51 protein-coding genes, 1 other RNA gene and 1 pseudogene (2 of these 53 cut by a window edge) are annotated in these 56640 nt (G+C 63.2%); 35 read left to right on the top strand and 18 right to left on the bottom strand.

All coding sequences use genetic code 11. From position 1 onward, the window contains the following. A protein-coding gene (locus PP4_RS26680; protein ID WP_016502181.1) for a YaiI/YqxD family protein crosses the window boundary here: on the top strand, positions 1-137 show its 3' portion. The gene continues 316 nt to the left of window position 1, outside the view; only the last 137 of its 453 coding nucleotides appear in the window; its start codon lies off the left edge, out of view; the stop codon is at positions 135-137. 92 nt (positions 138-229) lie between these two features. Here PP4_RS26680 and elbB read toward each other — a convergent pair whose 3' ends face one another. Beyond that, positions 230-889: an isoprenoid biosynthesis glyoxalase ElbB gene (gene elbB, locus PP4_RS26675; protein ID WP_016502180.1), complete on the bottom strand. Its 660-nt coding sequence runs from the start codon at positions 887-889 to the stop codon at positions 230-232. Positions 890-1001: 112 nt separating this feature from the next. Between elbB and PP4_RS29640 the strand changes: the two are divergent. Next, positions 1002-1628 (top strand): annotated as a pseudogene (locus PP4_RS29640) (sterol desaturase family protein); the annotation flags it as partial. Positions 1629-2129: 501 nt separating this feature from the next. On the opposite strand, the gene PP4_RS28390 reads toward PP4_RS29640, so the two are convergent. Beyond that, positions 2130-2774: a DedA family protein gene (locus PP4_RS28390; protein WP_080642828.1), complete on the bottom strand. Its 645-nt coding sequence runs from the start codon at positions 2772-2774 to the stop codon at positions 2130-2132. 213 nt (positions 2775-2987) lie between these two features. Here PP4_RS28390 and ppk1 point away from each other — a divergent pair, with 213 nt between their 5' ends. Next, positions 2988-5243 (top strand): polyphosphate kinase 1, encoded by a 2256-nt coding sequence (ppk1, locus tag PP4_RS26660; protein WP_016502177.1) that lies wholly within the window; start codon positions 2988-2990, stop codon positions 5241-5243. Here ppk1 and ppx read toward each other — a convergent pair. After that, positions 5230-6732 carry an exopolyphosphatase gene (gene ppx, locus PP4_RS26655; RefSeq protein WP_016502176.1) on the bottom strand — a complete coding sequence of 501 codons (1503 nt, stop codon included), beginning with the start codon at positions 6730-6732 and terminating at the stop codon, positions 5230-5232. The genes ppk1 and ppx overlap by 14 nt on opposite strands. Before the next feature lie 256 nt (positions 6733-6988). On the opposite strand from ppx, the gene trxA reads away from it, so the two are divergent. The 7 genes from trxA (at position 6989) to PP4_RS26620 (ending at position 13102) form a co-directional block, all read left to right on the top strand. Continuing rightward, positions 6989-7315, top strand: coding sequence for a thioredoxin TrxA (gene trxA, locus PP4_RS26650; RefSeq protein ID WP_012274768.1), 327 nt, complete (start codon positions 6989-6991; stop codon positions 7313-7315). A gap of 228 nt (positions 7316-7543) precedes the next feature. Then, complete coding sequence (gene rho, locus PP4_RS26645) at positions 7544-8803, top strand: transcription termination factor Rho (protein ID WP_003253661.1); 1260 nt, start codon at positions 7544-7546, stop codon at positions 8801-8803. A gap of 213 nt (positions 8804-9016) precedes the next feature. Further along, positions 9017-9337 carry a type II toxin-antitoxin system RelE/ParE family toxin gene (locus PP4_RS26640; RefSeq protein ID WP_016502175.1) on the top strand — a complete coding sequence of 107 codons (321 nt, stop codon included), beginning with the start codon at positions 9017-9019 and terminating at the stop codon, positions 9335-9337. Next, positions 9334-9648 carry an addiction module antidote protein gene (locus PP4_RS26635; RefSeq protein ID WP_016489756.1) on the top strand — a complete coding sequence of 105 codons (315 nt, stop codon included), beginning with the start codon at positions 9334-9336 and terminating at the stop codon, positions 9646-9648. The genes PP4_RS26640 and PP4_RS26635 overlap by 4 nt, the downstream gene beginning before the upstream one ends. Before the next feature lie 123 nt (positions 9649-9771). Further along, the gene (gene ubiD, locus PP4_RS26630) at positions 9772-11238 is read left to right on the top strand and encodes a 4-hydroxy-3-polyprenylbenzoate decarboxylase (RefSeq protein ID WP_016502174.1); all 1467 of its coding nucleotides are present in this window, start codon (positions 9772-9774) and stop codon (positions 11236-11238) included. Further along, positions 11238-12206, top strand: coding sequence for a CDP-6-deoxy-delta-3,4-glucoseen reductase (locus tag PP4_RS26625; protein WP_016502173.1), 969 nt, complete (start codon positions 11238-11240; stop codon positions 12204-12206). Before ubiD ends, PP4_RS26625 begins: the two co-directional genes overlap by 1 nt. Before the next feature lie 245 nt (positions 12207-12451). After that, positions 12452-13102: a gamma-glutamylcyclotransferase gene (locus PP4_RS26620; RefSeq protein ID WP_041167937.1), complete on the top strand. Its 651-nt coding sequence runs from the start codon at positions 12452-12454 to the stop codon at positions 13100-13102. 32 nt (positions 13103-13134) lie between these two features. Here PP4_RS26620 and PP4_RS26615 read toward each other — a convergent pair whose 3' ends face one another. Continuing rightward, on the bottom strand, positions 13135-14112 hold the full coding sequence (locus PP4_RS26615; protein WP_016502171.1) for an NADPH:quinone oxidoreductase family protein: 978 nt from the start codon (positions 14110-14112) through the stop codon (positions 13135-13137). Between the two features lie 157 nt (positions 14113-14269). On the opposite strand from PP4_RS26615, the gene PP4_RS26610 reads away from it, so the two are divergent. Further along, on the top strand, positions 14270-14674 hold the full coding sequence (locus PP4_RS26610) for a flagellar basal body-associated protein FliL (protein WP_016489751.1): 405 nt from the start codon (positions 14270-14272) through the stop codon (positions 14672-14674). 57 nt (positions 14675-14731) lie between these two features. On the opposite strand, the gene PP4_RS26605 is transcribed toward PP4_RS26610, so the two are convergent. The 4 genes from PP4_RS26605 to PP4_RS26590 all read right to left on the bottom strand — a co-directional run bounded on the left by PP4_RS26605 (position 14732) and on the right by PP4_RS26590 (position 20067). Further along, the gene (locus PP4_RS26605; RefSeq protein WP_016502169.1) at positions 14732-15844 is read right to left on the bottom strand and encodes an ABC transporter permease; all 1113 of its coding nucleotides are present in this window, start codon (positions 15842-15844) and stop codon (positions 14732-14734) included. A 1-nt stretch (position 15845) separates the two neighbouring features. Further along, positions 15846-18566 (bottom strand): ribosome-associated ATPase/putative transporter RbbA, encoded by a 2721-nt coding sequence (gene rbbA, locus PP4_RS26600; protein WP_016502168.1) that lies wholly within the window; start codon positions 18564-18566, stop codon positions 15846-15848. Beyond that, positions 18563-19522 carry an HlyD family secretion protein gene (locus PP4_RS26595; protein WP_016502167.1) on the bottom strand — a complete coding sequence of 320 codons (960 nt, stop codon included), beginning with the start codon at positions 19520-19522 and terminating at the stop codon, positions 18563-18565. Before PP4_RS26595 ends, rbbA begins: the two co-directional genes overlap by 4 nt. 95 nt (positions 19523-19617) lie before the next feature. After that, the gene (locus PP4_RS26590) at positions 19618-20067 is read right to left on the bottom strand and encodes an EVE domain-containing protein (RefSeq protein ID WP_016502166.1); all 450 of its coding nucleotides are present in this window, start codon (positions 20065-20067) and stop codon (positions 19618-19620) included. A 179-nt stretch (positions 20068-20246) separates the two neighbouring features. Here PP4_RS26590 and PP4_RS29415 point away from each other — a divergent pair, with 179 nt between their 5' ends. After that, positions 20247-20399 (top strand): hypothetical protein, encoded by a 153-nt coding sequence (locus tag PP4_RS29415; RefSeq protein WP_016489747.1) that lies wholly within the window; start codon positions 20247-20249, stop codon positions 20397-20399. An 18-nt stretch (positions 20400-20417) separates the two neighbouring features. Here PP4_RS29415 and PP4_RS26585 read toward each other — a convergent pair whose 3' ends face one another. From PP4_RS26585 to PP4_RS26575, 4 genes are all read right to left on the bottom strand, one after another. Next, a complete protein-coding gene (locus tag PP4_RS26585; protein WP_016502165.1) occupies positions 20418-21026 on the bottom strand; it encodes a 5-formyltetrahydrofolate cyclo-ligase in 609 nt (202 codons plus the stop codon). Between the two features lie 86 nt (positions 21027-21112). Then, positions 21113-21292: non-coding RNA, 6S RNA (ssrS, locus tag PP4_RS27620), on the bottom strand. A 17-nt stretch (positions 21293-21309) separates the two neighbouring features. Next, the gene (locus PP4_RS26580; RefSeq protein WP_016502164.1) at positions 21310-21630 is read right to left on the bottom strand and encodes a cell division protein ZapA; all 321 of its coding nucleotides are present in this window, start codon (positions 21628-21630) and stop codon (positions 21310-21312) included. Beyond that, positions 21627-21809 carry a TIGR02449 family protein gene (locus tag PP4_RS26575; RefSeq protein ID WP_029886233.1) on the bottom strand — a complete coding sequence of 61 codons (183 nt, stop codon included), beginning with the start codon at positions 21807-21809 and terminating at the stop codon, positions 21627-21629. Before PP4_RS26575 ends, PP4_RS26580 begins: the two co-directional genes overlap by 4 nt. A gap of 181 nt (positions 21810-21990) precedes the next feature. Between PP4_RS26575 and PP4_RS26570 the strand changes: the two genes are divergently transcribed. The 10 genes from PP4_RS26570 (at position 21991) to gcvP (ending at position 34421) form a co-directional block, all read left to right on the top strand. After that, complete coding sequence (locus tag PP4_RS26570) at positions 21991-22545, top strand: YecA/YgfB family protein (RefSeq protein WP_016502163.1); 555 nt, start codon at positions 21991-21993, stop codon at positions 22543-22545. 21 nt (positions 22546-22566) lie between these two features. Beyond that, a complete protein-coding gene (gene pepP / locus PP4_RS26565) occupies positions 22567-23901 on the top strand; it encodes a Xaa-Pro aminopeptidase (RefSeq protein WP_016502162.1) in 1335 nt (444 codons plus the stop codon). Continuing rightward, positions 23898-25097 carry a 2-octaprenyl-6-methoxyphenyl hydroxylase gene (gene ubiH / locus PP4_RS26560; RefSeq protein ID WP_016502161.1) on the top strand — a complete coding sequence of 400 codons (1200 nt, stop codon included), beginning with the start codon at positions 23898-23900 and terminating at the stop codon, positions 25095-25097. Before pepP ends, ubiH begins: the two co-directional genes overlap by 4 nt. Beyond that, on the top strand, positions 25094-25576 hold the full coding sequence (locus tag PP4_RS26555) for a DUF4442 domain-containing protein (RefSeq protein WP_016502160.1): 483 nt from the start codon (positions 25094-25096) through the stop codon (positions 25574-25576). The genes ubiH and PP4_RS26555 overlap by 4 nt, the downstream gene beginning before the upstream one ends. A gap of 9 nt (positions 25577-25585) precedes the next feature. Then, positions 25586-26803 (top strand): 2-octaprenyl-3-methyl-6-methoxy-1,4-benzoquinol hydroxylase, encoded by a 1218-nt coding sequence (locus PP4_RS26550; protein ID WP_162838454.1) that lies wholly within the window; start codon positions 25586-25588, stop codon positions 26801-26803. A gap of 120 nt (positions 26804-26923) precedes the next feature. Further along, positions 26924-27925, top strand: coding sequence for an extracellular solute-binding protein (locus tag PP4_RS26545; protein WP_016502158.1), 1002 nt, complete (start codon positions 26924-26926; stop codon positions 27923-27925). 163 nt (positions 27926-28088) lie between these two features. Next, positions 28089-29711 carry an ABC transporter permease gene (locus PP4_RS26540; RefSeq protein ID WP_016502157.1) on the top strand — a complete coding sequence of 541 codons (1623 nt, stop codon included), beginning with the start codon at positions 28089-28091 and terminating at the stop codon, positions 29709-29711. A 123-nt stretch (positions 29712-29834) separates the two neighbouring features. After that, positions 29835-30917, top strand: coding sequence for a glycine cleavage system aminomethyltransferase GcvT (gene gcvT / locus PP4_RS26535; protein ID WP_016502156.1), 1083 nt, complete (start codon positions 29835-29837; stop codon positions 30915-30917). Between the two features lie 51 nt (positions 30918-30968). Next, on the top strand, positions 30969-31352 hold the full coding sequence (gcvH, locus tag PP4_RS26530; protein ID WP_016502155.1) for a glycine cleavage system protein GcvH: 384 nt from the start codon (positions 30969-30971) through the stop codon (positions 31350-31352). A gap of 195 nt (positions 31353-31547) precedes the next feature. Then, positions 31548-34421, top strand: coding sequence for an aminomethyl-transferring glycine dehydrogenase (gene gcvP, locus PP4_RS26525; RefSeq protein ID WP_016502154.1), 2874 nt, complete (start codon positions 31548-31550; stop codon positions 34419-34421). A gap of 109 nt (positions 34422-34530) precedes the next feature. Here gcvP and PP4_RS26520 read toward each other — a convergent pair whose 3' ends face one another. The 3 genes from PP4_RS26520 to PP4_RS26510 all read right to left on the bottom strand — a co-directional run bounded on the left by PP4_RS26520 (position 34531) and on the right by PP4_RS26510 (position 37126). Continuing rightward, positions 34531-34845, bottom strand: coding sequence for a DUF2388 domain-containing protein (locus tag PP4_RS26520; RefSeq protein ID WP_016502153.1), 315 nt, complete (start codon positions 34843-34845; stop codon positions 34531-34533). Between the two features lie 88 nt (positions 34846-34933). Beyond that, positions 34934-36607, bottom strand: coding sequence for a GspE/PulE family protein (locus PP4_RS26515; protein ID WP_016502152.1), 1674 nt, complete (start codon positions 36605-36607; stop codon positions 34934-34936). 213 nt (positions 36608-36820) lie between these two features. After that, entirely contained in the window at positions 36821-37126 is a 306-nt protein-coding gene (locus PP4_RS26510; RefSeq protein WP_016502151.1) for a hypothetical protein, read from the bottom strand. Between the two features lie 126 nt (positions 37127-37252). On the opposite strand from PP4_RS26510, the gene PP4_RS26505 reads away from it, so the two are divergent. After that, on the top strand, positions 37253-37723 hold the full coding sequence (locus PP4_RS26505; RefSeq protein ID WP_016502150.1) for an Lrp/AsnC family transcriptional regulator: 471 nt from the start codon (positions 37253-37255) through the stop codon (positions 37721-37723). Positions 37724-37766: 43 nt separating this feature from the next. On the opposite strand, the gene PP4_RS26500 is transcribed toward PP4_RS26505, so the two are convergent. Then, positions 37767-39134 carry a CYTH domain-containing protein gene (locus tag PP4_RS26500; protein WP_016502149.1) on the bottom strand — a complete coding sequence of 456 codons (1368 nt, stop codon included), beginning with the start codon at positions 39132-39134 and terminating at the stop codon, positions 37767-37769. 115 nt (positions 39135-39249) lie between these two features. Here PP4_RS26500 and argE point away from each other — a divergent pair, with 115 nt between their 5' ends. Together argE and argA are read left to right on the top strand one after the other, a co-directional pair. Further along, positions 39250-40392, top strand: coding sequence for an acetylornithine deacetylase (gene argE, locus PP4_RS26495; protein ID WP_016502148.1), 1143 nt, complete (start codon positions 39250-39252; stop codon positions 40390-40392). Positions 40393-40516: 124 nt separating this feature from the next. After that, complete coding sequence (argA, locus tag PP4_RS26490; RefSeq protein ID WP_016502147.1) at positions 40517-41815, top strand: amino-acid N-acetyltransferase; 1299 nt, start codon at positions 40517-40519, stop codon at positions 41813-41815. Positions 41816-41964: 149 nt separating this feature from the next. On the opposite strand, the gene PP4_RS26485 is transcribed toward argA, so the two are convergent. After that, complete coding sequence (locus PP4_RS26485) at positions 41965-43341, bottom strand: glutamine synthetase family protein (protein ID WP_016502146.1); 1377 nt, start codon at positions 43339-43341, stop codon at positions 41965-41967. A 574-nt stretch (positions 43342-43915) separates the two neighbouring features. Here PP4_RS26485 and PP4_RS26480 point away from each other — a divergent pair. From PP4_RS26480 to PP4_RS26450, 7 genes are all read left to right on the top strand, one after another. Beyond that, positions 43916-45274, top strand: a complete 1359-nt coding sequence (locus tag PP4_RS26480) for a glutamine synthetase family protein (protein WP_016502145.1) — start codon at positions 43916-43918, stop codon at positions 45272-45274. A 48-nt stretch (positions 45275-45322) separates the two neighbouring features. Further along, positions 45323-46684 (top strand): aspartate aminotransferase family protein, encoded by a 1362-nt coding sequence (locus PP4_RS26475; protein WP_016502144.1) that lies wholly within the window; start codon positions 45323-45325, stop codon positions 46682-46684. Between the two features lie 169 nt (positions 46685-46853). Next, entirely contained in the window at positions 46854-47951 is a 1098-nt protein-coding gene (locus PP4_RS26470) for a polyamine ABC transporter substrate-binding protein (RefSeq protein WP_016502143.1), read from the top strand. Between the two features lie 158 nt (positions 47952-48109). Next, on the top strand, positions 48110-49204 hold the full coding sequence (locus tag PP4_RS26465) for a polyamine ABC transporter substrate-binding protein (RefSeq protein ID WP_041167936.1): 1095 nt from the start codon (positions 48110-48112) through the stop codon (positions 49202-49204). A gap of 60 nt (positions 49205-49264) precedes the next feature. Then, on the top strand, positions 49265-50407 hold the full coding sequence (potA, locus tag PP4_RS26460) for a polyamine ABC transporter ATP-binding protein (RefSeq protein ID WP_016502141.1): 1143 nt from the start codon (positions 49265-49267) through the stop codon (positions 50405-50407). Next, complete coding sequence (locus tag PP4_RS26455) at positions 50404-51324, top strand: ABC transporter permease subunit (protein WP_016489722.1); 921 nt, start codon at positions 50404-50406, stop codon at positions 51322-51324. Before potA ends, PP4_RS26455 begins: the two co-directional genes overlap by 4 nt. Continuing rightward, positions 51321-52214, top strand: coding sequence for an ABC transporter permease subunit (locus PP4_RS26450; protein WP_016489721.1), 894 nt, complete (start codon positions 51321-51323; stop codon positions 52212-52214). Before PP4_RS26455 ends, PP4_RS26450 begins: the two co-directional genes overlap by 4 nt. Before the next feature lie 64 nt (positions 52215-52278). Here PP4_RS26450 and PP4_RS26445 read toward each other — a convergent pair whose 3' ends face one another. Continuing rightward, complete coding sequence (locus PP4_RS26445; RefSeq protein ID WP_016502140.1) at positions 52279-52734, bottom strand: REP-associated tyrosine transposase; 456 nt, start codon at positions 52732-52734, stop codon at positions 52279-52281. A 297-nt stretch (positions 52735-53031) separates the two neighbouring features. Here PP4_RS26445 and PP4_RS26435 point away from each other — a divergent pair, with 297 nt between their 5' ends. The 3 genes in view from PP4_RS26435 to PP4_RS26425 are tightly spaced (each overlapping or abutting the next) and all read left to right on the top strand, a layout consistent with a single transcriptional unit that may run on beyond the window. After that, positions 53032-54120, top strand: coding sequence for an efflux RND transporter periplasmic adaptor subunit (locus PP4_RS26435; RefSeq protein ID WP_016502139.1), 1089 nt, complete (start codon positions 53032-53034; stop codon positions 54118-54120). Further along, positions 54117-55184 carry an efflux RND transporter periplasmic adaptor subunit gene (locus tag PP4_RS26430; protein ID WP_016502138.1) on the top strand — a complete coding sequence of 356 codons (1068 nt, stop codon included), beginning with the start codon at positions 54117-54119 and terminating at the stop codon, positions 55182-55184. Before PP4_RS26435 ends, PP4_RS26430 begins: the two co-directional genes overlap by 4 nt. After that, positions 55181-56640, top strand: partial view of an efflux RND transporter permease subunit gene (locus PP4_RS26425; RefSeq protein WP_016502137.1) — the beginning only. The gene runs 1606 nt beyond the window's last position; only the first 1460 of its 3066 coding nucleotides appear in the window; it begins with the start codon at positions 55181-55183; the stop codon falls past the right edge of the window. The genes PP4_RS26430 and PP4_RS26425 overlap by 4 nt, the downstream gene beginning before the upstream one ends.

Genomic DNA, 56640 nt, shown 5'->3' with positions numbered 1-56640 from the left:
TGGCGGCGCGCAACCTGTTCACCGAGCTGCGTGAGCAGGGCCAGGTGGGGGGAGGGCAGGCGGCTTATGGTGAACGTGAAAAGCAGGCGTTCGCCAATGCGCTGGACCGGATCATTGCCCGGCTTTCCAAAGCCTGAATACAGTTCGGGGCGTCGGCTCTTTCGCTGACCTGTGGGAGCGGGTTTACCCGCGAAGCAGGCAGCCCCGCAGGGCCGCGCATGCCTGGGGCTTACTCGTGTGTGAGTTCCAGCACCCGGTCCACCAGCTTGTAGATCCCGCCCGCCGCTTCGCTGATCGACTTGGCTTCCATGTAAGCCGGGGTAGTTACCAGCTTGCGCTGGGTGTCTTCGACAATGTCCTGTACATCGCACTCCTCATGGGTGCCGCCCATCTTCTCGACAGCCGCCGCAGTACCGGCGTCGCTACCGATGGTGCAGACCACGCCCGGCCCGTAGATCTTTGCGGCCAGTGCCGGCGAGATGCAGATCAGGCCAACCGGCTTGCAGGCGTCGGCAAAGGCTTCGGCCAGCTCCAGCACGTCCGGGTTGACGCTGCAGTTGGCGCCTTCCACGGCGAAGTTGGACAGGTTTTTCGCCGCCCCGAACCCCCCCGGCACGATCAGCGCATCGAATTCCTCGGCCTTGGCTTCGCGGATGTCCTTGACCTCGCCACGGGCAATGCGCGCCGACTCCACCAGCACATTGCGCGACTCGGGCATTTCCTCGCCGGTCAGATGGTTGATGACATGCATCTGCGCAATGTTCGGCGCGAAGCACTGCACCTGCGCACCGCGCTGGTCGAGGCGCAGCAGGGTGATCACGCTTTCGTGGATTTCGGCGCCGTCATACACGCCACAGCCGGAAAGAATCACCGCTACTTTTTTTGTCATGCTCATTACTCCAGTGTCGAGGCGCTAAATGTCCTCTAGTTTGGCAGATGTCGCCATAGGGGTTGCCGCAGGCGCGGCCTAATCTTGATGGATACCGCCTGAGGCCGTACCCATGGACCTGATATTGCTGGCCGTGCCGTTCTTCTTCGTGCTCATCGCCGTGGAGCTGGTGGCCGACCGTGTGCGTGGCCAGCGCAACTTTACCTTGGCCGATTCGATCAACAGCCTGAGTACCGGCGTGCTGTCGACCAGCACCGGGTTGCTGACCAAAGGCGCGGGGCTGGTGACCTATGCCCTGGCGTTCGAGCACCTGGCACTTTTGCGCCTGCCGCCCGAAGCCTGGTGGGTATGGCTGCTGGCCTTTGTCCTGTACGACTTCTGCTACTACTGGCTGCACCGACTGGGCCATGAACGCAACGTGCTGTGGGCCGCGCATTCGGTGCATCACCAGAGCGAGGAATACAACCTCACCACCGCGTTGCGCCAGACCAGTAGCGGGTTCATCTTCTCGTGGATCTTCTACCTGCCGCTGGCACTGCTGGGCGTGCCGCCACTGGTGTTCATCACCGTGGCATCGCTCAACCTGCTGTACCAGTTCTGGGTGCATACCCGGCACATTCCCAAGCTTGGCTGGCTTGAGTGGGTGTTGATTACGCCATCCAACCATCGCGTCCACCATGCGCAAAACCCTGTTTACTTGGATCGCAACTACGGCGGTGTGTTCATTCTCTGGGACCGTCTGTTCGGCACCTTCAAAGAGGAGGACCCGGCCGAGCCTGTGGTGTTCGGGGTAACCACGCCGCTGGCCAGCTGGAACCCGCTGTGGGCCAACCTGCAGTTCTATGCCCAGCTCTGGCATGACGCCCGGCACACTGCCAGCCTGCGGGACAAGTTGCGCATCTGGTTCATGCCCACCGGTTGGCGCCCGGCCGATGTGGCCGCACGTTACCCACAGGCCAAGCAGGACCTGGCGCAGTTTCGCAAGTTCGAGGTTGCCCTGGGCCGCCCGCAGCAAGCTTACGTGGCGGCGCAGTTCGTGGTGTATGTGGCCTTGGGCAGCTACCTGATGGACGTAGCCGAACGCGTGCCGGCCGCCGCGCTGGTGCTCGGCTGGTCGCTGATGGCGTTTGGTCTGTTCGTGCTGGGCGGGTTGCTGGAGAACCGGCCCTGGGCTGCGCGCCTGGAACTGGCGCGGCTTGTGGTGAATGCGCCGGCGCTGTACCTGGCCGGCGCAATGGGCCTAGCGGTGGTCGCGCCGCTGGCCTGGTTCCTGCTCGTGGTCTATAGCCTTCTCAGCCTGTGGGGCCTGGGCCTGGTCCGCCGCCTTGCGCTCCGCGCGCAAGGCGCGGAAACGCCGGCGCAGCCACAACAAAACGCCCAGCCCCACCAGGCCACCAAGTACCCATAGCTCGTAACGCTTCACGTTGCCCAGCAGGCCTTCGAGGATGGCGCCAAAGTGGTACGCAGCCGCGCCCAGGGCTATTGCCCAGATGGCCGCGCCAAGGCCATTGAGCAGCAGGTAGCGGCGCGGCGGGTAGCCCGACAGGCCAATGGCCACCGGCATGACCGTACGCAGGCCATAGACGAAGCGGAAGCTCAGCACCCAGATGTCGGGGTGGCGGCGGATGTGGTCCAGCGCCCGGTCACCCATTGCTTGCCAGCGTGGTTTGCGCGCCAGGATCCTGCGCCCGTGGCGGCGGCCCATGAAGTACCACAGCTGGTCGCCGGCATAGCTGCCGAGGAACGCCACCAGGCACACCAGCTTGATGTCCATGTACCCACGGAATGCAAGGAAACCCGCAAGCACCAGGATGGTCTCGCCTTCGAAGAAGGTGCCTAGAAAAAGGGCAAAGTAGCCGAAATCCTGCAGGAATTGTTGAAGCATTTTCTGAGGTGCTGGCGAAATGAACGCGCAGCCTACCCCTTCGCGCGCATTCGTGAAAGTGTCCAAATGTGTCTCGACGTGAACAATTCCTACACAGACAATGCCAGAGGCCACGCGCCATGGCTTGCCCTGGTGTGTAACACAGGCGTCATAATGGGCGCTTATCTTGCCGCTCAATTGATGATAGGGCGTTAACGTCCTCAGGAACGCCAGATGAATAATGAAGTGCTCACCCCTGTCGCGATCAAGGAAGCCCAGGAGCTCCCGGAAGAGTTGGTGCAGACCCCGCCAGACCTGCCGCCGGCGCCCGAGCCGGAGCCTGTAGAGGAGCAGGTCGCCGAGCCTGTGGCCGCGGCGCCCGCGCCCGCGCCGGCCCCGGCAATAACCGTCCCCGGCCTGGACGACAGCAGCCTGTACATTCATCGCGAACTCTCGCAGCTGCAGTTCAACATCCGCGTCCTGGAACAGGCCCTGGACGAGAACTACCCACTGCTCGAACGCCTCAAGTTCCTGTTGATCTTCTCCAGCAACCTCGACGAGTTCTTCGAGATCCGCGTCGCCGGCCTGAAGAAGCAGATCAACTTCGCCCGTGAACAGGCCGGTGCCGACGGCCTGCAGCCGCACCAGGCGCTGGCGCGTATCAGCGAGCTGGTGCATATCGAGGTAGAGCGCCAGTACGCGATCCTCAACGACGTGCTGCTGCCGGAGCTGGAAAAGCACCAGATCCGCTTCATTCGCCGCCGTTACTGGACGCCCAAGCTCAAGACCTGGGTGCGCCGCTATTTCCGCGACGAAATTGCCCCGATCATCACCCCGATCGGCCTCGATCCGACCCACCCGTTCCCGCTGCTGGTGAACAAGAGCCTCAACTTCATCGTCGAGCTGGAGGGGGTCGATGCCTTCGGTCGCGACTCGGGCCTGGCGATCATCCCGGCCCCGCGCCTGCTGCCCCGGGTTATCCGCGTGCCTGAAGAGGTGGGCGGCCCGGGTGCCAACTACGTGTTCCTGTCGTCGATGATCCACGCGCACGCCGACGACCTGTTCCAGGGCATGAAGGTGAAGGGCTGCTACCAGTTCCGCCTGACCCGTAACGCCGACCTGGCGCTGGACTCCGAAGAAGTCGACGACCTGGCCCGCGCCCTGCGCGGCGAGCTGTTCTCGCGCCGTTACGGCGACGCCGTGCGCCTGGAGGTGGCCGACACCTGCCCGAAACACCTGTCGGACTACCTGCTCAAGCAGTTCAGCCTCAGCGAAAGCGAGCTGTACCAGGTCAATGGCCCGGTCAACCTCACCCGCCTGTTCAGCATTACCGGCCTGGACAGCCACCCTGAGCTTCAGTACACGCCGTTCACCCCGGCGATCCCCAAGCTGCTGGTGAACGCCGACAACATTTTCAGCGTGATCAGCAAGCAGGACATACTGCTGATGCACCCCTTCGAGTCCTTTACCCCGGTGGTCGACCTGCTGCGCCAGGCCGCCAAGGACCCGCACGTGCTCGCCGTGCGCCAGACCCTGTACCGGTCCGGGGCCAACTCGGAAATTGTCGATGCCCTGGTGGACGCTGCGCGTAACGGCAAGGAGGTCACCGCGGTGATCGAACTGCGCGCGCGCTTCGACGAAGAGTCCAACCTGCAGATGGCCAGCCGCCTGCAAGCGGCCGGTGCGGTGGTGATCTACGGCGTGGTCGGTTTCAAGACCCACGCCAAGATGATGTTGATCCTGCGTCGCGAGCAGGGCGAGATCGTGCGTTATGCGCACCTGGGCACCGGCAACTACCACGCCGGCAATGCCCGCCTGTACACCGACTACAGCTTGCTGACCTCAGACGACGCCCTCACCGAGGACGTCGGCAAGCTGTTCAGCCAGCTCATCGGCATGGGCAAGACGCTGCGCATGAAAAAGCTGCTGCACGCGCCGTTCACCCTGAAGAAGGGCATGCTCGACATGATTGCGCGCGAAACCCAGTTTGCCCTCGAAGGCAAGCCCGCGCACATCATTGCCAAGTTCAACTCGCTGACCGACGCCAAGGTCATCAAGGCACTGTACAAGGCCAGCCAGTCGGGTGTGAAGATCGACCTGGTGGTGCGTGGCATGTGCTGCCTGCGCCCAGGCATTCCGGGGGTTTCACACAATATCCAGGTGCGCTCGATCATCGGCCGCTTCCTTGAGCACACGCGGGTGTTCTACTTCCTCAATGGCGGCGAAGAGCAGATCTACCTGTCCAGTGCCGACTGGATGGAGCGCAACCTCGACAAGCGCGTCGAGACCTGCTTCCCGGTGGAAGGCAAGAAGCTGTTGCTGCGGGTGAAGAAGGAGCTGGAAGGCTACCTGACCGACAACACCCACGCCTGGACCTTGCAGCCAGACGGGCGCTACGTGCGCATCACCCCGACCGGCAACCAGAACCCGCGCAGTGCCCAGGCGACCCTGCTGGAGCGCCTGAGCAACCCGGTCCTCAACGTACGCTGAGAACGAAGCCGACCCGGGCCAGCCACTCCGCCTCGTTGGCGAAGTCGGCCTGGGTCAGCTGGTTCTGTTCCAGCCAGCCTTCAGGGAAGGCCACATCCAGGCTTGCATCGCCAGCCTTGAGCACCACCTTCGGCATCTGCTGGTTGCCACGGATGTGGTGAAACAGAATGGCGAAACGCAGCAGCACGCACAGGCGCAGCAGCTTGATGCCTTCGTCACCCAGCTCGGCGAACTTGTCCTTGGGGATGTTGCGGCGGTGGCCGCGTACCAGCAAGGCCATCATCTGCTGGTCCTCGCGGGAGAAGCCCGAAAGGTCGGAGTGCTCGATCAGGTAGGCGCCGTGCTTGTGGTAGTGATAGTGGGCGATATCGAGGCCTACTTCGTGCACTTTCGCGGCCCAGCCCAGCAGATCGCGCCAATTTCCGTCTTTCAGCCCCCAGGCATCGGCCACTTGGTCGAAAGCATGCAGCGCCTTGCGTTCCACGCGCGCAGCCTGGCCCTGGTCCACGTGGTAACGCTCCATCAACGAGTTGAGGGTGCGTTCGCGCACGTCTTCATGGTGGTGGCGGCCGAGCAGGTCGAACAGCACACCTTCGCGCAGGGCGCCGTCACAGTGGTCCATGCGCTGCAGTTCCAGCGCGTCGAAAATCGCTTCGAGAATAGCCATACCCGCCGGGAAGATCGTGCGGCGGTCCGGCTTGATGCCGTCGAAGTCGATCTTGTCGACTTCCCCCAGCTTGAACAGCTTGCGCTTGACCCAGGCCAGGCCCTCGGCGTTGACCTCACCATTGCCCAGGCCACCGGCCTTGATGGCGGCCCCGATGGCGCGGATGGTGCCGGACGAGCCGATGGCCTCGTCCCAGGTCAGGCGATGCAGGGCATGCTCGATGCTCATCAGCTCCAGGCGCGCGGCCGTGTAGGCCTGGGCGTAGCGGGCCGGGGTGATCTTGCCGTCGCGGAAGTAGCGCTGGGTGAAGCTGACGCAGCCCATCTGCAGGCTTTCGCGCAGCAGCGGCTCGAAGCGCTGGCCGATGATGAATTCGGTACTGCCGCCGCCGATGTCCGCCACCAGGCGCTTGCCGGGGGTGTCGGCCAGGGTGTGCGACACACCCAGGTAGATCAGGCGCGCCTCTTCACGGCCGGAGATGACCTCCACCGGGTGGCCGAGGATGGCTTCGGCGCGCTGGATGAATTCGTTACGGTTGCGCGCTTCGCGCAAGGCGTTGGTACCGACGATACGCACGGAGCCTGCGGGCATGCCGTTGATCAGCTGCGAAAAGCGCTTGAGGCAATCCAGGCCTCGTTCCATTGCCTCTTCACTGAGTTTGCGTTCTTCGTCGATGCCGGCGGCAAGCTGAACCTTCTCGCCGAGCCGCTCGAGAATGCGGATTTCGGTATGGTGGGCCTTGGCCACGACCATGTGAAAACTGTTGGAGCCAAGGTCGATGGCGGCGATCAGGGACAGGTTCTTCGCGATGGTATGCGGCATGATCTGGTTGTTCTCGGTCGTTAACCCGGCAATCGTGCCACGATAGCAGGCTGACGCCAACGCGTGACACGCAGCCGATGTGCTCGCCTTGATGCAAGGCAATGTGCCATTCGATTCTATGACGGCTGTATGACAGTTTCGATTCGCGGCGTCTTGCACAACTATAGTTACAGTCAATCGTCCGTGGCTTCCTGTCGGCGGCGGGGGCGGCTATGATGGGCAACGTTTTTTATTGCTTACGACCTTGGAGATTTCCATGAGCGACAAAATCAAACACGTCACCGACGCCAGCTTCGAAGCCGACGTACTGCAGGCTCAAGGCCCGGTGCTGGTCGACTACTGGGCTGAATGGTGCGGCCCATGCAAGATGATCGCTCCGGTTCTGGACGATATCGCTGCTACCTACGAGGGCAAGCTGACCGTCGCCAAGCTGAATATCGACGAGAACCAGGAAACCCCGGCCAAGCACGGCGTGCGTGGTATCCCGACGCTGATGCTGTTCAAGAACGGTAACGTCGAAGCCACCAAGGTTGGCGCGCTTTCCAAGTCGCAGCTGGCCGCGTTCCTCGACGCCCACCTGTGATGTGAAAAAAGCCCCGCAAATGCGGGGTTTTTCTTTTCCAGAGCACTAGACGCAGAAAAAAGCAAGTGTTACATTCGGCCTCGCACTGCTTTTCCAGTGCCCTCTACACGCCGTCGCCGAAGCATCCCTAATTCGAATCAGTACGCGATCCTGTCGCCATCTAGCGGCGCGGCCTCATTAAGCCAGAAGCTTAATTCTCCCTTCTTACATGATTACGTCACTCCCCTTATGAACCTGACTGAACTCAAGCAAAAGCCGATTACCGATCTTTTGGAAATGGCCGAACAGATGGGCATCGAGAACATGGCCCGTTCGCGCAAACAGGACGTGATCTTCGCCCTGCTGAAGAAGCACGCGAAGAGCGGCGAAGAGATTTCGGGTGACGGCGTGCTGGAGATTCTCCAGGATGGTTTCGGTTTCCTGCGCTCGGCTGATGCGTCCTACCTGGCCGGCCCGGACGATATCTACGTCTCGCCCAGCCAGATCCGCCGTTTCAACCTGCGTACCGGCGACACCATCGTCGGCAAGATCCGCCCGCCGAAGGAAGGGGAGCGTTACTTCGCCCTGCTGAAGGTTGATACCATCAACTTCGACCGTCCGGAAAACGCGAAGAACAAGATCCTGTTCGAAAACCTGACGCCGCTGTTCCCGAACAAGCGCCTGAAGATGGAAGCCGGTAACGGCTCCACCGAAGACCTGACCGGTCGCGTCATCGACCTGTGCGCCCCGATCGGCAAAGGCCAGCGTGGCCTGATCGTCGCCCCGCCAAAAGCAGGCAAGACCATCATGCTTCAGAACATCGCGGCCAACATCACCCGTAACAATCCCGAGTGCCACTTGATCGTGCTGCTGATCGACGAGCGCCCGGAAGAAGTGACCGAAATGCAGCGCACCGTGCGCGGCGAAGTGGTTGCTTCCACCTTCGACGAGCCGCCAACCCGCCACGTGCAGGTTGCCGAAATGGTGATCGAGAAGGCCAAGCGCCTGGTCGAGCACAAGAAGGACGTGGTCATCCTGCTGGACTCCATCACCCGTCTGGCGCGTGCCTACAACACCGTGATCCCGAGCTCCGGCAAGGTGCTGACCGGTGGTGTCGACGCCCACGCCCTGGAGAAGCCGAAGCGCTTCTTCGGCGCCGCGCGTAACATCGAGGAAGGCGGTTCGCTGACCATCATCGCCACCGCGCTGGTCGAAACCGGCTCGAAGATGGACGAAGTGATCTACGAAGAGTTCAAGGGCACCGGCAACATGGAGCTGCCGCTGGACCGCCGCATCGCCGAGAAGCGCGTGTTCCCGGCCATCAACATCAACCGTTCCGGTACCCGCCGCGAAGAGCTGCTGACTGCCGACGACGAACTGCAGCGCATGTGGATTTTGCGCAAGCTGCTGCACCCGATGGACGAAATCGCTGCCATCGAGTTCCTGGTCGACAAGCTCAAGCAGACCAAGACCAACGACGAGTTCTTCCTGTCGATGAAGCGCAAGTAAGCTTCGCAGGCATCACGCAAAAGCCGGGGAAACCCGGCTTTTTGCTGTTTGTCACAAAAGACCGTTCGCCAGCACGTCGAACGAAGGCCAACATGCTGCTTGTGGCGTGGGGGCCTGCCTGATCCAGGCATTTGCCTCCTGCCTCCCGAAGACCAGCGAAGCCGGGCTGGTTGATGAATCGTCACACGGATGTCTCTTATAAGGTACACTTGGATGTACGCAGTTCATCACGTTCTATCCGCTAATGATGTGGATGCTTACCAGGCATGGCTGAACACCATTCGTGACACAAGGGTGAAGGCGCGAATCACTACAAGGGTCGACCGGGCGGCGCAGGGCTATTTTGGCGTGACCCAACCAGTGGGTGATGGCGTGTTCGAGATGAAACTGGACTTCGGGCCAGGCTATCGCGTCTATTACGCCATCTCCGGGCGGAAGATCATTTTCCTGCTCGGAGGTGGCACGAAAGACCGGCAGCAGGCCGATATTGATCAAGCCAGATCTCTGTGGCAGAGGCATAAGGTAGCGCTATGACCGGCACACGCTCGCATGAAGAAAGTGTTCTCGAAATGCTCCGCAAGGATGAGTCTTTCGCCATCGATTATCTTGCGGTTGCGCTTGAAGAAATCGATGAGCCTGGTGGCGCCGCAGGTTTTCTGACGGCGGTTCGGCGCGTAGCGGAAGCGCGTGGTGGGATGGGTAATCTGTCCCAGGCCACGGGGCTTGCGCGTCCAAACCTCTATCGAGCCTTGGCTGCTGATGGGGACCCGAGATTGTCGACTGTGTTGAAGGTGCTGCAGGCCCTTGGAATCGGGTTGTCAAAGGTTGTATCGCATAATCGGTGAGGCGCAAGGTAAGCGTCCCGACCAAGGCGTGAAGCGGTCACCAATGCATTTTTGCCCCCAAACCATGCCCGAACGGCGCTACACTCTGCACCCCGACCGATACGGCCAACACGAGGCTTTTGCATGCAGTATCGCGACTTGCGCGACTTCATCCGTGGCCTGGAACAGCGCGGCGAGCTCAAGCGCATCCAGGTTCCGATCTCCCCAGTCCTGGAAATGACCGAGGTCTGCGACCGCACCCTGCGTGCGAAGGGCCCGGCATTGCTGTTCGAAAAGCCCACCGGCTTCGACATTCCGGTGCTGGGCAACCTGTTCGGCACCCCCGAACGCGTGGCGATGGGCATGGGCGCCGAGTCGGTCGAAGAACTGCGAGAAATCGGCAAGCTGCTGGCCTTCCTCAAGGAGCCCGAGCCACCCAAGGGCCTGAAGGACGCCTGGTCCAAGCTGCCGATCTTCAAGAAGGTCGTGTCGATGGCGCCGAAGGTCGTCAAGGACGCGGTATGCCAGGAAGTGGTGGTCGAGGGTGATGATGTCGACCTCGGCGCACTGCCGATCCAGCACTGCTGGCCAGGCGACGTGGCGCCGCTGATCACCTGGGGCCTTACCGTCACCCGCGGCCCGAACAAGGACCGCCAGAACCTGGGCATCTACCGCCAGCAGGTCATTGGCCGCAACAAGGTCATCATGCGCTGGCTGAGCCACCGTGGGGGCGCCCTCGACTATCGTGAGTGGTGCGAGAAAAACCCCGGCCAGCCGTTCCCGGTTGCCGTGGCCCTGGGTGCTGACCCGGCGACCATCCTCGGTGCCGTGACCCCGGTGCCGGACACCCTCTCCGAATATGCCTTCGCCGGCCTGCTGCGCGGCAATCGCACCGAGCTGGTCAAGTGCCGTGGCAGCAACCTGCAGGTACCGGCCACCGCCGAAATCATCCTGGAAGGCGTGATCCACCCGGGCGAAATGGCCCCGGAAGGCCCGTATGGCGACCATACCGGCTACTACAACGAAGTGGACAGCTTCCCGGTGTTCACCGTCGAGCGCATTACCCACCGGCAGAAGCCGATCTACCACAGCACCTACACGGGCCGGCCGCCAGATGAGCCGGCGATTCTCGGCGTGGCATTGAACGAAGTGTTCGTGCCGATCCTGCAGAAGCAGTTCCCGGAAATCACCGACTTCTACCTGCCGCCGGAAGGCTGCTCGTACCGCATGGCGGTGGTCACCATGAAAAAGCAGTACCCGGGCCACGCCAAGCGCGTGATGCTGGGTGTGTGGTCGTTTCTGCGACAGTTCATGTACACCAAGTTCGTTATTGTCACCGATGACGATATCAACGCCCGTGACTGGAACGATGTGATCTGGGCCATCACCACGCGCATGGACCCCAAGCGTGATACGGTGATGATCGACAACACGCCGATCGACTACCTGGACTTCGCGTCGCCGGTATCGGGGCTGGGGTCGAAGATGGGCCTGGACGCCACGCACAAGTGGCCGGGCGAGACTACACGCGAATGGGGGCGGGTCATCGTCAAGGACGAAGCCGTCACCCGCCGTATCGATGAGCTGTGGGATCAGTTGGGAATAGATTGATGCAGGTAACGTTGCAGCCGTCCGGGGCGGTGCTGGCGCTCGAACCCGGGGAACGGATCCTGGATGGAGCGCGGCGGTTGGGCTATGACTGCCCGAATAGCTGCCGCAATGGCAATTGCCATGTCTGCGCCGCGTTGTTGGTCGAAGGGCGGGTACGCCAGGACGGCGAAGTCCGTGACCATGGCGAGCTGTTTACCTGCATTGCCGAACCGCTGGAGGACTGTGTTTTGCTCTGGGATGGTGTGCTCGCCCTGGGCGAGCTGCCGGTACGCAAGCTGGCGTGCAGCGTCAGTGAATGCGTCGACGTTGGTGGCGACGTCTGGCGGGTGCGCCTGCGTGCGCCAGCCGGCAAGCCACTGCGATACCACGCCGGGCAGTACCTGATGATCGAGCGCGAGGGCGGCAAGCCTGCCGCGTTTTCGCTGGCCTCCGCACCCCACGCAGGGCGAGAGCTGGAGCTGCACGTGCTGGCGCGTGAGCCAAGTGCATTGCAACTGATCGAGCAGCTCAAGCGTGATGGCTTGGCACGCATCGAAATGCCGTTTGGCGACACCCACCTGGCCGAGCTGCCCGACGGGCCACTGGTGCTGATTGCCGCCGGCACCGGCATGGGCCAGATGCACAGCCTGCTCGAGCATTGCCGCGCCAACGGCTTCAAACACCCGGTACACCTGTACTGGGGCGTGCGTCGGCCCGAAGACTTCTACCAGATCGAGCACTGGGACGAATGGCAGCGCCTGCCCAACCTGTTTCTGCACCAGGTCGTCAGCGACCTGTGCGGCTGGGAAGGCCGCTGCGGCATGCTGCATGAGGCGGTCTGCGAGGACATCGCCGACCTCAATACCGTGCATGTATATGCCAGCGGTTCACCGAACATGATCTATGCCACCCTCGACGCCTTGGTCGAAGCCGGCATGGATGCACACCGCATGCGTGCGGATGTGTTTGCCTACGCGCCACGCGGTTAATAACCGAAGTTTGAAAGAGTGGGTATAAGGCGGTAATTGTTACCGCCTTGGCTAATAACTTTCACAGTTGCCGAAACAGTAATTCCCAGTCGTCGGAACCGCGCATGAAACTCTGCCGCGAGGGCTTGAGTATTCCTGCAATTCTGGCCTATGGTTACTGCAAGCGCCCTTGCTACAGAGGCTTGGGGCGTATCTCAATCGAATCTCGCTACATCCGTAGTTCATAGGGATAATGGCGGCAGCTTATGTCGGCACTTGAAAGTATGTCTTGGGAAGTATCATACCCTCCGGCACTCGACTTCGGTCAGCAACATACTCACGACCAGTTGTTCAACTCCATGAAGACGACCATGTCTCGGCATCAGGGCGGGCCCGTGTGGCTGTTCGCTTATGGTTCATTGATCTGGCGCCCGGAGTGCAGTTCGGTGGAACGCCAGCGGGCGCGGGTGCATGGTTATCACCGGGGCTTGTACCTGTGGTCGCACGAGCACCGTGGCACCCCGGAAACCCCAGGGCTGGTGTTCGGCCTGGACCGTGGTGGCTCCTGCAGCGGCTTTGCCTATCGGCTGGATGAAAGCAGCCTGGATGACTCGTTGATGGCCCTGTGGCAACGGGAGATGCCGTACCCGGCCTACCGGCCGCACTGGCTTAGCTGCCGGCTGGGCGATGGCAGCAAAGTGCAGGCCTTGGGCTTTGTGCTGGAGCGGCATTTGCCGTGCTATGCGGGCAACCTGCCGGATACCTTGCTCAGTCAGATCCTGGCCAGTGCCAAGGGGCGTTATGGCACTACGCGCGACTATGTCGAGCAGACCTTGAATGCCTTGCGCAGCCACCAGATGCCAGATCGCAACCTGGAGGCGCGGTTCAGGCGTTGCCATAACCTGCGTGAAGTTTGAGGTTTTGGGGCCGCTGTGCGGCCCCAGAATAATCAATGCATCAACACCACCAACTTACCCACAGCCTGCCGCTGCCCCAGTTTCTCGATGGCAGCCCCGGCCTCGGCCAGTGGATAAGTCTGCGACACCAGCGGCTTCAACTTGCCTTCGGCATGCCAGGCAAACAGCTGCTTGAAGTTGGCCGCGTTATCCTCGGGCTGGCGCTGTGCAAACGCCCCCCAGAACACCCCCAGCACCGCCGCGCCCTTGAGCAGCACCAGGTTGGCCGCCAGCTGTGGAATGCTGCCGCTGGCAAACCCCACTACCAGCAGTCGGCCATTCCAGGCCAGCCCGCGCACTGCCTGCTCGAACAGCTCGCCCCCCACGGGGTCGTAAATGACGTCCACGCCCTGGCCACCGGTCAGCCGCTTGATTTCTTCGCGCAGGCTGGCCTGGGTGTAGTCGATCAGCTCATCTGCCCCGGCCGCCTTGGCCACGGCCAGTTTCTCGGCACTGCTGGCTGCCGCGATCACCCGCGCGCCCATGGCCTTGCCGATTTCCACCGCCGCCAGACCGACCCCACCGGATGCGCCCAGTACCAGCAGCGTCTCGCCTGCTTGCAGTTGGCCGCGCTGGCGCAGGGCGTGCATCGAGGTGCCATAGGTCATGCCGAAGGCGGCAGCGGTGGTGAAGTCCATGCTGGCCGGGATCGGCAGTACGTTGTAGAAAGGCACCGCCACCTGCTCGGCGAAAGCACCCCAGCCGGTGAGCGCCATGACCCGCTCGCCGACCTTCAGCGCGCCGGCTTTTTCCCCGACCGCGGCCACCACGCCTGCGGCTTCGCCGCCGGGTGAGAACGGCAGCGGTGGCTGGAACTGGTATTTGCCTTCGATGATCAGGGTGTCGGGGAAATTGACACCGGCGGCCCGCACATCCAGCAGGATCTCGTTTTTCCTGGGCTGCGGGCTGGCCACGTCTTCCAGTACCAGATCGCGCGCCGGACCCAGGGTTTTGCACAACACAGCTTTCATCGGGGCTATTCCTTTGCGGGTAGTGGCCGATAAGTGTAGGAGGGCCGCTTGCCGGGTCAACGAGCATGGTCCGCCCTGATGGGCCGGCATAAGCCCGGGCTTGGGTTTGAGCGGCGTGCTGGGTAAGCTGGCGCCAACTGTATTGAGGAGCGAATTCGTGAAAGCGTGGATCTTGATGGTACTGGCGCTGCTGCTGCCGGCTGCGGCCATGGCCGAGGAAGCCAAGGAAGGGGCGCCCAAGGTCGCCTACATCAGCCTGAGCCCGCCCTTTGTCGGCAACTATGCCCTCGACGGCGGCCCGCGGCTGCGCGTGTACAAGGCCGACGTGGCCCTGCGCGTGACCGGTGACGAAGCGGCCAAGGCGGTAAAGCATCACGAACCTCTGATCCGCAACCAGCTGGTAGCACTGTTCACCCAGCAGACCGTGGACAACATGAGCAACGTCGAGGCCAAGGAACACCTTCGCCAGGAGGCGTTGAAGCAGGTGCAGCAGGTGCTGGAAGCGGAAGAAGGCAAGCCGATCGTCGAAGACCTGCTGTTCAACAACCTGATCGTGCAGTGATCAATGTGGGAGCGGGCTTGCCCGCTCCCACAGTTGCCGACCATAGATCCTGAGGTGTCATGAGGCCAGGCTGCGGCGAAACCGCGCCAGGGCGACGCTGAAAAACACCAGGCCGATCAGCGCCAGCGCCAGGATATCCGGCCAAACCACCGCCCAGCCGGCATCCCGGAACAGGATCGCAGTGCCCAGGCTGACAAAGTGCGTCGACGGTGACCCCTGCATCACCCATTGCAGCCATTGGGGCATGCTGTCCAGGGGTGTGCTGCCGCCAGACAGCAACAGCATCGGGATGATCACCGGGATTGCCAGCAGGCCGAACTGCGGCGTCGAGCGTGCCAGGGTGGCGAGGAAGATGCCCAGCGCGGTACTGGCGAACAGGTACAGCGCGGTCACGGCCAGAAACAGCCCCATCGAGCCGGACAGCGGCACACCCAGCGCGCCTTTCACGACCACCACCAGCGAAACCCACGTGCAGATCACCACCACCAGCGCGTTGCTGCCGATTTTCGCCAGCATGATTTCCAGTGCGGTGAGCGGCAGCACCAGCAGGTGGTCGAGGGTGCCATGCTCACGCTCGCGCAGCAGCGCGGTGCCGGTGAGGATGATCGCCAGGATGGTGATGTTGTTGACGATCTGGATCACCGCCAGGAACCAGCCCCCCTCAAGGTTGGGGTTGAACAGCGCCTTGGGGTTGATCAGCACCGGGCTTTGCACGTTGCCGCGCTGGCTGTAGTCGAGCAGCTCGCGCTCGAAGATGCGGCCGATGTAGCCGGCGCCCATGAACGCCTGGCTCATGGCCGTGGCGTCGACGTTGACCTGCAGCTCCGGCGAGCGCCCGGCCAGCAGGTCGCTCTGGAAGTTCACCGGTACGTTGATCACGAAGGTGTACTCGCCGCTGTCCATGGCCTGGTCCAGGCGTTCTGCGGGCAGCGACACGGCGGGCTGGAACTCGGGCGGTTGCAGGGCCTGGGTCAATTTGCGCGACAGCAGGCTGTGGTCTTCGTCCACTACCGCGACGCTGGCGTTGTGTACGCCGATCACCGAGCCGGCGGCCGGCATGTAGATCGCCACGCTGAAGGCATACAGCAGGAACAGCAGCAGCACGCTGTCATGGCGCAGGCTGGTCAGTTCTTTCAGGCCCAGGCGCAGGGTGTGGTTCAGGCGCGACATGTCAGGCCTCCTGCTTCTTCAACATGGCCAGGCTCAGGCCCGTGAAGGCCGCGAAGAAGCCCAGCAGGATCAGGCACTGCGGCCACAGCTCACGCAGCCCCAGCGCCTTGGTGAAGGTGCCGACCGCGATATCGAGAAAGTAGCCCGCCGGGAACAGCTGGCCCATCACCGCCGCTGCGCCGTCCAGCGACGAGCGTGGCACGATCAGCCCGGAAAACTGGATGGTTGGCAGGCTGGTGATGATCATGGTGCCCAGGATGGCCGCGATCTGGGTGCGGGTGAAGGCCGAGATCAACAGCCCCAGGCTGGTGGTGGCCAGCAGGTAGGCCACGCCACCACAGGCCAGGGCCAGCACGCTGCCCTTGAGCGGCACGGCGAACAGCCAGCGGTTCATGGCCACCAGCAGCGCCAGGTTGATCAGGCTCACGGCCAGGTAAGGCATCTGCTTGCCAAGCAGGAACTCCAGGCGGGTGAGGGGGGTGGCGTAGAAGTTGGTGATGGAGCCGAGCTCTTTCTCGCGGACAATGCCCAGCGCGGTGAGCATGGCCGGGATGAAGGCCAGGATCAGCGCCATCACGCCGGGGCCGATGGCATTCACGCTGACCACGTCCTGGTTGTAACGAAAACGTGTTTCCAGGCGCACCAGCTCCTGACGCGGCTGCGGCTCTGGGCTGGCCTTTGCCAGTTGCTCAAGGTTGGCCTGATGCACGGCTTCCACGTAGTTGCGGCTGGTTTCTGCGCGGAACGGCATGCCGCCGTCGAGCCAGGCCGCCACCACCGGTTGGCGCCCGGCGTACAGGTCGCGGCCAAAGCCGGGCGGAATCTCCAGCGCCAGTTTGATTTCCGAGCGTTGCAAACGCTGGTGCATCTCGCGGTTGTCACGAATCGGCGCCTGTTCGGCAAAATAGCGTGAGCCACGGAAGGCCTCAAGGTAGGCCCGGCTTTGCGGGCTCTGGTCCTGGTCGTGCACGGCGAAGGCAAGGTTTTCTACGTCCAGCGAAATGCCGTAGCCGAAGATCACCATCATGAACAGCGCGCCTGCCAGGGCGAAGGCCAGGCGTACCTTGTCGCGCAGCAGTTCCTTACCCTCACGGCTGGCCACCGCCAGCAGGCGGCGCAGGCTGAAGCCCTGGCGCAGCGGCGGAGCGGGCGTAGCTGCCTGCTCCAGCACGGCGTTGTCCGCGGCTGGCGGCGCGAGCTCCTGGGCCTGCTCCAGGCAACGCACGAACGCGTCCTCCAAAGTGTCCCCGTGGTACTGGCGCTGGAGGGCATCGGGGGTGTCGCAGGCCAGTACCCGCCCGGCATGCATCAACGAGATGCGGTCGCAGCGCTGGGCTTCGTTCATGAAGTGGGTGGAGAGGAAAATGGTCACGCCCTGTTCGCGTGACAATTCCACCAGCAGGCGCCAGAAGTCGTCGCGAGCGGCTGGATCGACGCCGGAGGTCGGTTCATCGAGAATCAACACTTCCGGGCGATGCAGCACCGCCACCGCCAATGACAGGCGCTGGCGCAGGCCAAGGGGCAGGGCGCCGGACGGTTGGTCGGCAATAGCGGCGAGGTCGAAGCGCTCGATCAGCTCATCGATGCGTTGGGCGCTCTCGGCTTTGGGCAGGTCGAACAGGCGGGCATGCAAGGCCAGGTTCTGCCGGGTGCTGAGCTCGCCATACAGCGAGAAACTCTGCGACATGAACCCGACCCGCTTGCGCGTGCCCAGGTCACTGGCGTCCACCGGGCGGCCGAGCAGGCTGGCGCTGCCCTCGCTGGCCGGCATCAGCCCGGTGAGCACTTTCATGGTGGTGGTCTTGCCGCAGCCGTTGGAGCCGAGGAAGCCGAAGATCTCGCCACGGCCAATGGCGAAACTGACCTTGTTCACCGCCGTGAAGTCGCCAAAGCGCAGTGTCAGGTCGTGGGCCTCGATGGCGACCGGGCTGTCGGTGGCCGGGCGCGGCGGGATGCGCAAGGGTTGCTGCTGCGCCTTGCCCTCGCCCTGGTAGTGGGTGAAGGCGTCGTCCAGCTTACCGCTGGGGGTGACCGCAGCCAAGTCGTGGCTGGGGCCGGCGGCCAGCAGGCGGCCGCCATCGAGCATCAGGCAATGCTCGAATTGTTCGGCCTCTTCCATGTAGGCGGTCGCCACCAGCAGGGTCAGCTGCGGGCGCTGTGCGCGAACCTGTTCGACCAGCTCCCAGAAGCGCCGCCGCGACAGCGGGTCGACGCCGGTCGTGGGTTCGTCGAGGATCAGCAGGTCCGGCTCGTGGATCAGCGCGCAGCACAGCCCCAGCTTCTGCTTCATTCCACCCGACAGCTTGCCGGCCGGGCGCTCGGCAAAGCGTTGCAGGTCGGTGGCCTGCAGCAGATTGGCCATGCGCTGTTCGCACTCGCGGCGGCCCAGGCCGAACAGGGTGGCGAAAAAGCGGATGTTCTCGCTGATCGACAGCTCCGGGTACAGGTTATTGCCCAGCCCCTGCGGCATGAACGCCACTTTTGGGTACAGCGCCGCGCGATGACGGCGCTGGCGGATCGAGCCACCCAGCACCTGCAGCTCGCCCTGTTGCAGCCGTTTAACGCCGGCGATCAACCCCAGCAAGGTCGATTTGCCGGCGCCGTCAGGGCCGATCAGCGCGCAGCGGGTGCCCGCAGGCAGGCTGAAGCCGAGGGTGTGCAAGGCCACCAGGTCGCCGTAGCGGTGGCCGATGCCCTCGGCCAGCAGTGCCGGGGCGTTCATTGCAGGTTGGCCGGCCAGTCCACCTCAGCCGTGCGCACATACCCGGCGCCTGGCATACCCGGTTTGGCCTGCGGCACTGCGCCGGGGTCGGTCAGGCGAAGCTTGACGCGGAACACCAGCTTTTGCCGCTCGTCGCGGGTTTCGACCTGCTTGGGGGTGAACTGGGCCTTGGCTGCGACAAAGGCCACCTTGGCCGGCAAGGCGCGCTCGGGCTGGGCGTCGAGCACAATGCGCGCCTGGTCGCCTACGGTCAGCCTGCCGCTGGTGGAAGCCGGCAGGTACAGGTTCATGTACTGGTCGCTGGGGTCGATCAGCATCAGCACGCGGCCGCCGGCACCCAGTACTTCACCGGGCTCGGCCAGGCGCAGCTGGATAATGCCGTTGATGGGCGCACGCAGGCTGCTGTCGTCGATTTCGCTGGTGAGCTGGGCCACCTGGGCTTCGGCTGCGCCGATGGCGGCTTTGATCGCTGCCAGCTGGGCGCGGGCGGCGACCACGGCGGCGTTGGCGGTGTCAAAGCGTGCCTGTTGCTGGTCGAGCAGTTGCTGGCTGGCGTATTTGCGCTGGAAGATTTCGCGCACGCGCTTGAGGTCCTGGCTGGCCAGCAACAGTTCGCTCTGGCGCAGCTGTACGCTGGCCTGGGCCGCGGCGTAGTTTTCCCGCGCGCGCAGCACTTCGGCTTCGGCCTGGGTGCGCTGGGCTTCCATGGTGCGGGTGTCAATGCGCGCCAGTAGCTGGCCGCGGGTGACCTTGTCGCCTTCGTCGACCAGCACTTCGGCCAAGCGGCCGGGGATCTTGCTGGCGATCTGCACTTCGGTGGCTTCGAGGCGGCCGTTGCCCATGCTCAGGCCTTCGGGCAGCTGGTCGTGGAGCGACTTCCAGTACCCCAGCCCTGCGGCTGCAGCGAGCAGGGCGATCAGCGCGGTGGCGAAGATTCTGGGGGCGTATCGGTTCATCGATCTGCATCCTTGCGGTTTTGCACACCACATCATGGCGCGGGGCCATTCGTGGCGTGTTGATATCGGTCAAACCCTTGACCTTAGCCACTGTTTCAACACAACGCGACAATCACCGCCCATTGTTCGGGTGTCACCGGCATCACCGACAGGCGGCTGCCTTTCTGCACCAGCGGCAGCTCGGCCAGGCCGGACTGCTGTTTCAGCCTGCCCAGTTCCAGCACCCGTGGCAGAGTTTGCACATGGGCCACATCCACCGCACTCCACGGGTTCTTGTCGGCCGTGGCCTTGGCATCGTAGTAGTGGCTTTGTGGGTCCAGCGCGGTGGGGTCGGGGTACGCCGCGCGTGTGATTCTGGCAATACCGGCGATGCCCGGTTGCGGGCAGCTGGAGTGATAGAAGAAAAATTCGTCACCCACATTCATGGCCCGCAGGAAATTACGCGCCTGATAGTTGCGCACGCCGTCCCAGCGCGCTTCGCCAAGGCGGCCGAGGCCTTCGATGGAGAGTTCGTCGGGCTCGGATTTCATCAGCCAATAGGCCATGGATGCTGCTCCTGAAAAGGTTTGAAATAACCTGTTGCACGAAACCGACAGCCGGTTGGCGTCAAGGTTTGCGTGCGGACGCAGGTTGTCGGAAAATGCGCCCCGTTTAAAGCGCGATGCGCTGGCGATACCCAGAAAATCGCCAAGCACTGAACAGTTTGCCTGGGGGGCAATCTTCAATGAATCAACGCAAAAAGCCGGATCTGCTGTGGATCCTGGTGTTCATTTTTGGCCTGGGTGTGGTCACTACCGGTTATGCGCAGGGTTTGTGGGAGCGCAAGCTGGACAGCGCCTACCAGATGCCGGTCGACGCCAGCCAGCCACAACGTTGATGCCCCCGCTGGCGCCGCTCAACGCGGTGCCAGGTACCAGCCACGGTCCGAGACCGTCCCCTGCAGTGGTACATCCCAGCTGGCCTGCGCCAGCCGCTCGACCTTCTGGCATTCGTGCGCCAGCCCCAGCAGCAATGGTTTTTTCCAGGTTTGCCGACGCGCCTGGTAGGCCAGGCTGCGATCATAAAAGCCGCCGCCCATTCCCAGACGCCCGCCCACTTCGTCAAAACCGACCAGCGGTAGCAGGATCAGGTCCAGCGCCCAGACCGGTCGCTGCCGCTTGCGGTCGGTCACCGGCTCTGGAATACGGAAGCGGTTGGGCTTGAGCTTTTCGCCCTGCTCGAACCGCTGGAATACCATGCGCGTGCGCGGCCAGGCGTGCAGCACCGGCAGGTAGGTACGCTTGCCGCGACGCTGGGCTTCGCGCAGCAGCAGGCAAGGGTCGATTTCGCCGTCGTTGGGCAGGTACAAGGCAATGTGGCGGGCGCGGCGGAACAATGGGTGTTGCGCCAGCTGGCGGTACAGGCCGAGGGTGGCCTTGCGTTGCTGGGCAGGGGTAAGGGCGCGGCGGGCATTGCGAAGCAGGCGACGGAGCTGGGGGCGGGTGAGCGGCGCGGTGTCGGTCATGGCACGGGCGATCCCAGATGTACTGGCCGGCACTGGACGGTGGGCCAAAACGAATTGCCCGCCTGAAGGGGCGGGCAAAAAAATTCAGGCTCCCCGATCAGACCGCTGTCGGTGTAGCCCTTGAACCCGAAAGTTCAAGGTGGAGATTGCAGGGGGCGTTAAGGCTTTCCGTCGGGCGGACATGCACACCGGCCCCAGCGTGCAACCCCCGTGGTTGTGCGTATCGGCTCAGGGACATAACCGACTGGCGCATCCACCAGGGAGTGGCGCCAGTATACCAATCTCAGCCGATTGTGGTATCCGTGTCGTCGGACAAAGCCTTGTCTACCCGATCCAGCAGGTCACGCACCTGTTCGCGGTTGGCGCCGCTGGCCGGGGCTTCGGCGCGATCTTCCTGGCGATGCAGCATTTCGTGGGTAATGTTCAATGCCGCCATGACCGCGATGCGGTCGGCGCCAATCACCTTGCCGCTGCTGCGGATCTCGCGCATCTTGCCGTCCAGGTAGCGCGCGGCGCTGACCAGGTTGTTGCGCTCTTCCGGCGGGCAGATGATCGAGTATTCCTTGTCGAGGATCTGCACGGTGACGCTATTGCTTGAACTCATGAGTCTTGCTCCAGAGCCTTGAGGCGTAAGATCATCGACTCGACCTTGCGCTTGGCGATCTCGTTCTTTTCGATGAGGTGGGCGCGCTCTTCGCGCCAGGATTTTTCCTGAGCTACTAGGAGTGCATTTTGCCGTTTTAGTTGCTCGACGCGTTCGATCAGCAACTCGAATCGGCTCATCAGTGCCTGAAGGTCGTTCTCTTGCGTGGGTTGCACTCGATTCGCTCCGTCGTTGAGTCACCTGGCGATGATGCCTCTCCCTGGGCGGCGACGGCCAGTGCCGATGGTCTTGGCGCGCCTGCCGGTGCTAGGATACAAGGTCTCCATTCTAGTCATTGCGCCGTCTGGCGCCTAGCTGCCCATGCCCAATACCCAATCGCCTTACATCGCCTTCGCCATGCTGCTCTCGAGCAATGGTCATCCTGTCACCCCGGCCGAACTGCACGGCCTGCTGGTCGGCCGCAGCTGCGCCGGCGCCGGCTTCGACGCCGATGCCTGGCTGGCCGATGCCGCCCAGTTGCTGGAAAACGAGCCGGGTGACACCGTGCGCAACGCCCTGATCGGCCTGCAGGAAATGGTCAAGGGCGAGCTGACCAGCGACGACATGGCCATCGTCCTGTTGCTGCCTTCCGACGACGCCGCCCTGAGCGACCGCGCCACCGCGCTGGGCCAGTGGTGCCAAGGCTTCATTACCGGTTTCGGCCTGAATGCCGGCGGCAAGGACTTGTCTGACGAAGCCAAGGATGTGCTGCAGGACCTGGTGGCCATTTCCCAGGTACAGGAAGCCCTCGAAGAGTCCGAAGACGGCGAGAGCGACTACATGGAAGTCATGGAGTACCTGCGCGTGGCACCTCTGCTGCTGTTCTCCGAGCTGGCCAAGCCGGCCGCACCCGCGCCCAAGCCATCGCTGCACTGATCAACCGGGGGTAGTCTGCCCATGAGCCACATTCCCAAGGGCGAGTATGCCCGTCGGCGCAAGGCGCTGATGGCGCAGATGGTCCCCAACAGCATCGCCATCCTGCCCGCCGCCGCTGTTGCCATCCGCAACCGCGACGTCGAGCACGTGTATCGACAGGACAGCGACTTCCAGTACCTCAGCGGCTTTCCGGAGCCTGAGGCGGTCATTGCGCTGATCCCGGGGCGTGAACATGGCGAGTACGTACTGTTTTGCCGTGAGCGCAACCCGGAGCGCGAACTGTGGGACGGGCTACGGGCCGGCCAGGAAGGCGCGGTGCGCGATTTCGGCGCCGACGATGCCTTCCCCATCACCGATATCGACGAGATCCTGCCGGGCCTGATCGAAGGCCGCGAGCGGGTGTACAGCGCCATGGGCAGCAACCCCGAGTTCGATCGGCGGCTGATGGACTGGATCAACGTGATCCGCTCCAAGGCCCGCCTGGGCGCGCAGCCGCCGAACGAGTTCGTTGCGCTGGATCATCTGCTGCACGACATGCGCCTGTATAAATCGGCAGCGGAAGTGAAGGTGATGCGTGCCGCCGCAGCCATCTCGGCGCGGGCACATGTGCGGGCCATGCAGGCCTGCCGGGCCGGGCTGCACGAATACAGCCTGGAAGCCGAACTGGACTACGAGTTCCGCAAGGGCGGCGCGAAGATGCCGGCCTACGGCTCGATTGTCGCGGCCGGGCGCAATGGCTGCATCCTGCACTATCAGCAGAATGACGCCCCGCTCAAGGATGGCGACCTGGTGCTGATCGACGCCGGTTGCGAAATCGACTGCTACGCCAGCGACATCACCCGCACCTTCCCGGTCAGCGGGCGCTTTTCCCCCGAGCAGAAGGCCATCTACGAGCTTGTGCTCAAGGCCCAGGCCGCGGCGTTTGCCGAAATCGCCCCAGGCAAGCACTGGAACCACGCCCACGAGGCGACCGTGAAGGTCATTACCGAAGGCCTGGTCGAACTTGGCCTGCTTTCGGGCGAGGTGCAGGCGCTGATCGACAGCGAGGCCTATCGCGCCTTCTACATGCACCGTGCCGGGCATTGGCTGGGCATGGATGTGCACGACGTGGGCGAGTACAAGGTGGGCGGCGAGTGGCGGGTGCTGGAGCCCGGCATGGCGCTGACCGTCGAGCCGGGCATCTACATAGGCGCCGACAATCAGGCCGTGGCCAGGAAATGGCGCGGCATTGGCGTAAGGATCGAGGACGACGTGGTGGTGACCAGGCAAGGTTGTGAAATCCTGACTTCGGGCGTGCCGCGCACGGTTGCCGAGATCGAGGCGCTGATGCAGGCCGCCCGCAAGGACGCGGCATGAACCGCGTGAACCTGGCGATCATTGGCGGTGGCCTGGTGGGCGCAAGCCTGGCCTTGACCCTGCAGGCCGGGGCCAAGGCGCGCGGCTGGAAGATCTTGCTGATCGAGCCGTTCGCCCCCGGCGACAGCTTCCAGCCCAGCTACGATGCGCGCTCTTCGGCGTTGTCGTTCGGCACCCAGCAGATCTACCAGCAGCATGGCCTGTGGCAGGCTATCGGCCGCCGTGCCGAGCCGATTCGGCAAATTCACGTGTCCGACCGTGGCCGTTTCGGCGCCACCCGCCTGGATGCCCAGGAAGAGGGTGTGCCGGCGCTGGGCTACGTGGTGGAAAATGCCTGGCTTGGCCAGTGCCTGTGGCAAGGGCTGGACAGCGACGTGGTGAGCTGGCGCTGCCCGGCGGAAGTGACCTCGATGGAGGCGATCGAAGGCGGTTACCGCCTGGGGTTGAATGACGACACCCAGCTGGAATGCGACCTGGCGGTACTGGCCGACGGTGGCCGTTCCGGCCTGCGCGAGCAGTTGGGGATTCACGTGCGTCACACGCCCTACCAGCAGAGCGCGTTGATTGCCAACATCACCCCGGGTGAAGCCCACGGCGGCCAGGCGTTCGAGCGCTTCACCGAAGAAGGCCCCATGGCCCTGCTGCCGTTGCCGGAAAACCGCTGTGCGCTGGTGTGGACCCGCCAGGGCATGGATGCGCGGCGCCTTGCCGACATCGATGAGCGCAGTTTCCTGCGCGAACTGCAAGGCGTGTTTGGCTATCGCCTGGGCGCGTTGCGCCAGGTCGGGGCACGGCACCTTTACCCCTTGTCGCTGATCGAGGCCCAGGAGCAGGTGCGGCCGCACCTGGTGGTCCTGGGTAATGCCGCGCACAGCCTGCACCCTATTGCCGGCCAGGGCTTCAACCTGTCGCTGCGCGATGTGCAGTCGCTGGCCGATGCATTGCTGGCCGGCCCGCAGCAGCCTGGCGACCTGGCCACGCTGCAGGCTTACGCCAAGCGCCAGCGTCTGGACCAGGCCATGACCATCGGCTTTTCCGACCAGGTCACCCGGTTGTTCGGCAGCAACCAGCCCTTGCTGGCCGCCGGGCGTAACCTGGGGCTGCTCGGGCTCGACTTGCTGCCGCCGGCCAAAAGCTGGTTCGCCCGCCAGGCCATGGGCCTGGGCACCCGCCCCGATCCGCGGGGGCAGGCATGAGCAACTCGCGTAAACTGGCACGTCGTGCGCGTATGTTGCGCTGGATGCTGAACCTCTACCCGCCGTACCTGGGGGCGGGCATCCGCGTGCAATCCATCAGCCCCGACCTGCGCAGCGTCAAGGTGGCGATGAAGCTGACCCGCTGGAACCGCAACTATGTCGGTACCCAGTTTGGCGGCAGCCTGTATTCGATGGTCGACCCTTTCTACATGCTGCTGCTGATCGAGCAGTTGGGCCGCGACTACATCGTCTGGGACAAGGCCGCCAGCATCGACTTCATCTCGCCGGGCAAAGGCCCGGTGTATGCCGAGTTCCACGTCGATGACGCGCTGCTGGACGACATCCGCCAGCAGACCGCCACCGGCAAGAAGTGCCTGCCGCGATTGCAGGTCGATATCCGCGATGGCGCCGGCGAGCTGGTGGCGCGGGTCGATAAAACCCTATACGTGCGGCTCAAGCCGCAAGCGAGGCTGGCGTAAGGCATGGAAATGCGCGCAGATCTGTTGATTGTCGGTGCCGGTATGGTCGGCAGTGCACTGGCCCTGGCGTTGCGCCACAGTGGCTTGCAAATCCTCTTGCTCGATGGCGGCCCGCTGACGGTCAAGCCCTTCGATGCCCAGGCGCCCTTCGAACCGCGTGTCAGCGCGTTGTCGGCGGCCAGCCAGCGCATCCTCGAGCGCCTCGGCGCGTGGGACGGCATCGCCCAGCGGCGTGCTACGCCATATTCCGACATGCATGTGTGGGATGGCAGCGGCACCGGGCAGATTCACTTCTCGGCCGCCAGCGTGCATGCCCAGGTGCTTGGCCATATCGTCGAGAACCGGGTGGTGCAGGATGGCCTGCTGGAGCGCCTGCACGACAGCGACATCGGCCTGCTGCCCAATGCGCGGCTGGAGCAGTTGCGTCGCTCGGGGGACGAGTGGTTGCTGACCCTGGCGGATGGCCGGCAACTGCGTGCTCCACTGGTGATCGCCGCCGACGGCGCCAACTCGGCGGTGCGGCGCCTGGCCGGTTGCGAAACCCGCGAATGGGATTACCTGCACCATGCCATCGTCACCAGCGTGCGCTGTAGTGCCGGGCACCAGGGCACGGCCTGGCAGCGCTTCACCGATGAGGGGCCTTTGGCGTTTCTGCCGTTGACCCGCGATGGCCAGCAAGATTGGTGCTCGATCGTGTGGTCGACCACTCCGGAGCACGCCGAGCAGTTGATGGCACTGGATGAAGCCGCCTTCCTGCAGGCCCTGGAGCGGGCCTTCGAGGGGCGCCTGGGTGACGTGCTGCAGGCCGACCCGCGGGTGTGCGTGCCGCTGCGCCAGCGCCACGCCAAACGCTATGTGGACGAGGGCCTGGCCTTGATCGGCGATGCTGCGCACACCATCCACCCGCTGGCGGGGCAGGGCGTCAACCTGGGCTTCCTGGATGCTGCGGTACTGGCCGAGGTGCTGGTCAATGCCTGCGAGCGTGGCGAGCGGCTGGCAGATGTGAAGGTGTTGAGCCGTTACGAGCGGCGGCGCATGCCGCACAACCTGGCGCTGATGGCGGCCATGGAGGGCTTTGAGCGGTTGTTCCAGGCCAACCCGCTGCCATTGCGCTGGTTGCGTAACAGCGGGTTGAAACTGGTGGAGCAGATGCCGGAGGCCAAGGCGCTGTTTGTGCGCCAGGCGTTGGGTTTGAGTGGTGATCTGCCGGATCTGGCCAAAGCCTGAAGGCTGCTCCTGCAATGGGCGGTGCATGCTCTGCAACATCCGGTAACTGCTAGGTAGATGAGCCAGAAAATGGGATTCACTACCATTCGCACCTCTCAAACGATCCGAGGAGTGCTTCCCATGTTGCCACGCAAGCCCCTACTGGCCGCCCTGGCCCTGACCCTGTTCGGCGGCACCGCCCAAGCGGCGGACGAAGTGGTGGTGTACTCCTCGCGCATCGACGAGCTGATCAAGCCGGTGTTCGATGCCTATACCGCCAAGACCGGGGTCAAGATCAAGTTCATCACCGACAAGGAAGCCCCGCTGATGCAACGCATCAAGGCCGAGGGCGACAACGGCGTGGCCGACCTGCTGTTGACCGTCGATGCCGGCAACCTGTGGCAAGCCGAGCAGATGGGCATCCTGCAGCCGATCAAGTCCGACATCATCGACCAGAACATTCCGCCGCAGTACCGCGCCTCGTCCCACGACTGGACCGGCCTGAGCCTGCGCGCCCGCACCATCATCTACTCCACAGAGCGGGTCAAACCCGAGGAGTTGAGCACCTACGAAGCCCTGGCCGACAAACAGTGGGAAGGCCGCCTGTGCCTGCGCACGGCGAAGAAGGTGTACAACCAGTCGCTCACCGCCACCCTGATCGAGACCCATGGCGAGGCGAAGACCGAGCAGATCGTCAAAGGCTGGGTCAACAACCTGTCCACCGATGTGTTCTCCGACGACAACGCGGTGATCCAGGCCATCGAGGCCGGCCAGTGTGACGTGGGCGTGGTCAACACCTATTACTACGGCCGCCTGCACAAGCAGAACCCGAGCCTGCCGGTGAAGATCTTCTGGCCCAACCAGGGGGACCGTGGCGTGCACGTCAACCTGTCGGGTATTGGCCTGACCAAGCACGCGCCACACCCGGAAGCGGCGAAAAAGCTGGTGGAATGGATGACGGGCGAAGACGCGCAAAAGCTGTTCGCCGACATCAACCAGGAGTTCCCGGCCAACCCGAAGGTGAAGCCTTCCGAGGAAGTGGCAGCATGGGGCAGCTTCAAGGCTGACAGCATTCCGGTTGAAATTGCCGGCAAGCGCCAGGCCGAAGCCATTCGCTTGATGGATCGCGCTGGCTACAACTAAGCGCCAGGCCGTATCCTTCCGGGGCCTGCAAGGGCCTCTTCGCGGGCATGCCCGCTCCCACAGGATCTGCACTGCCTTTGAGGGTTGTGCGGCCCTCTGTGGGAGCGGGCATGCCCGCGAACGACCGCAAAGCGGTCGCACATCAGCCACAGAGACATAGAACTTGCCCCACACCCCCCAACGCCGCTGGTACCTTCCGGTCTCCCTGATCGCCGCCCTGGTGCTGCTGCCCCTGAGCGTCCTGCTGTTGTCCTGGCAGTCGATCGATACGCAGATCTGGTCGCACCTGCTCGACACCCAGATGAGCCGCCTGTTGGGCAATACCCTGACGCTTGTGGTGGGCGTAGGTATCGGCGTCACCGTGCTAGGCGTGAGCCTCGCCTGGCTCACCAGCCTCTGCGAGTTCCCAGGCCGGCGCTGGCTGGACTGGGCGCTGATGCTGCCGTTCGCCATCCCTGCCTATGTGCTGGCGTTTGTATTCGTCGGCCTGCTGGACTTCGCCGGCCCGGTGCAAAGCGCCCTGCGTGAGGTGTTCGGGCCGATGCGCCTGCCGCGGGTGCGCTCCACCGGCGGGGTGATCATCGTGCTGGTGCTGGTGTTCTACCCCTACGTCTACCTGCTGGCGCGCACGGCCTTCCTGGCCCAGGGCAAAGGCCTGATGGAAGCGGCGCGCGTCCTCGGGCTATCGCCCCTGCAAGCGTTCTGGCGCGTGGCCCTGCCCATGGCGCGGCCAGCGATCGGTGCCGGCATCGCCCTGGCCTTGATGGAAACCCTGGCCGACTTCGGCGCGGTGGCCGTGTTCAATTTCGACACTTTCACCACCGCCATCTACAAGACCTGGTACGGCTTCTTCAGCCTGTCCAGCGCCGCCCAGCTGGCCAGCCTGTTGCTGCTTGCAGTGATGCTGGTGCTGTATGGCGAGCGCCGTGCCCGGGGCGCCAGCCGCAGCGGCAACGAGCGGCCGCGGGCGCAGGCGTTGTACCACCTGCGTGGGATGAAGGCGTTGCTGGCCAGTGGCTGGTGCCTGCTGGTGTTTGCTTGCGCCTTCGTCATCCCGCTGCTGCAGCTGCTGGCGTGGTTCTGGCAACGCGGCCGGCATGACCTGGACGAGCGCTATATCGGTCTGGTGTTGCACACCTTGTACCTGGGCAGCATGGCGGCACTGGTCACGGTGAGCGTGGCGCTGTTGCTGGCCTTTGCCCGGCGGCAGGCGCCGACTGGGGGTATCCGCGCCGGGGTCGGCCTGGCCAATCTGGGCTATGCCTTGCCCGGCTCGGTGCTGGCAGTGTCGATCATGCTGGCCTTCAGTTACCTCGATAACCACTTGGTCATCCCGCTGTCCAGCTGGTTGGGCGGGGCAGGCAAGCCGCTGCTGCTGGGCAGCCTTGCGGCATTGCTGTTGGCCTATCTGGTGCGTTTCATCGCCGTGGCCTACGGGCCGCTGGAAAGCAGCCTGGAGCGTATCCGCCCGTCACTGCCCGAGGCCTCCCGTAGCCTCGGCGTGAGTGGGCCCAGATTGTTTTTCAAGGTGTATCTGCCGCTTCTGGTGCCCGGTGCCCTCAGCGCCGCCCTGCTGGTGTTCGTCGATGTGCTCAAGGAGATGCCGGCCACCTTGCTGATGCGACCGTTCGGCTGGGACACCTTGGCGGTACGGGTGTTCGAGATGACCAGCGAGGGCGAATGGGCACGTGCCTCGCTGCCAGCATTGACGCTGGTACTGGTGGGCCTGCTGCCGGTCATCGGCCTGATCCGCCGTTCGGCACATCGACCAGGTCACAATCACTGAGGGTGCCAGCCTGCGTCCTTGCGGCTACAATGCGCGGCATTCGCGCGGTGGGTCCTACAAGAAGAGCTGACGATCAAACGTCATCGACCGCCGCCGCTTCGCCACGCCCGGAAGGAGAAACCCATGGGACAGCGCACGCTTTTGTATGACCTGCACCTGGCGCTTGGCGCCAAAACGGTCGATTTCGGTGGCTGGGACATGCCCCTGCACTATGGCTCGCAGGTTGAGGAGCACCACCAGGTGCGCAGCGATTGCGGGGTTTTCGATGTGTCCCACATGACCGTGGTCGATGTCGATGGCAGCGACGCAACTGCCTGGCTGCAGCGTTTGCTGGCCAACGACGTGGCCCGCCTCGAAGAAACCGGCAAGGCGCTATACAGCCCGCTGCTCCATGAGGAGGGCGGGGTGATCGACGACTTGATCGTCTATCGCACGGAAAACGGCTACCGCCTGGTCACCAACGCCGCCACCCGGGCCAGAGTGCTCGATTGGCTGCAACAGCAGCGGGCCGGTTTTACCGTGGGCTTCCAGGTCCGCCCCGATCTTGCCATTCTCGCCATCCAGGGCCCGCGTGCCCGTGAAAAGGTGGCAGCCCTGCTCAGCCCCACGCGCGCAGCACTGATTCGCGAACTGCGCCCGTTCGAAGGCGTTGCCGAGGGCGACTGGTTTATTGCCCGCACCGGGTATACCGGAGAAGACGGCCTGGAGATCATCTTCCCGGGCGATCAGGCGGTGGCATTCTTCAACGACCTGGTCGGCGCCGGCATCGCCCCAAGTGGCCTCGGCGCCCGCGACACCCTGCGCCTGGAAGCCGGCATGAACCTGTACGGCCAGGATATCGACGAAGCCCACACCCCGCTGACCTCCAACCTGGGCTGGAGCATCGCCTGGGAGCCGGCCGAGCGGGACTTCATCGGCCGCGCCGGCCTGCTGGCAGAAATCGAACAGGGTGTGCAGGAAAAACTGGTCGGCCTGGTGCTGGAAGAGCGCGGCGTGCTGCGTGCCCACCAGGTGGTGCGTGTGGCCGGGATTGGCGAAGGGGAGATCACCAGTGGTAGTTTCTCACCTACGCTGAGCAAGTCCATTGCCCTTGCGCGCGTACCCATGGCTACCGGTGACCGGGCCGAGGTGGAAATCCGCGGCAAATGGTACCCGGTGCGGGTGGTCAAACCGACCTTCGTGCGCCACGGCAAGATCCTGATCTGAACATTTTTTAACCGGCGGGCGTACCGCTGAGCCAATCGAGGAATTCAAGACATGAGCAATATCCCCGCCGACCTGCGTTTTGCCGAAAGCCACGAGTGGGCTCGCCTGGAAGCCGACGGTAGTGTGACCGTGGGTATCAGCGACCACGCCCAGCAAGCCCTGGGTGACGTGGTGTTCGTCGAGCTGGCTGAAGTCGGCAAGGTATTCGCCGCTGGCGATGCGGCCGGTGTGGTCGAGTCGGTCAAGGCCGCTTCGGACATCTACGCCCCGATCGGTGGCGAAGTGATCGCAGTCAACGAAGAGCTGGCCGACAGCCCGGAGCAGCTCAACGAAGAACCTTACGGCGCGTGGATCTTCAAACTGAAGCCAAGCAACCCGGCCGAGCTGGACAAGCTGCTGGATGCTGCTGGCTACAAGGCCGCTATCGGCGAGTAAGACCGCGTCGCCTGCTTCGCGGGCGCGCCCGCTCCCACAGGGATAGCGCCCGCCGCTGGCCTTTGATCAACCTGTGGGATCGGGCATGCCCGCGAAGAGGCCGGTACTGACCAAGCAAGTTTCCCCGCAGAATCGGCAATCCCTTCCTAGACTTGTAAGTCTCCATGAGACCTGGTCTAGGAAGAGAGCGTCGTCATGTCCCAGTCGCCATCCCTGCATCAACTGCAAGAGCTCAACCCTTTCCTGCGTCGCCACCTGGGCCCCGATGCCGCAGAGCAGCAGGCCATGCTCAACGTGTTGGGTGTTGCCAGCCGCAACGAGCTGATCGAGCAGACCGTACCGCCAGACATCCGCCTCAATCGCCCCCTCGACCTGCCAGCGGCGCTGGACGAACAGGCCGCCCTGGCCAAGCTCGCCGGGTACGCCGAGCAGAACCAGGTCTGGACCAGCCTCATCGGCATGGGCTACCACGGCACCATCACCCCCACTGTCATCCTGCGTAACGTGCTGGAAAACCCCGGCTGGTACACCGCCTATACGCCGTATCAACCCGAAATCGCCCAAGGCCGGCTGGAGGCGTTGCTGAACTTCCAGCAAATGGTCATCGACCTCACCGGGCTGGCGCTGGCCAATGCCTCGCTGCTCGATGAAGCCACCGCCGCCGCCGAGGCCATGGCCTTGGCCAAGCGGATGGCGCGCAACAAGAGCAACGCCTTCTTTGCCGACCAGCACTGCCACCCGCAGACACTGTCGGTGCTGAAGACCCGCGCCGAGGGCTTTGGCTTCGAACTGATCGTCGACGCTGTGGATAACCTTGGCAAACACGCGGTGTTCGGCGCGTTGCTGCAGTACCCCGATACCCACGGCGAGGTGCGCGACCTGCGCCCGCTGATCGACCATCTGCACAGCCAGCAGGCGCTGGCCTGCGTGGCTGCCGACCTGCTCAGCCTGGTGGTGCTGGCGCCCCCCGGCGAGCTGGGCGCCGATGTGGTGCTGGGCTCGACCCAGCGCTTCGGCGTGCCGATGGGCTACGGTGGCCCCCACGCGGCCTACTTCGCCTGCCGCGACGACTACAAGCGTGCCATGCCGGGGCGCATCATTGGCGTGTCTCGCGATGCCCGTGGCAACACGGCGCTGCGCATGGCCCTGCAAACCCGCGAGCAGCATATCCGCCGCGAGAAGGCCAACTCCAACATCTGCACGGCCCAGGTGTTGTTGGCCAACATTGCCGGCTTCTACGCGGTGTATCACGGCCCTGAAGGCCTGCAGCGCATCGCCCAGCGTGTGCACCGGCTGACCTTCATCCTGGCGGCTGGCCTGGAAGCCAAAGGCATCCAGCGCCTCAACCAGCATTTCTTCGACACCCTCACCCTGGATGTAGGCGGTGCCCAGGCGGCCATTATCGAAAGCGCTGAAGCCGCGCACATCAACTTGCGCATTCTTGGCCGGGGGCACCTGGGCGTGAGCCTGGACGAAACCTGTAACGAGCACACGGTGTTGCGCCTGTTCGACATCTTCCTCGGTGTGGACCACGGCCTGGAGATCGCTGCCCTCGATCAGTTGGCCCTGCCCGAAGGCATTCCTGCCGGCCTGGTGCGGCGCACGCCGTTTCTCGCTCACCCGGTGTTCAACCTGCACCACAGCGAAACCGAGATGCTGCGCTACCTCAAGCAGTTGGAGAACAAGGACCTGGCCCTGAACCAGTCGATGATCCCGCTGGGTTCGTGCACCATGAAGCTCAACGCCACCAGTGAGATGATCCCCATCACCTGGCCCGGCTTTGCCCAGATGCACCCCTTTGCCCCGGTGGCCCAGGCCACGGGTTACAAGGCGATGATCGATGAACTCGAGCGCTGGCTGTGCGCGATTACCGGCTTCGACGCCATCTGCATGCAGCCCAACTCCGGTGCCCAGGGCGAGTACGCAGGCCTGATGGCCATTACTCGCTACCATCGCAGCCGCCACCAGCCACAGCGCACGCTGTGCCTGATCCCGTCGTCGGCCCACGGCACCAACCCGGCGTCGGCGCAAATGGCGGGCATGGAGGTGGTGATCGTGGATTGCGACGCGCACGGCAACGTCGACCTGGCCGACCTCAAGGCCAAGGCCCACGCGGCCGGGGAGCGCCTGTCATGCCTGATGGTCACGTACCCGTCCACCCACGGGGTGTACGAAGAGGGTATTCGCGAAATTTGCGAAGTGGTCCATCAGCACGGCGGCCAGGTGTACATGGATGGCGCCAACCTCAATGCCCAGGTGGGCCTGACGCGTCCGGCCGACATTGGTGCTGATGTCTCGCACATGAACCTGCACAAGACTTTCTGCATTCCCCACGGCGGGGGTGGCCCAGGCATGGGTCCGATCGGTATCCGCGCGCACCTGACGCCGTTTGTAGCCAGCCACCCCGTGGTACCGGTGCCCGGCCTGGACCCGAACAACAGCGCGGTCAGCGCTGCGCCCTGGGGTAGCGCAAGCATCTTGCCGATCAGCTGGATGTACATTGCCATGATGGGGCCGCAGTTGGCCGATGCCAGCGAGGTGGCGATCCTTTCGGCCAACTACCTGGCCAGCCAGCTGGGCGGCGCCTTCCCGGTGCTCTACCGCGGGCGCAACCAGCGGGTGGCGCATGAATGCATCCTGGACCTGCGGCCGTTGAAGGCACTGACTGGCATCAGCGAGGAGGACGTAGCCAAGCGCCTGATGGACTATGGCTTCCACGCCCCGACCATGTCGTTCCCGGTGCCGGGTACGCTGATGGTAGAGCCAACCGAAAGTGAGTCGAAAGCCGAGCTGGACCGGTTCGTCGAGGCGATGCTGGCGATTCGTGCGGAGATTGGCGAGGTGCAGGAGGGCAACTGGCCGGCGGAGAACAACCCGCTCAAGCACGCGCCGCATACCTTGGCCGATGTGCTGGGGGTGTGGGACCGACCCTACAGCCTGGAGCAAGCGGTGGCGCCCAGTGCTCACGTGCGCCAGCACAAGTACTGGCCGGCGGTGAACCGGGTGGACAACGTGTATGGGGACAGGAACCTGTTCTGCGCGTGTGTGCCGGTGGAGGCTTACCGCTGAGATTGGTGCTGGGTTTTTCGCGGGCCTGCCCGCTCCCACAGGAATTGCACAAGATTCAGCCTTGTGCAGTCCCTGTGGGAGCGGCAGGCCCGCGAGGCAGGCGACGCGGTTACTCGGCTACCGCATTCTTGGCCAGGATGGCATTGGCCAGCTCCATGTCGGAAGCCTGCATCCCTGGGTGCTCTGCCCGCGCCTGGCGCATGGCCGCTTCCAGGAACGGCCCGCGGATCGCGCCTTCGCTGGCGACGAAGCTGCTAGCGTCATCCTGTGCGGCCACAACCAGTTTGTGATCTCGCGAGGTCAGGTAGCTCGATGCCGTGGTTGCACCGGAAGTCATCACGTTACGCCAGAAGGTATCGGCCATGGCCGAGCCAATGGGCAGCGAAAGCAAGGCAGCGGCAGCGATGGCGGTTTTGAGACGCATGTTGAAACACCTCGAAGGGTGAGGGTTGAAGATGCGCGGTTGGATCTTTCCGGGCAAGGCAAGTTCCTTGAATACAAAGGACTTTTCGTCAGCTGCAGACGCGCAGCACTTCCTCGGCACGGGTCTGCCCGCAAGCCACTTTGGCCTCGCCGCAACGGCGCAGGTCAACCAGGCCATCGTCCAGTGCCTGTTGCCGCAAACGGGTAAGGTCGGCGTTCGGGCCAATCAATGCACGCAGGCTTTCGCTGGGCTGCAGCAGCTCGAACAGGCCCGTACGCCCATGAAAACCGGTGCCACGGCAGGTCAGGCAACTGGCTGATGGATTCGCCACACAGTCTGGGCACACAGTACGCACCAGTCGCTGGGCCATGACCCCGACCAGCGTGGCCTTGATCAGGTAGTCGGCCACACCCAGCTCTTGCAGGCGGGTGATTGCAGCGCAGGCGTCGTTGGTATGCAGGGTCGACAGTACCAGGTGCCCGGTCAGGGCCGCCTGCACCGCCACCAGCGCCGTTTCGCGGTCGCGGATCTCGCCGATCATGATGATGTCAGGGTCCTGGCGCAGCATGGCCCGCACGGCGCTGGCAAAACCCAGGTCTAGCGCGGGCTGTACCTGCAGCTGGTTGAAGGCCGGTTCCAGGCGCTCGATAGGGTCTTCGATGGTGCACAGGTTGACCTGCGGTGTGGCCAGCAGCTTGAGGCTGGCGTACAGCGTGCTGGTCTTGCCGGAACCGGTGGGGCCAGTGACCAGGATGATGCCCTGGCGCTGGCGCAGCAGGCCTTGCCACTGGGCCAGTTGTGGCCCCTGCAGACCGAGGCGCTCGAAGCCCTCGTGCAGTTGGTGCGGGTCGAACAGGCGCAGTACCAGCTTTTCGCCGAACGGGGTCGGCAGGGTCGACAGCCTTAGCTCCACTTCGCCGCCACCTGGTAGCCGGCTTTGCAGGCGGCCGTCCTGCGGGCGGCGCTTTTCTGCAACGTCCAGGCGGCCCAGGTGTTTCAGGCGGCTGACCAGCGCCAGGGTGACCCCGGCGGGGAAGGCATAGACGGTGTGCAGCAGGCCATCGATGCGGTAGCGCAACTGGCCCTGTGCGCGTCGGGGTTCCAGGTGGATATCGCTGGCGCGCTGATCAATGGCGTACTGCAGCAGCCAGTCGACGATATGCACGATGTGCGCGTCGTCGGCGCTGGCCTCGGCCTGGCGCTTGCCTAGCTCCAGCCACTGTTCGAGTTCGCCCAGGCTGGTCGATTGCTGGTGCTGCGCGCCCTTTACCGACTGGGCCAGGCGGTGAAACGACTGCCCTGACTGGCGAATCTGCAACGGGTTGGCCAGCACGCGGCGGATCGGGCGACCCAGGCTGCGGGCCAGGTCAGCCTGCCAGTCGTTCTGGTAAGGCTGGGCGCTGGCCACGGTGATGCCGGAAGGGTCGTCGGCGACGATCAGGATAGCGTGGCGCTGGGCGAAAGCGGGGGATACCAGGCCGGCGACCTGGGGCAGGTCGAGTTGCATGGGGTCGATACGCAGGTAGGGCTGGCCGACCTTGTTGGCCAGCCATTGGCAGAGGCTGTCCAAGTCCAGCAGTTGGCCGGGTTGTCGGCGGTCTTTCAGGCAGCAGGCGGCAACTTGTTCCAAGGGGTGGGCGGTGGGGTGTGCGGCGGCGTGTTCGAGCACTTGCAGGGTGTCGGTGGCGTGCAGGTACTGGTCGGCGAGCAGCGCCTGTAGCACGTGCTTCAGGTCGAGTTCCAGGTTGTCGGGGGTGTGCATGGTGGCGTCCGTGCCTGATGGGGAGTGCTGATCAGGCTAGTCGGATGGGTGAGATCTACCGAAACTGAAGGGTTTCGGAATTTTGCTATGCCTGTGCTGGCCTCTTCGCGGGCTCGCCCGCTCCCACAGGATGTCCACCGACCTCAAATACTGTGGTGTTCCTGTGGGAGCGGGCGAGCCCGCGAAGAGGCCGGCACAGGCACAGCAGAGGGTTCAGACCACTGCCAACGCCACCCGCTGTACATTGGTCAGGCTCACCTCACCCACACACACCAGATTACGCAGTTTCTGCGCAATCACTTCGGCCCGGTGCCAGCTCAGGCCGCCAATGCCGACTTCGATATCCAGCCAGTCTTCCTGCTGGCTGACGTGCACGCTGTGCGGGGTCAGGAACTGCAGGGCAAACAGGTTGAGCACGCGGCACAGGCTGTCGGGCTCGGCGTCGGCCTGCAGGCGGTAGTGCACGGTGCTGTGGGCGTTGCTGGCAGCCCAGGCGTCGGTACGGGGTTGTGCGTTCATGCTGGTCTCCGCAAATGTGGGAGAAATTCTTGCACGTCAGTGGCGGCATTTTTTCGCTATGATCTGATCATTTCGCTGTATTGATGAATTGATCAATTCAAATAACGCCGCTCAGGAGATTGAACAATGCATAGCGAGCTGGACGCTTACGACCGCCGCATTCTCGAACTGCTGCAAGAGGACGCTTCGCTGTCCAGCGCGCAGGTCGCCGAACGCGTAGGGCTGTCGCAATCGCCGTGCTGGCGGCGCATACAACGCTTGAAGGAAGAGGGGGTGATTCGCGGCCAGGTGACCTTGCTGGACCGCAAGAAGGTCGGCCTGAACACGCAGATTTTCGCCGAGGTGAAGCTCAACGCTCACGGGCGCTCCAACTTCACCGAGTTCACCGAGGCGATCCGCGGGTTTCCGGAGGTGCTTGAGTGTTACGTGCTGATGGGGGCGGTGGACTTTCTGCTGCGCATCGTCACGTCGGATATCGAGGCCTACGAGCGGTTCTTCTTCGAAAAGCTGTCGAACGTGCCGGGCATTCAGGAAGTGAACTCCATTGTGGCGCTGTCCGAGATCAAGTCCACCACCAGCCTGCCGCTGTCGCGGTGAGGCCATTCGCGGCGCCGAACCGCCGCGAAATGGCGACGCGGTATCAAGCCTTGATCAGGTGCTTCCAGCCGCGGCTCTGATCCACTGCCCGGGCTTGTTCGATACGCGCTTCCAGCACTTCATCGCTGATCGGCAGTTCGGCCAGCTCGTGCAGCTTTTTCAGGTCGCCATACAGGCGGTCCATCTGCGGCGCTTCCAGCACCTGGCGGGCGTGGTGCAGCCAGCCCAGCAGTTGCTCGATACGTGGCAGCTGCTCGGCCAGGTCTTCCGGGCGCTGGGTGTACAGCGGCAGCTTCAACGCACGGCCTTCCTCCCCCAGCAGGTGAGCCAGCCAGCTGGCCAGCTGCGCCTTGCCCTGGCGTTCGCCACGGCCTTTGCGCTCCACGGTCCAGGCGCGGGCCAGCAGCCAGCGCGAGGTTTCCAGCGAGAACTGGCCCCAGCGCACGTCTTCCAGCTCTTCGGCAAACTGCTCGGGCGCGGCGCGGCGGATGTCTTCGTCGTCGTTGCCGGCCTGCACCAGCGGGCGCCAGTCTTCCAGCAGGGCATCGAGGCTGCTGCGCAGGTCACGGGTGCTGGCACGCGGCGCGGCCTGGCCAAGGCTGGCGGTGAGGGCGCGCAGTTCGCTCAGGCACTCGACCCAGTCCTGCAGCAGGCGCCAGTGGCCGTTGTGGCGGTACTGCTCGGCCAGGCGCTGGCTGCTGCCCAGCAGTTGCCAGGCCAATGCGGCGTAGGCGTCGTCCAGGGCCATTTCGGCTTCCAGCTCGGTGTGCGGCAGGCCCAGCTCGTAGCTGTCCGGCTCCAGCAGGCGGTAGCCACGCTCTGCCTTGCTGATGTCGCAGGGCATCAGCGGCAGGCTGGCGGCCAGCTCGGCGGCCAGCTCCAACAGCGCTTGCGGGTCACCTTCGCGCAGTTCCAGCTCCAGCTCGCAGATCTCTTCCTTGCGCTTGCCGGCAATCACGAAGCCTTGGTCCAGCGCGGCCTCGATCACGACTTTGCTCTTGCCACGGCCCCAGGCGATTTCGGCGTATTCACGGCTGAAGTCGGTGGTGAACAGCGGCTTGATGGTTTTCTTGTCCAGGCCTGCCAGTTGCTCGGGCCAGCAGGTGGCGTCCAGCTTCTTCAGATCGAGCTTGACCTTGTCCAGGTTCCATTCGTACTCGTTGCGCTCGGACAGGCCGGCCACGCTGGTGCCGCGGCACTTGAGGGTCTGGATGACGGCATCGCCATCGCGGCGCAGGCGCAGGGCGACACGGGCGGCGGACAGCTCACGCTCGGGGGTGTCGAAGTACTGGTTGAGCAGTTCACGGGTCTGCCAGCCGGACTTGTTGCGCTTTTTCAGCAGAGGGTGCTCGCGCAGGGCGGCAAGGGTCTCGCGGCTGGCGCGGAGCTTCAGTTCGGTTTCTTTGTGCATCACAGACTCGAAAGAGGGGCGTGGTTGGCGGAGAGTCTACAGCAGTCAGCCGCCAACGGTTTATTCCAGACGGCGGATAGTCCTATGATGGGCAACGCTTCCGAGGAGTTTGCGCATGCCGTTGCCGACGCTGAAAGACCAGTTTGCCGCCTTGATCGCCGCGCCTTCGGTCAGTTGCACCCAGTCCGCGCTGGACCAGTCCAACCGCCAGGTCATCGACCTGCTGGCGGGGTGGCTGGGCGACCTGGGTTTCACATGCGACATCCAGCAGGTCACGCCGGGCAAGTTCAACCTCCTGGCCAGCCGTGGCAGCGGCCCGGGTGGGCTGGTGCTGGCCGGGCACAGCGACACTGTGCCCTATGACGAACAACTGTGGGCCAGCGACCCGTTGAAGCTGACCGAGGTCGATGGCCGCTGGGTCGGCCTGGGCAGTTGCGACATGAAGGGCTTCTTTGCCCTGGTCATCGAAGCCGTCATCCCGCTGCTGGAGCACGATTTCAAGCAACCACTGCTGATCCTCGCCACCTGCGACGAAGAAAGCTCCATGTCCGGTGCCCGCGCCCTGGCCGAGGCCGGCCAGCCGCTGGGCCGTGCGGCGGTCATCGGCGAGCCTACCGGGCTACGGCCGATCCGCATGCACAAGGGCATTCTCATGGACCGCATCGACATCCTCGGACGCAGCGGCCATTCGTCGGACCCGAACCTGGGCCGCAGCGCCATGGAGGCCATGCATGCGGTAATGGGCGAGCTGATGGGCCTGCGCCAGCAATGGCAACAAACCTATCGCAACCCACAGTTCACCGTGCCGACCCCGACCATGAACTTTGGCTGCATCCACGGCGGCGACAACCCCAACCGCATCTGCGGCCAGTGTGCGCTTGAATTCGACCTGCGACCGTTGCCGGGCATGGATGTAGAGCAACTGCGCGCAGCCATTCGCGAGAAGTTGGTGCCCGTGGCCGAGCGCCATGATGTGCGCATCGACTACGCGCCACTTTTCCCGGAGGTGCCGCCGTTCGAGCAGGCTGCCGATGCCGAGCTGGTGCAAGTGGCGGAACGCCTGACCGGCCATCGCGCCGAAGCGGTGGCGTTCGGCACCGAAGCGCCTTATCTTCAGCAGCTGGGCTGCCAGACCATCGTGCTGGGCCCTGGCGACATCGCCTGTGCCCACCAGCCCGGCGAATACCTTGAAATGTCACGAATCGAGCCTACCGTGCGTCTATTGCGTGACCTGATCCGGCACTATTGCCTGCACTAAACGTCAATCGAGTTGATTCGTTCCTGCCTAGAGGAGACCGCGCGTGACCGCAAGCCTGTTCCGACGATGATATTGAACGCCCCTTGTATCGCCGTTCTCCGTCCACTTATTCACAGGCCCTGTCATGCCCGACTACGTCAACTGGCTGCGTCATGCCTCCCCGTACATCAATGCCCATCGCGACTGCACCTTCGTGGTCATGCTCCCTGGCGATGGGGTGGAACACCCTAATTTCGGCAACATCGTCCACGACCTGGTGTTGCTGCACAGCCTTGGCGTGCGTCTGGTGCTGGTGCATGGCTCGCGCCCGCAGATCGAAAGCCGCCTGGCCGATCGCGGGCTGACCCCGCACTACCACCATGGCCTGCGTATTACCGATGCCGCCACCCTGGACTGCGTGATCGATGCCGTAGGCGCCCTGCGCCTGGCCATCGAGGCACGCCTGTCGATGGATATCGCCGCGTCGCCGATGCAGGGCTCGCGCCTGCGCGTGGCCTCCGGCAACCTGGTTACCGCACGGCCGATCGGCGTGCTCGAAGGGGTGGACTACCACCACACCGGTGAAGTGCGCCGGGTCGACCGCAAGGGCATCAGCCGCCTGCTCGACGAGCGCTCCATCGTGCTGCTGTCGCCGCTGGGCTACTCGCCCACCGGGGAAATCTTCAACCTGGCCTGCGAAGACGTGGCCACCCGTGCCGCCATCGAACTGGGGGCCGACAAGTTGCTGCTGTTCGGCGCCGAGCCGGGCCTGCTGGACGCGGACGGCAAGCTGGTGCGGGAACTGCGCCCGCAGCAGGTTGCCCCGCACTTGCAGCGCCTGGGCAGCGACTACCAGGGCGAGCTGCTGGACGCCGCCGCCGAGGCCTGCAAGGGCGGCGTGGCCCGCAGCCACATTGTCAGTTATGCCGAGGACGGCGCGCTGCTGACCGAGCTGTTCACCCGTGGTGGGGGCGGTACGCTGGTGTCGCAGGAGCAGTTCGAAGTGGTGCGTGAGGCGACCATCGAGGATGTGGGCGGCTTGCTGGAGCTGATCAGCCCCCTGGAAGAACAGGGCATCCTGGTGCGCCGCTCGCGTGAGGTGCTGGAGCGGGAGATCGAGCAGTTCAGCGTGGTGGAGCGCGAGGGCATGATCATCGCCTGTGCGGCGCTGTACCCGATTGCCGACTCCGAGGCAGGGGAACTGGCATGCCTGGCGGTGAACCCGGAATATCGCCACGGCGGGCGCGGGGATGAATTGCTGGAGCGCATCGAGAGCCGGGCGCGGCAGATGGGTTTGAACACCCTGTTTGTGCTTACGACGCGCACTGCGCACTGGTTCCGCGAGCGCGGTTTTGCACCCAGCGGCGTGGAGCGCCTGCCATCGGCGCGGGCATCGCTGTACAACTACCAGCGCAACTCGAAGATTTTCGAGAAACCCCTGTAAGCCTGTGCCGGCCTCTTCGCGGGCTCGCCCGCTCCCACAGGGTAATCTGCAGGGCTGAAGCCTGTGGTCTTCCTGTGGGAGCGGGCGTGCCCGCGAAGCAGGCGACACCGGTCTAAAACAAAAACGCCGCCCTTGTGGGCGGCGTTTTTTTACACGGTGTGCAGGTACCAGTTGTACTCGAGGTCGGAGATCGAGTGCTCGAACTCCTCCAGCTCGCTTTCCTTGCACGCGACAAAGATGTCGATGTACTTCGGATCGATGTACTTGTTGAGGATCTCGCTGTCGTCCAGCTCGCGCAGGGCATCGCGCAGGTTGTTCGGCAGGCTCTGCTCCAGCTGCTCGTACGAGTTGCCTTCGATCGGCTTGCCCGGCTCGATCTTGTTGGTCAGGCCATGGTGAACGCCAGCCAGCACGGCCGCCATCATCAGGTACGGGTTGGCATCGGCGCCGGCTACCCGGTGCTCGAGGCGCACGGCATCGGCAGAGCCTGTTGGCACACGCAGCGCTACGGTGCGGTTGTCCAGGCCCCAGCTTGGCGCGTTCGGTACATAGAACTGCGCGCCAAAGCGGCGGTACGAGTTGACGTTCGGGCAAAGGAACGCCATGGACGCGGGCAGGGTCTCGAGCACACCGCCGACAGCGTGACGTAGCGCGGCGTTCTGCTCGGGATCCTCGCTGGTGAAGATGTTGTGGCCATCTTTGTCCAGCACGGAAATGTGTACATGCAGGCCGTTGCCTGCCTGGCCCGGGTAGGGCTTGGCCATGAAGGTGGTGTCCATTTCATGGTCGTAGGCGATGTTCTTGATCAACCGCTTGAGCAGTACCGCGTAATCGCAGGCCTTGAGCGGGTCAGGCACGTGGTGCAGGTTGACTTCGAACTGCGCCGGGGCGCTTTCCTTGACGATGGCGTCGGCCGGGATGCCTTGTTCTTTCGCGCCTTCAAGGATGTCCTGCAGGCAGTCGGCATATTCGTCGAGGTCGTCGATCAGGTACACCTGGGTCGACTGCGGGCGTTTGCCCGAAATTGGCGAGCGCGGCGGCTGTGGGCGGCCGTTCACGTTCTCCTGGTCGATCAGGTAGAACTCCAGCTCGAATGCAGCGCAGATGGTAAGGCCCAGTTCGTCGAACTTGCTCACTACCTGACGCAGCACTTCACGAGGGTCGGCGAAGAACGGCTCGCCTTCGATCTCGTGCATGGTCATCAGCAGTTGGGCAGTGGGGCGCTTTTGCCACGGCTCATTACAGAGCGTGTCGGGGATCGGGTAGCAGATGCGGTCAGCATCGCCGATGTCCAGGCCAAGCCCGGTGCTTTCGACGGTGGAACCGTTGATGTCCAGGGCGAAGAGGGAGGCCGGCAGGTTGATGCCTTTCTCGTAAACCTTGTGGAGGCTGGTGCGCTCAATGCGCTTGCCACGCACCACACCATTCATATCTGCAATCAGAAGGTCAACGTAGAGAACCTCAGGATGTTCCTTAAGGAACGCGTTCGCTTCGTTAAGCTGAACGGCACGCGGGGGTACCGACATGATGCAACACCTTTGTTGTTAAAAATATCAATCAAGGGGGGCTTGCAGGACCAGTCAATCGAAAAGCCATACTGATGTCAAGCCAACCCCATGATGCCCTGAAATGGCACATCTACGGCAGATTTGCTGCAAATCGGGGCGTGCCATTATCCGCTATTTCACGTGTGAAGAGCTATCTCAAGCGTACCGTCTTTTATTTTTTACGCGGGTGTTGTGTAAAAAAATGAACAAGGCTAAGCTCGGTCACAACCCAGAACACAATAATACGAGGGTCACATGGTCCGCTTGCCGCGACCTGAAAGCACTGCCTGCGCAGTGCCAACAGGTACCTCTGTCGTTTTTGCAAGCTTCGTCAATGGCGTGGTCGCCCTGGCCGCAATAATTGACGTTTGGCGTTTCCGGGCCCGCCCTCGTAGCGGCTTGCCGCCCTTCGCTTCGTCTTCCTGCCCTTCGAACTCATTACGGACACACTTGTTTTCAGTGTATCCACTGCGGCGCTGCGCGGGGGTTTTTGCTTTAGCAATCTACTCCATCCAGAATCAATGCGCGGCCCACCTTACCTCCTGAGGTATTTATGAGTAACAACCTCGACCAGCTCACCGATTGGTTGAAAGAGCACAAGATCACCGAAGTCGAATGCATGATCAGTGACCTGACCGGCATCACGCGCGGCAAGATTTCGCCCACCAACAAATTCATCGCCGAAAAAGGCATGCGCCTGCCCGAGAGCGTGCTGCTGCAGACTGTGACCGGCGACTACGTCGACGACGACATCTATTACGAACTGCTCGACCCGGCCGACATCGACATGATCTGCCGCCCCGACGAGAATGCCGTGTTCCTTGTACCGTGGGCCATCGAGCCGACTGCGCAGGTGATCCACGACACCTACGACAAGAAGGGCAACCCGGTCGAACTGTCGCCACGCAACGTCTTGAAGAAAGTCCTCAAGCTCTACGCCGACAAGGGCTGGCAGCCGATTGTCGCGCCTGAGATGGAGTTCTACCTGACCAAGCGCAGCGAAGACCCGGACTTCCCGTTACAGCCCCCGGTAGGCCGTTCGGGCCGCCCGGAAACCGGCCGCCAGTCGTTCTCGATCGAAGCCGCCAACGAATTCGACCCGCTGTTCGAAGACGTCTACGACTGGTGCGAACTGCAGCAACTGGACCTGGACACGCTGATCCACGAAGACGGCACGGCGCAGATGGAAATCAACTTCCGTCACGGCGACGCCCTGCACCTGGCCGACCAGATCCTGGTGTTCAAGCGCACCATGCGCGAGGCGGCGCTCAAGCACAACGTGGCTGCCACCTTCATGGCCAAGCCGATGACCGGCGAGCCGGGCAGTGCCATGCACCTGCACCAGAGCGTGGTCGACGTGGCCACCGGCAAGAACATCTTCAGCAATGAAGACGGCAGCATGAGCGAGCTGTTCCTCCACCACATCGGTGGCCTGCAGAAGTTCATCCCCGAGGCACTGCCGCTGTTCGCCCCCAACGTCAACTCGTTCCGCCGCTTCCTGCCCGACACTTCGGCGCCGGTGAACGTGGAGTGGGGCGAAGAAAACCGCACTGTCGGCCTGCGCGTACCGGATGCCGGCCCGCAAAGCCGCCGGGTCGAGAACCGCCTGCCGGGCGCCGACGCCAACCCATACCTGGCCATTGCTGCCAGCCTGCTGTGTGGCTACATCGGCATGGTCGAAGGCATTCAGGCCAGCGCGCCGGTACAGGGCCGTGGCTACGAACGCCGCAATCTGCGCTTGCCGCTGACCATCGAAGACGCCCTGGAGCGCATGGAAAACAGCCGTGCGCTGGTGCAGTACCTGGGCAAGAAGTTCATCACCGGCTACGTCGCAACCAAGCGCGCCGAGCATGAAAACTTCAAGCGTGTCATCAGTTCCTGGGAGCGAGAGTTCCTGCTGTTCGCTGTCTGATAAACCCTGGGGCCGCTGGAGCGCGGCTGTCGAACAACGGAGAAGCACATGAGCACCAACAACCCGCAAACCCGTGAATGGCAAACCCTGAGCGGGGAGCACCATCTCGCACCTTTCAGTGACTACAAGCAGCTGAAGGAGAAGGGGCCGCGCATCATCACCAAGGCCCAGGGGGTGCATTTGTGGGACAGCGAGGGGCACAAGATCCTCGACGGCATGGCGGGCCTGTGGTGCGTGGCGGTGGGTTACGGCCGTGAAGAGCTGGTTCAGGCAGCAGAAAAGCAGATGCGCGAGCTGCCGTACTACAACCTGTTCTTCCAGACGGCCCACCCGCCTGCACTGGAACTGGCCAAGGCCATTACCGATGTGGCGCCCGAGGGCATGACCCATGTGTTCTTCACCGGCTCCGGCTCCGAAGGCAACGACACCGTGCTGCGCATGGTGCGCCACTACTGGGCGTTGAAGGGCAAGCCGCACAAGCAGACCATCATCGGCCGTATCAACGGCTACCACGGCTCCACCTTCGCCGGTGCTTGCCTGGGCGGCATGAGCGGCATGCACGAGCAGGGCGGCCTGCCGATCCCGGGCATCGTGCACATCCCGCAGCCGTACTGGTTCGGCGAAGGCGGTGACATGACCCCGGATGCGTTCGGTATCTGGGCGGCCGAACAGCTGGAGAAGAAAATCCTCGAAGTCGGCGAAGACAACGTCGCCGCCTTCATCGCCGAGCCTATCCAGGGCGCAGGCGGCGTGATCATCCCGCCGGAAACCTACTGGCCGAAGGTGAAGGAGATTCTCGCCAAGTACGACATCCTGTTCGTTGCCGACGAAGTCATCTGTGGTTTCGGCCGTACCGGCGAGTGGTTCGGCTCTGATTACTACGACCTCAAGCCCGACCTGATGACCATCGCCAAGGGCCTGACCTCCGGTTACATCCCCATGGGCGGTGTGATCGTGCGTGACAAAGTGGCCAAGGTGATCAGCGAAGGCGGTGACTTCAACCACGGCTTCACCTATTCGGGCCACCCGGTAGCGGCGGCGGTGGGCCTGGAAAACCTGCGCATCCTGCGCGACGAGCAAATTGTCGAGAAGGCGCGTACTGAAGCGGCACCGTATTTGCAAAAGCGTTTGCGTGAGCTGCAGGACCACCCGCTGGTGGGTGAAGTGCGCGGCCTTGGCATGCTTGGCGCGATCGAGCTGGTGAAAGACAAGGCCACCCGCAGCCGTTACGAGGGCAAGGGCGTGGGCATGATCTGCCGCACCTTCTGCTTCGAAAACGGCCTGATCATGCGTGCGGTGGGTGACACCATGATCATCGCGCCGCCGCTGGTCATCAGCCATGCGGAAATCGACGAACTGGTGGAAAAGGCACGCAAATGCCTCGACTTGACCCTTGAGGCGATTCGGTAGGCATTTGCTAGGCTAGCGATGTGACATTAAGTCGTTACAAGGCTCTGCTTTCCTTGAAACAGAGCCTCGTAACTTGCCAGACTAGCGACTGATTCAGTCGCCGCGCGCTCTGCACCGTAGGTCCTGGCTGCTGAACAGATGGCTAAATAAAAATTCTGGAGCATGACGCATGAATAAAATGGGCAAGACGTTGCTGGCCGCAGCCCTGATGGGTGCCATGGCTACTGCTGCACAGGCTGACGACAAGGTGTTGAACGTCTACAACTGGTCGGACTACATCGCGCCGGACACCATCGCCAAGTTCGAGAAGCAGACCGGTATCAAGGTCAAGTACGACGTCTTCGACAGCAACGAAACCCTCGAAGCCAAGCTGCTGGCAGGCAAGTCGGGCTACGACATCGTGGTGCCGTCCAACAACTTCCTGGCCAAGCAGATCAAGGCGGGGGTTTACGAGGAACTGGACCGTTCCAAGCTGGCTAACTGGAAAAACCTCGATCCGGACCTGCTCAAAGCCGTTGGCGATGCCAGCGACAAGGACAACAAGCACGCCTTCCCGTACATGTGGGGCTCGATCGGCATCGGCTACAACCCGGAGAAGGTCAAGGCCGCGCTGGGCGTGGACAAGATCGACTCGTGGGACGTCGTGTTCAAGCCTGAGAACATTGCCAAGCTCAAAAGCTGCGGTGTGAGCTTCCTGGATGCACCGACCGAAATGATCCCGGCCGCGCTGCACTACCTGGGCCTGCCGAGCGACAGCACCAAGAAAGAAGACCTGAAGGCCGCCGAGGACCTGTTCCTCAAGATTCGTCCTTCGATCACCTATTTCCACTCCTCCAAGTACATCGGCGACATGGCCAACGGCAACATCTGTGTAGCCGTCGGTTACTCGGGTGACCTGGAGCAGTCCAAGGCACGTGCCCACGAAGCCGGCGACAAAGTCAAAGTGGACTACGTCATTCCGAAGGAAGGCGCCGGTACTTTCTACGACATGGTCGCCATCCCGAAAGATGCCGAGCACAAGGATGAGGCCTACCAGTTCATGAACTTCCTGCTGCAGCCGGAAATCATGGCCGAGATCACCAACGCCGTGCGCTTCCCGAACGGCAACCAGGCTGCCACTGCGCTGGTGGATAAAGACATCAGCGGTGACCCGAGCATTTACCCGCCTGCCGAAGTGAAGAAGCAGCTGTACGCAATCGCTGCGCCTGACGCTTCTGTGCAGCGTGTGATCACCCGCAGCTGGACCAAGATCAAATCGGGCAAATAAGCCCGATGCGACACCTCTGGGCCGGGCTTTACCGGCCCGGAGCCAGTGAAAGGCAATTGTTGATTGCGGCATCGAAGCTGCGAAGGTAAGTTGCGCGCCGGTTTTGCGTGTGCGGCAGCATTGTCGCGACCCAGGCACTGATTGTGAGGAGCACCCACTTGTCTATTTCTGTATTCCGCAAGGCCTTGATGGCCGGTGCGGGCCTGACGCTGGCATGCAGCGTCCAAGCGGCGCCTACGGTGCACTTTTACAACTGGTCCGACTATATCGGCCCGACCACACTCGCGGACTTCGAGAAAGCAACGGGCATCAAGCCCGTGCAGGACGTGTTCGACTCCAACGAAACCCTGGAAGGCAAGCTGCTGGCCGGTAACACCGGCTATGACGTGGTAGTGCCGTCCAACCATTTCCTCGGCAAGCAGATCAAGGCGGGCGCGTTCCAGAAGCTCGACAAGAGCCTGCTGCCCAATTATGCCAACCTGGATCCGGCGTTGATGAAACGCCTGGAAAAGAACGACCCGGGCAACCAGTACGCCGTGCCTTACCTGTGGGGCACCAACGGCATCGGTTACAACGTCGACAAGGTGAAGGCCGCGCTGGGCGTGGACACCATCGACTCCTGGGCCGTGCTGTTCGAACCCGAGAACATGAAGAAACTCTCCAAGTGCGGCGTGGCCTTCCTCGACTCGGCGGACGAAATGCTGCCGGCGGTGCTCAACTACATGGGCCTCAACCCCAACAGCACCGACCCCAAGGACTATGCAAAAGCCGAGCAGAAGCTGCTGGCCGTGCGCCCGTACGTGACCTACTTCCACTCGTCCAAGTACATCACCGACCTGGCCAACGGCGACATCTGCGTCGCGGCAGGCTTCTCGGGCGATATCTTCCAGGCCAAGGCCCGCGCTGAAGAAGCGAAGAAGGGCGTGAACCTGGCCTACGCCATTCCCAAGGAAGGCGGCAACCTCTGGTTCGACGTGCTGGCGATCCCCGCCGACGCCAAGAACGTCAAAGAGGCCCACGCCTTCATCAACTATTTGCTGAAACCTGAGGTTATCGCCCAGGTCAGTGATTACGTCGGTTACGCCAACCCGAACCCCAAGGCTGGCGACCTGATGGACCAGGCCGTGAGGACTGACGCTGCGGTTTACCCACCGCAGGAAGTGCTGGACAAGATGTTCGTGAATTCAGAGTTGCCGCCCAAGGTGCAACGTTTGATGACCCGTAGCTGGACCAAGGTCAAGTCGGGCAAGTAACAATCCAGGCCCGCCGCCCAAGCAGGGGCGGGCACACAAATCTTGTTGGGAGTTTCACTCATGGCAGTTGCCTCCGGTGCCTATAAGAAAGCCCTCGAGGGTGGCCAGCAACCCAAGCAGGTGCTGGTCAAAATCGACCGGGTCACGAAGAAGTTCGACGAAACCATCGCCGTAGACGATGTGTCACTGGAAATCCGCAAAGGCGAGATCTTCGCCCTGCTGGGTGGCTCCGGTTCCGGCAAATCGACCCTGCTGCGCATGCTGGCCGGCTTCGAGCGCCCTACCGAAGGGCGGATCCTGCTCGACGGCGTCGACATCACCGACATGCCGCCCTACGAGCGGCCTATCAACATGATGTTCCAGTCCTACGCCCTGTTCCCACACATGACCGTGGCACAGAACATCGCCTTCGGCCTGCAGCAGGACAAGCTGCCCAAGGCTGACATCGACGCCCGCGTGGCCGAGATGCTCAAGCTGGTGCACATGACCCAGTACGCCAAGCGCAAGCCGCACCAGCTGTCCGGTGGACAGCGTCAGCGCGTAGCCCTGGCCCGCTCCCTGGCCAAGCGCCCCAAGCTGCTGCTGCTCGACGAGCCGATGGGTGCGCTGGACAAGAAACTGCGTTCGCAGATGCAGCTGGAACTGGTAGAGATCATCGAACGCGTGGGCGTGACCTGCGTGATGGTGACCCACGACCAGGAAGAGGCCATGACCATGGCCCAGCGCATTGCCATCATGCACCTGGGCTGGATTGCCCAGATCGGCTCGCCCGTGGACATCTACGAAACGCCGACCAGCCGCCTGGTGTGCGAGTTCATCGGTAACGTCAACCTCTTCGAAGGTGATGTGGTCGATGATGCCGAAGGCTACGCGATCATTGCCAGCCCGGAGCTTGAGCGCAAGATCTACGTGGGCCACGGCATCACCACCTCGGTGGAAGACAAGCACATCACCTACGCGCTGCGCCCGGAAAAGCTGCTGGTAACCACCAAACAGCCGGATTTCGAGCACAACTGGTCGCGCGGCAAGGTGCACGACATCGCCTACCTGGGTGGCCACTCGGTGTTCTACGTGGAGTTGCCGAGCGGCAAGGTTGTGCAGTCGTTCGTCGCCAACGCCGAGCGCCAGGGTACCCGCCCGACCTGGGGCGATGAAGTGTACGTGTGGTGGGAAGACGACAGCGGCGTGGTACTGCGGTCATGAAACTGCGCAAGCTCAAGCGAGCCTTCCAGCGCCTGACCCCGCGGGGGCGGCACGTGGTGATCGGCGTGCCGTTCATCTGGCTGTTCCTGTTCTTCATGCTGCCGTTCTTCATCGTGCTGAAGATCAGCTTCGCCGAAGCCGACGTGGCGATCCCGCCGTATACCGAGATCTACAGCTACGTCGAAGACAAGATCCAGTTGGTGCTCAACCTGGCCAACTATGGCTTGTTGACCGAGGATGAGCTGTACCTCTCGGCTTACCTGGGCTCGTTGAAGATGGCGTTCTTCAGCACCCTGCTGTGCCTGCTGATCGGCTTCCCGATGGCCTACGCCATTGCCAACGCCAAGAAGGAAACCCAGACCGTCCTGCTGCTGCTGATCATGATGCCGACCTGGACCGCGATCCTGATCCGCGTCTATGCCTGGATGGGCATTCTCAGCAACAACGGCCTGCTCAACGGCTTCCTGATGTGGACCGGGTTGATCGACCAGCCGCTGCAGATCCTCAACACCAACCTGGCGGTGTACATCGGTGTGGTCTATTCGTACCTGCCGTTCATGATCCTGCCGCTGTTCGCCAACCTGGTGAAGCATGACCCGAGCCTGCTTGAGGCTGCATCCGACCTGGGTTCGAGCACCTTCAACAGCTTCTGGAAAATTACCGTGCCGCTGTCGAAAAACGGCATCATCGCCGGCTGCATGCTGGTGTTCATCCCGGTGGTGGGCGAGTTCGTGATCCCTGAACTGCTCGGCGGCCCGGAAACCCTGATGATCGGTAAAGTGCTGTGGCAGGAGTTCTTCAACAACCGTGACTGGCCGGTAGCCTCTGCGCTTGCGGTAGTGATGCTGGCGATCCTGATTGTGCCGATCCTGCTGTTCAACCGCAGCCAGGCCAAAGAAATGGAGGGCCGCGCATGAAACGCTTCAGTTTCTCCAAGCTGATGCTGGTGCTCGGCTTGCTGTTCATCTACCTGCCGATGCTGATCCTGGTGATCTACTCGTTCAACGCCTCCAAACTGGTGACAGTGTGGGGGGGCTGGTCGATCAAGTGGTACGTCGGCCTGCTCGACAACACCCAGTTGATGGGGTCGGTGATGCGCTCGCTGGAAATCGCCTGCTACACGGCGGTGGCGGCGGTGGCGCTGGGTACGCTGGCGGCCTTCGTGCTGACCCGGGTCACCCGCTTCAAGGGCCGTACGCTGTTCGGTGGCCTGGTCACCGCGCCGCTGGTAATGCCTGAAGTGATCACCGGTCTGTCGCTGTTGCTGCTGTTCGTGGCCATGGCGCAGATGATCGGCTGGCCGCAGGAGCGCGGTATCGTCACTATCTGGATCGCCCACACCACGTTCTGTGCGGCGTATGTGGCGGTGGTTGTATCGGCGCGGCTGCGTGAGCTGGACCTGTCGATCGAAGAAGCGGCAATGGACCTGGGTGCCAAGCCGTGGAAGGTGTTCTTCCTGATCACCATCCCGATGATCGCGCCGTCGCTGGCGGCGGGCGGCATGATGTCGTTCGCGCTGTCGCTGGATGACCTGGTGCTGGCCAGCTTCGTGTCCGGCCCGGGTTCGACCACCTTGCCGATGGAAGTGTTCTCGGCAGTGCGCCTGGGCGTGAAGCCGGAGATCAACGCCGTGGCCAGCCTGATCCTGCTGTCGGTGTCGCTGGTGACCTTCTTTGTCTGGTACTTCAGCCGCCGCAGCGAAGAGCGTCGTCGCAAGGCGATTCAGCAGGCGATCGAGGAAGGCGCTGCGGCCAACGCTTCGCAGCCGCAGGTCAAGCGCCCGACACAGGTAGCTGCGTCGGCCTGACCCGGCCCTTTCGCGGCGGTTCGGCCCTTTCGCGCCGAACCGCCGCGAAGGCTCCAGCATCGAATCAAAGCCATACTGCATCCCAGTGTGGATATTCCCGGACACTTCTGACCAATCCAGCCCTCAATGGATTGGCAACAATGTACCGGGCTACATGCACCATGCTTTCCTCCGTTCTCAATGCTCGGTCCTGATACCCAGGCTGCCATACCGGGTCATGCCTAACCCCTGCCTGATGTAATGCGAGACTGGAGCGGGACTTGAACCTGCGCATCAGGGTAGCCAGTGTTGTTCCTTTCAGCTCGATCAGCCAATGCAGATGGTCTGGCATCAGCACCCACGCCAGTGAGCGGCAGGCGTGCTCCTGATCGGCTTGCCGCAATTGGTGAATGACTAACCGGGCATGGTGGAAGTCATCGAATAGCGGCTTGCGCTGATGGGTAACAGTGGTCAGCAGATACAGCCTGCCAAGTTCTGAATAGCGACCACGACGAAGCAGATGGGATTGGGCCCTGGGCATCAGGTTCTTCCTTGAATAGAGATCAACATCCCAAGGTAGTGGCTGTGTTGCACCCCCAGGGAAGCAGATGATTTCTGGATATGGCAGGACCGGCCCTTTCGCGGGTGAACCCGCTCCCACAGGTACTGCACAGGATTCAGCATATGCACGATCTCTGTGGGAGCGGGTTCACCCGCGAAGAGGCCGGCACAGGCTGTGAAAATGCCGAACTGATCCGCGTCAGTGATGTTTATCGAACCCTGAACTACGCTCACAGTCGCATTCCACAAATCATTTGTGCACGAGCAAGGAGCCAGCATGGCGTTGATGCGTCCGCTGTCGGTCGTCTGCCTGGGGCTGCTTTACATGCTCACCGGCTGTAGCAAGGAAGAGGTCCCCGAGACGCTGCCTCGGGTGGGTGTGCAACAGGTCCAGTCCACCGATTTCGCTGCCAGGGTCACCCTGACCGGCGACGTGCAGGCGCGGGTGCAGACTGATCTGTCGTTCCGTGTCGGCGGCAAGATCATTTCGCGCAGCGTCGATGTTGGCGATCACGTCAAGGCCAACCAGGTGCTGGCCCGGCTGGACCCGAAAGACCTGCAGAACAACGTCGACTCGGCCAAGGCCGAAGTATTCGCCGCGCAGGCGCGGGTCACCCAGACCAGCGCCGCCTTCGTGCGCCAGCAAAAACTGCTGCCCAAGGGCTACACCAGCCAGAGCGAATACGATGCTGCCGAGGCCGCGCTGCGCAGCAATCAGAGCGCGCTCAAGGCCGCCCAGGCGCAACTGGCCAATGCCAACGAGCAACTCAGCTACACCGCACTGGTCTCCGAGGCCGCCGGGGTGATCACCGAGCGCCAGGCCGAAGTCGGCCAGGTGGTGCAGGCGACCATGCCGATCTTCAGCCTGGCCGTCGATGGCGACCGCGATGCGGTGTTCAATGTCTACGAGTCGCTGCTGGTGGCGCCGCCCAGCGATGCCGGGGTAGTCGTGAGCCTGCTGGACGACCCCAAGGTCCAGGCGCAGGGTTTCGTGCGCGAAATCACGCCCACGGTGTCGGCGCAAAGCGGCACGGTGCAGGTCAAGGTGGGCCTTAAAGACGTGCCACCCGGCATGCAACTGGGTGCACCAGTCACCGCCTCCACCAATGCCCAGGGCCGGCCCAGCGTCGAACTGCCGTGGTCGGCGCTGACCAAGGCCCTGCATGACCCCGCCGTGTGGGTGGTGGGCGAGGGCGACAAGGTGGAATTGCGCAAAGTCGAAGTCAGCCGTTATCTCACCGGCAAGATTGTGGTCGCCAGCGGCCTGAAGGGCGGCGAAACCGTGGTGGTCACTGGCGGGCAGTTGCTGCACCCCGGCATGCAGGTGCAGAAGGTCGACGCCAAGGCCCAAGGGGGTGAGCTATGAAACGCCTGCTGCTGATGCTGTCGGCCGGCGTATTGCTGGCTGGCTGCAGTAGCGAAGAAGAAGCACCAGAGCCGATTCGGCCGGTGCTGTCGGTCAAGGTCGAACCCCAGGTGCAGTCGCAACTGGGCCGCTTCGCCGGCAGTATCCAGGCGCGTTTTGAAAGTACCTTGGGCTTTCGTGTTTCCGGACGCATTGCCCGGCGTTGGCTGGATGTGGGCGCCCAGGTGAAGCCGGGCGACACCCTGGCCACCCTCGACCCGACCGACCAGCAGAACCAGCTGCGCGCCGCCGAAGGCGACCTGGCCAAGGTGCAGGCGCAGTGGATCAACGCCCAGGCCGATGCCCGTCGCCAGCAACAGCTTTATGACCGCGGCGTTGGCGCCCAGGCCCAGCTGGATATCGCCCAGACCAACCTGAAAACCACCAGCGCAGCGCTGGAGCAGGCGCGCTCTGCGCTCAGCCAGGCCCGTGACCAGCTCGACTACAGCACCCTGCGCACCGACCACGCCGCCGTGATTACCGCCTGGCAGGCCGAAGCCGGGCAAACCGTAACGGCCGGCCAGGCCGTGGTGACCCTGGCCCGTCCGGACGTGAAGGAAGCGGTGATCGACCTGCCCATCGGCCTGGCCGAACAACTGAGCAGTGGCCTGACCTTCACCGTCGCCTCGCAGCTCGACCCCACCATCAACACCACCGCCACGCTGCGCGAACTGGAACCTCAGGCCGACGCCACCACCCGCACCCGCCGCGCCCGCCTGACCTTGGCCGGCACGCCTGCGGCCTTTCACCTGGGCACCGCGATCAGCGTGACCTTGAGCTCGCAAGTCACGCCCCGCAGCGAACTGCCCCGCAGTGCCTTGCTCGAGCGTGACGGCAAGACCCAGGTGTGGGTGATCGATACGCAGCAGAAGACCGTTGCAACCCGTGACGTGGCGCTGATCGAACGCACCGCCGACAGCATCGTGCTGACGTCGGGCGTGCAGCCCGGTGAGCGCGTCGTTACCGCAGGTGTGAACAGCCTGAAGCCTGGCCAGAAGGTCACCTTCGACGAGGATGCGCAATGAAAGGAAGCTTCAACCTCTCCGAATGGGCGCTCAAGCACCAGTCATTCGTGTGGTACCTGATGTTCGTTGGCCTGCTGATGGGGATTTTTTCGTACTTCAACCTCGGGCGTGAGGAAGACCCGTCGTTCACCATCAAAACCATGGTCATCCAGACCCGCTGGCCCGGTGCGACCCAGGACGAAACCCTGTACCAGGTCACCGACCGCATCGAGAAGAAGCTCGAAGAACTCGACTCGCTCGACTACACCAAGAGCTACACCCGCCCCGGTGAATCCACGGTCTACGTCTACCTGCGCGACACCACCAAGGCCAAGGACATTCCGGATATCTGGTACCAGGTGCGCAAGAAGATCCAGGACATTCGTGGCGAATTCCCGGCGGGCATCCAGGGCCCGGGTTTCAACGACGAATTCGGTGATGTATTCGGCTCGATCTATGCCTTTACCGCCGACGGCCTGACCTTGCGCCAACTGCGTGACTACGTGGAACAGGCCCGGGCCGAGGTGCGCGATGTGCCCAACATCGGCAAGATCGAGCTGGTCGGCACTCAGGACGAAGTGCTGTACCTGAACTTCTCCACCCGCAAGCTGGCCGCCCTGGGCATTGACCAGCGCCAGGTGATGCAGGCCCTGCAATCGCAGAACGCGGTGACCCCGGCTGGCGTCATCGAGGCCGGCCCGGAACGTATTTCGGTGCGTACCTCCGGCCAGTTTGCCTCGGAAAAGGACCTGCAAACCGTCAACCTGAGGGTCAACGACCGCTTCTTCCGCCTGGCCGACATCGCCGACATCGAGCGCGGTTACGTCGACCCGCCTTCACCGATGTTCCGCTACAACGGCCAGACGGCGTTGGGCCTGGCCATCGGCATGAAGGCCGGTGGCAACATCCAGGTGTTCGGTGAGGCGCTGAAAAAGCGCATGGACAAAGTGGTCCAGGACTTGCCGATAGGTGTCGGCGTACACACCGTGTCGGATCAGTCCGTGGTGGTCAAGCAAGCGGTCGGCGGCTTTACCAGTGCGCTGTTCGAGGCAGTGGTGATTGTGTTGGCCGTCAGTTTTGTCAGCCTCGGCGTGCGTGCGGGCCTGGTGGTGGCCTGTTCGATCCCGCTGGTGCTGGCCATGGTGTTCGTGTTCATGGAGTACAGCGGCATCACCATGCAGCGGATTTCGCTGGGGGCGTTGATCATTGCGCTGGGCCTGCTGGTGGACGATGCGATGATTACCGTGGAGGTGATGGTCACGCGGCTGGAAATGGGCGAAACCAAGGAGCAGGCGGCGACATTCGCCTACACCTCCACAGCCTTTCCCATGCTGACCGGCACCTTGGTGACCGTGGCGGGTTTTGTGCCTATCGGCCTGAACGCCAGCTCCGCGGGTGAATACACCTTCACCCTGTTCGCGGTGATCGCCGTGGCCCTGATAGTGTCTTGGGTGGTGGCAGTGTTCTTTGCGCCGGT

The sequence above is a fragment of the Pseudomonas putida NBRC 14164 genome (genome assembly GCF_000412675.1).
In the GTDB taxonomy this organism is placed as follows: Bacteria; Pseudomonadota; Gammaproteobacteria; order Pseudomonadales; family Pseudomonadaceae; genus Aquipseudomonas; species Aquipseudomonas putida.
This window is presented reverse-complemented; position numbering and strand designations above follow the sequence as displayed.

Coding starts and splice junctions, on each gene's coding strand:
- PP4_RS26435 (WP_016502139.1), top strand. CDS start 53,032: ATGGCGTTGATGCGTCCGCTGTCGGTCGTCTGCCTGGGGCTGCTTTAC.
- PP4_RS26615 (WP_016502171.1), bottom strand. CDS start 14,112: ATGAAAGCTGTGTTGTGCAAAACCCTGGGTCCGGCGCGCGATCTGGTA.
- PP4_RS26590 (WP_016502166.1), bottom strand. CDS start 20,067: ATGGCCTATTGGCTGATGAAATCCGAGCCCGACGAACTCTCCATCGAA.
- PP4_RS26500 (WP_016502149.1), bottom strand. CDS start 39,134: ATGCACAAAGAAACCGAACTGAAGCTCCGCGCCAGCCGCGAGACCCTT.
- potA (WP_016502141.1), top strand. CDS start 49,265: ATGGCAGTTGCCTCCGGTGCCTATAAGAAAGCCCTCGAGGGTGGCCAG.
- trxA (WP_012274768.1), top strand. CDS start 6,989: ATGAGCGACAAAATCAAACACGTCACCGACGCCAGCTTCGAAGCCGAC.
- PP4_RS26485 (WP_016502146.1), bottom strand. CDS start 43,341: ATGTCGGTACCCCCGCGTGCCGTTCAGCTTAACGAAGCGAACGCGTTC.
- PP4_RS26430 (WP_016502138.1), top strand. CDS start 54,117: ATGAAACGCCTGCTGCTGATGCTGTCGGCCGGCGTATTGCTGGCTGGC.
- PP4_RS26480 (WP_016502145.1), top strand. CDS start 43,916: ATGAGTAACAACCTCGACCAGCTCACCGATTGGTTGAAAGAGCACAAG.
- PP4_RS26620 (WP_041167937.1), top strand. CDS start 12,452: ATGTCGGCACTTGAAAGTATGTCTTGGGAAGTATCATACCCTCCGGCA.
- PP4_RS26575 (WP_029886233.1), bottom strand. CDS start 21,809: ATGAGCCGATTCGAGTTGCTGATCGAACGCGTCGAGCAACTAAAACGG.
- PP4_RS26475 (WP_016502144.1), top strand. CDS start 45,323: ATGAGCACCAACAACCCGCAAACCCGTGAATGGCAAACCCTGAGCGGG.
- pepP (WP_016502162.1), top strand. CDS start 22,567: ATGAGCCACATTCCCAAGGGCGAGTATGCCCGTCGGCGCAAGGCGCTG.
- PP4_RS26520 (WP_016502153.1), bottom strand. CDS start 34,845: ATGCGTCTCAAAACCGCCATCGCTGCCGCTGCCTTGCTTTCGCTGCCC.
- PP4_RS26605 (WP_016502169.1), bottom strand. CDS start 15,844: ATGTCGCGCCTGAACCACACCCTGCGCCTGGGCCTGAAAGAACTGACC.
- PP4_RS26510 (WP_016502151.1), bottom strand. CDS start 37,126: ATGAACGCACAACCCCGTACCGACGCCTGGGCTGCCAGCAACGCCCAC.
- PP4_RS26640 (WP_016502175.1), top strand. CDS start 9,017: ATGTACGCAGTTCATCACGTTCTATCCGCTAATGATGTGGATGCTTAC.
- PP4_RS29415 (WP_016489747.1), top strand. CDS start 20,247: ATGAATCAACGCAAAAAGCCGGATCTGCTGTGGATCCTGGTGTTCATT.
- gcvH (WP_016502155.1), top strand. CDS start 30,969: ATGAGCAATATCCCCGCCGACCTGCGTTTTGCCGAAAGCCACGAGTGG.
- PP4_RS26595 (WP_016502167.1), bottom strand. CDS start 19,522: ATGAACCGATACGCCCCCAGAATCTTCGCCACCGCGCTGATCGCCCTG.
- PP4_RS26570 (WP_016502163.1), top strand. CDS start 21,991: ATGCCCAATACCCAATCGCCTTACATCGCCTTCGCCATGCTGCTCTCG.
- gcvT (WP_016502156.1), top strand. CDS start 29,835: ATGGGACAGCGCACGCTTTTGTATGACCTGCACCTGGCGCTTGGCGCC.
- PP4_RS26470 (WP_016502143.1), top strand. CDS start 46,854: ATGAATAAAATGGGCAAGACGTTGCTGGCCGCAGCCCTGATGGGTGCC.
- elbB (WP_016502180.1), bottom strand. CDS start 889: ATGACAAAAAAAGTAGCGGTGATTCTTTCCGGCTGTGGCGTGTATGAC.
- PP4_RS26445 (WP_016502140.1), bottom strand. CDS start 52,734: ATGCCCAGGGCCCAATCCCATCTGCTTCGTCGTGGTCGCTATTCAGAA.
- argA (WP_016502147.1), top strand. CDS start 40,517: ATGCCCGACTACGTCAACTGGCTGCGTCATGCCTCCCCGTACATCAAT.
- PP4_RS26555 (WP_016502160.1), top strand. CDS start 25,094: ATGAGCAACTCGCGTAAACTGGCACGTCGTGCGCGTATGTTGCGCTGG.
- rho (WP_003253661.1), top strand. CDS start 7,544: ATGAACCTGACTGAACTCAAGCAAAAGCCGATTACCGATCTTTTGGAA.
- PP4_RS26585 (WP_016502165.1), bottom strand. CDS start 21,026: ATGACCGACACCGCGCCGCTCACCCGCCCCCAGCTCCGTCGCCTGCTT.
- ppk1 (WP_016502177.1), top strand. CDS start 2,988: ATGAATAATGAAGTGCTCACCCCTGTCGCGATCAAGGAAGCCCAGGAG.
- rbbA (WP_016502168.1), bottom strand. CDS start 18,566: ATGAACGCCCCGGCACTGCTGGCCGAGGGCATCGGCCACCGCTACGGC.
- PP4_RS26545 (WP_016502158.1), top strand. CDS start 26,924: ATGTTGCCACGCAAGCCCCTACTGGCCGCCCTGGCCCTGACCCTGTTC.
- PP4_RS26505 (WP_016502150.1), top strand. CDS start 37,253: ATGCATAGCGAGCTGGACGCTTACGACCGCCGCATTCTCGAACTGCTG.
- ppx (WP_016502176.1), bottom strand. CDS start 6,732: ATGCCGCATACCATCGCGAAGAACCTGTCCCTGATCGCCGCCATCGAC.
- PP4_RS26580 (WP_016502164.1), bottom strand. CDS start 21,630: ATGAGTTCAAGCAATAGCGTCACCGTGCAGATCCTCGACAAGGAATAC.
- PP4_RS26450 (WP_016489721.1), top strand. CDS start 51,321: ATGAAACGCTTCAGTTTCTCCAAGCTGATGCTGGTGCTCGGCTTGCTG.
- PP4_RS28390 (WP_080642828.1), bottom strand. CDS start 2,774: ATGCTTCAACAATTCCTGCAGGATTTCGGCTACTTTGCCCTTTTTCTA.
- PP4_RS26635 (WP_016489756.1), top strand. CDS start 9,334: ATGACCGGCACACGCTCGCATGAAGAAAGTGTTCTCGAAATGCTCCGC.
- PP4_RS26625 (WP_016502173.1), top strand. CDS start 11,238: ATGCAGGTAACGTTGCAGCCGTCCGGGGCGGTGCTGGCGCTCGAACCC.
- ubiH (WP_016502161.1), top strand. CDS start 23,898: ATGAACCGCGTGAACCTGGCGATCATTGGCGGTGGCCTGGTGGGCGCA.
- PP4_RS26550 (WP_162838454.1), top strand. CDS start 25,586: ATGCGCGCAGATCTGTTGATTGTCGGTGCCGGTATGGTCGGCAGTGCA.
- ubiD (WP_016502174.1), top strand. CDS start 9,772: ATGCAGTATCGCGACTTGCGCGACTTCATCCGTGGCCTGGAACAGCGC.
- argE (WP_016502148.1), top strand. CDS start 39,250: ATGCCGTTGCCGACGCTGAAAGACCAGTTTGCCGCCTTGATCGCCGCG.
- gcvP (WP_016502154.1), top strand. CDS start 31,548: ATGTCCCAGTCGCCATCCCTGCATCAACTGCAAGAGCTCAACCCTTTC.
- PP4_RS26515 (WP_016502152.1), bottom strand. CDS start 36,607: ATGCACACCCCCGACAACCTGGAACTCGACCTGAAGCACGTGCTACAG.
- PP4_RS26455 (WP_016489722.1), top strand. CDS start 50,404: ATGAAACTGCGCAAGCTCAAGCGAGCCTTCCAGCGCCTGACCCCGCGG.